At 53.2% G+C, this 57186-nt stretch carries 56 protein-coding genes, 1 pseudogene and 1 other annotated feature (1 of these 58 only partly in view); of the genes and pseudogenes, 38 read left to right on the forward strand and 19 right to left on the reverse strand.

Going from position 1 to position 57186, the window contains the following annotated elements:
- From dnaA to yidA, 5 genes are all read left to right on the forward strand, one after another.
- Positions 1-1404, forward strand: coding sequence for a chromosomal replication initiator protein DnaA (dnaA, locus tag SK35_RS00005; protein ID WP_003827078.1), 1404 nt, complete (start codon positions 1-3; stop codon positions 1402-1404).
- 4 nt (positions 1405-1408) lie between these two features.
- The gene (gene dnaN, locus SK35_RS00010) at positions 1409-2509 is read left to right on the forward strand and encodes a DNA polymerase III subunit beta (protein WP_003023863.1); all 1101 of its coding nucleotides are present in this window, start codon (positions 1409-1411) and stop codon (positions 2507-2509) included.
- Complete coding sequence (gene recF, locus SK35_RS00015) at positions 2509-3582, forward strand: DNA replication/repair protein RecF (RefSeq protein ID WP_048215236.1); 1074 nt, start codon at positions 2509-2511, stop codon at positions 3580-3582. The genes dnaN and recF overlap by 1 nt, the downstream gene beginning before the upstream one ends.
- Positions 3583-3610: 28 nt before the next feature.
- Positions 3611-6025 (forward strand): DNA topoisomerase (ATP-hydrolyzing) subunit B, encoded by a 2415-nt coding sequence (gyrB, locus tag SK35_RS00020; RefSeq protein ID WP_048215237.1) that lies wholly within the window; start codon positions 3611-3613, stop codon positions 6023-6025.
- A gap of 210 nt (positions 6026-6235) precedes the next feature.
- On the forward strand, positions 6236-7048 hold the full coding sequence (gene yidA / locus SK35_RS00025) for a sugar-phosphatase (protein WP_003827086.1): 813 nt from the start codon (positions 6236-6238) through the stop codon (positions 7046-7048).
- A gap of 44 nt (positions 7049-7092) precedes the next feature.
- Here the strand turns inward: yidA and SK35_RS00030 are convergent, their stop codons facing one another.
- Together SK35_RS00030 and cbrA are read right to left on the reverse strand one after the other, a co-directional pair.
- Positions 7093-7686, reverse strand: coding sequence for a hypothetical protein (locus SK35_RS00030; protein WP_251365200.1), 594 nt, complete (start codon positions 7684-7686; stop codon positions 7093-7095).
- A 58-nt stretch (positions 7687-7744) separates the two neighbouring features.
- Complete coding sequence (gene cbrA / locus SK35_RS00035) at positions 7745-8890, reverse strand: colicin M resistance lipid reductase CbrA (RefSeq protein ID WP_032945448.1); 1146 nt, start codon at positions 8888-8890, stop codon at positions 7745-7747.
- Positions 8891-8989: 99 nt separating this feature from the next.
- On the opposite strand from cbrA, the gene SK35_RS00040 reads away from it, so the two are divergent.
- On the forward strand, positions 8990-10216 hold the full coding sequence (locus SK35_RS00040; RefSeq protein ID WP_048215239.1) for a DUF3748 domain-containing protein: 1227 nt from the start codon (positions 8990-8992) through the stop codon (positions 10214-10216).
- Between the two features lies 1 nt (position 10217).
- Here SK35_RS00040 and SK35_RS00045 read toward each other — a convergent pair whose 3' ends face one another.
- Positions 10218-10550, reverse strand: coding sequence for a YceK/YidQ family lipoprotein (locus SK35_RS00045; RefSeq protein ID WP_003023879.1), 333 nt, complete (start codon positions 10548-10550; stop codon positions 10218-10220).
- A 238-nt stretch (positions 10551-10788) separates the two neighbouring features.
- Positions 10789-10861: a sequence feature (ROSE (Repression Of Heat Shock gene Expression) occurs in the 5'-region of heat shock genes and acts as an RNA thermometer to modulate expression.), on the forward strand.
- Here SK35_RS00045 and ibpA point away from each other — a divergent pair.
- The 6 genes from ibpA (at position 10855) to SK35_RS00075 (ending at position 14985) form a co-directional block, all read left to right on the forward strand.
- Positions 10855-11268 carry a small heat shock chaperone IbpA gene (gene ibpA / locus SK35_RS00050; protein WP_003023882.1) on the forward strand — a complete coding sequence of 138 codons (414 nt, stop codon included), beginning with the start codon at positions 10855-10857 and terminating at the stop codon, positions 11266-11268. Its footprint overlaps the feature before it by 7 nt.
- 92 nt (positions 11269-11360) lie before the next feature.
- Positions 11361-11789: a small heat shock chaperone IbpB gene (ibpB, locus tag SK35_RS00055; RefSeq protein WP_003827096.1), complete on the forward strand. Its 429-nt coding sequence runs from the start codon at positions 11361-11363 to the stop codon at positions 11787-11789.
- Between the two features lie 123 nt (positions 11790-11912).
- On the forward strand, positions 11913-13574 hold the full coding sequence (locus tag SK35_RS00060; RefSeq protein WP_048215240.1) for a putative transporter: 1662 nt from the start codon (positions 11913-11915) through the stop codon (positions 13572-13574).
- Between the two features lie 184 nt (positions 13575-13758).
- A complete protein-coding gene (locus tag SK35_RS00065) occupies positions 13759-14106 on the forward strand; it encodes a YidH family protein (protein ID WP_048215241.1) in 348 nt (115 codons plus the stop codon).
- Positions 14096-14458, forward strand: a complete 363-nt coding sequence (locus SK35_RS00070; protein ID WP_048215242.1) for a DUF202 domain-containing protein — start codon at positions 14096-14098, stop codon at positions 14456-14458. Before SK35_RS00065 ends, SK35_RS00070 begins: the two co-directional genes overlap by 11 nt.
- A gap of 14 nt (positions 14459-14472) precedes the next feature.
- Complete coding sequence (locus SK35_RS00075; RefSeq protein WP_003827104.1) at positions 14473-14985, forward strand: radical SAM protein; 513 nt, start codon at positions 14473-14475, stop codon at positions 14983-14985.
- A 12-nt stretch (positions 14986-14997) separates the two neighbouring features.
- On the opposite strand, the gene dsdA is transcribed toward SK35_RS00075, so the two are convergent.
- Together dsdA and dsdX are read right to left on the reverse strand one after the other, a co-directional pair.
- The gene (gene dsdA / locus SK35_RS00080; protein WP_048215243.1) at positions 14998-16320 is read right to left on the reverse strand and encodes a D-serine ammonia-lyase; all 1323 of its coding nucleotides are present in this window, start codon (positions 16318-16320) and stop codon (positions 14998-15000) included.
- Between the two features lie 17 nt (positions 16321-16337).
- Positions 16338-17675 (reverse strand): D-serine transporter DsdX, encoded by a 1338-nt coding sequence (dsdX, locus tag SK35_RS00085; protein WP_003827107.1) that lies wholly within the window; start codon positions 17673-17675, stop codon positions 16338-16340.
- A gap of 229 nt (positions 17676-17904) precedes the next feature.
- On the opposite strand from dsdX, the gene dsdC reads away from it, so the two are divergent.
- Positions 17905-18831 carry a DNA-binding transcriptional regulator DsdC gene (gene dsdC, locus SK35_RS00090; protein WP_003827110.1) on the forward strand — a complete coding sequence of 309 codons (927 nt, stop codon included), beginning with the start codon at positions 17905-17907 and terminating at the stop codon, positions 18829-18831.
- 78 nt (positions 18832-18909) lie between these two features.
- A complete protein-coding gene (locus SK35_RS00095) occupies positions 18910-19992 on the forward strand; it encodes a cellulase family glycosylhydrolase (protein WP_032941555.1) in 1083 nt (360 codons plus the stop codon).
- Here the strand turns inward: SK35_RS00095 and emrD are convergent.
- The 3 genes from emrD to tisB all read right to left on the reverse strand — a co-directional run bounded on the left by emrD (position 19919) and on the right by tisB (position 22341).
- On the reverse strand, positions 19919-21103 hold the full coding sequence (gene emrD / locus SK35_RS00100) for a multidrug efflux MFS transporter EmrD (protein WP_048215244.1): 1185 nt from the start codon (positions 21101-21103) through the stop codon (positions 19919-19921). The genes SK35_RS00095 and emrD overlap by 74 nt on opposite strands.
- 191 nt (positions 21104-21294) lie before the next feature.
- On the reverse strand, positions 21295-22128 hold the full coding sequence (locus SK35_RS00105) for a DMT family transporter (RefSeq protein ID WP_020996046.1): 834 nt from the start codon (positions 22126-22128) through the stop codon (positions 21295-21297).
- Positions 22129-22251: 123 nt separating this feature from the next.
- Entirely contained in the window at positions 22252-22341 is a 90-nt protein-coding gene (gene tisB / locus SK35_RS00110; RefSeq protein ID WP_003023909.1) for a type I toxin-antitoxin system toxin TisB, read from the reverse strand.
- Between the two features lie 522 nt (positions 22342-22863).
- Here tisB and ivbL point away from each other — a divergent pair.
- The 3 genes from ivbL (at position 22864) to ilvN (ending at position 25052) form a co-directional block, all read left to right on the forward strand.
- Positions 22864-22962 carry an ilvB operon leader peptide IvbL gene (gene ivbL / locus SK35_RS00115; protein ID WP_003827118.1) on the forward strand — a complete coding sequence of 33 codons (99 nt, stop codon included), beginning with the start codon at positions 22864-22866 and terminating at the stop codon, positions 22960-22962.
- A 107-nt stretch (positions 22963-23069) separates the two neighbouring features.
- Positions 23070-24758 carry an acetolactate synthase large subunit gene (gene ilvB, locus SK35_RS00120; protein WP_048215245.1) on the forward strand — a complete coding sequence of 563 codons (1689 nt, stop codon included), beginning with the start codon at positions 23070-23072 and terminating at the stop codon, positions 24756-24758.
- 3 nt (positions 24759-24761) lie between these two features.
- Entirely contained in the window at positions 24762-25052 is a 291-nt protein-coding gene (gene ilvN / locus SK35_RS00125; protein ID WP_003023914.1) for an acetolactate synthase small subunit, read from the forward strand.
- Position 25053: 1 nt separating this feature from the next.
- On the opposite strand, the gene SK35_RS00130 is transcribed toward ilvN, so the two are convergent.
- Positions 25054-25839 (reverse strand): DeoR family transcriptional regulator, encoded by a 786-nt coding sequence (locus SK35_RS00130; protein WP_048215246.1) that lies wholly within the window; start codon positions 25837-25839, stop codon positions 25054-25056.
- 324 nt (positions 25840-26163) lie between these two features.
- Between SK35_RS00130 and rbsK the strand changes: the two genes are divergently transcribed.
- The 7 genes from rbsK (at position 26164) to uhpT (ending at position 34571) form a co-directional block, all read left to right on the forward strand.
- The gene (gene rbsK, locus SK35_RS00135; protein ID WP_003827124.1) at positions 26164-27084 is read left to right on the forward strand and encodes a ribokinase; all 921 of its coding nucleotides are present in this window, start codon (positions 26164-26166) and stop codon (positions 27082-27084) included.
- A 27-nt stretch (positions 27085-27111) separates the two neighbouring features.
- Complete coding sequence (gene fucP, locus SK35_RS00140) at positions 27112-28428, forward strand: L-fucose:H+ symporter permease (RefSeq protein WP_003827126.1); 1317 nt, start codon at positions 27112-27114, stop codon at positions 28426-28428.
- A gap of 11 nt (positions 28429-28439) precedes the next feature.
- On the forward strand, positions 28440-29453 hold the full coding sequence (locus SK35_RS00145) for an aldose 1-epimerase family protein (protein ID WP_048215247.1): 1014 nt from the start codon (positions 28440-28442) through the stop codon (positions 29451-29453).
- A gap of 153 nt (positions 29454-29606) precedes the next feature.
- Positions 29607-30200 carry a transcriptional regulator UhpA gene (gene uhpA / locus SK35_RS00150; protein WP_003023923.1) on the forward strand — a complete coding sequence of 198 codons (594 nt, stop codon included), beginning with the start codon at positions 29607-29609 and terminating at the stop codon, positions 30198-30200.
- Positions 30197-31699 (forward strand): signal transduction histidine-protein kinase/phosphatase UhpB, encoded by a 1503-nt coding sequence (uhpB, locus tag SK35_RS00155; RefSeq protein WP_048215248.1) that lies wholly within the window; start codon positions 30197-30199, stop codon positions 31697-31699. The genes uhpA and uhpB overlap by 4 nt, the downstream gene beginning before the upstream one ends.
- A 9-nt stretch (positions 31700-31708) precedes the next feature.
- On the forward strand, positions 31709-33037 hold the full coding sequence (locus SK35_RS00160) for an MFS transporter (RefSeq protein ID WP_048215249.1): 1329 nt from the start codon (positions 31709-31711) through the stop codon (positions 33035-33037).
- 142 nt (positions 33038-33179) lie between these two features.
- Positions 33180-34571, forward strand: coding sequence for a hexose-6-phosphate:phosphate antiporter (gene uhpT, locus SK35_RS00165; protein WP_003023929.1), 1392 nt, complete (start codon positions 33180-33182; stop codon positions 34569-34571).
- A gap of 47 nt (positions 34572-34618) precedes the next feature.
- Here the strand turns inward: uhpT and SK35_RS00170 are convergent, their stop codons facing one another.
- The gene (locus SK35_RS00170; RefSeq protein WP_048215250.1) at positions 34619-35524 is read right to left on the reverse strand and encodes a LysR family transcriptional regulator; all 906 of its coding nucleotides are present in this window, start codon (positions 35522-35524) and stop codon (positions 34619-34621) included.
- A 105-nt stretch (positions 35525-35629) separates the two neighbouring features.
- On the opposite strand from SK35_RS00170, the gene SK35_RS00175 reads away from it, so the two are divergent.
- The 3 genes and pseudogenes from SK35_RS00175 (at position 35630) to nepI (ending at position 38032) form a co-directional block, all read left to right on the forward strand.
- Positions 35630-36082, forward strand: coding sequence for a DUF1198 family protein (locus SK35_RS00175; protein WP_048215251.1), 453 nt, complete (start codon positions 35630-35632; stop codon positions 36080-36082).
- Between the two features lie 99 nt (positions 36083-36181).
- A pseudogene (locus SK35_RS00180) lies at positions 36182-36706 on the forward strand (SRPBCC domain-containing protein).
- Positions 36707-36847: 141 nt separating this feature from the next.
- Positions 36848-38032, forward strand: a complete 1185-nt coding sequence (gene nepI, locus SK35_RS00185) for a purine ribonucleoside efflux pump NepI (protein ID WP_048215252.1) — start codon at positions 36848-36850, stop codon at positions 38030-38032.
- A gap of 56 nt (positions 38033-38088) precedes the next feature.
- On the opposite strand, the gene SK35_RS00190 is transcribed toward nepI, so the two are convergent.
- Positions 38089-39471, reverse strand: coding sequence for a glycoside hydrolase family 1 protein (locus tag SK35_RS00190; RefSeq protein ID WP_048215253.1), 1383 nt, complete (start codon positions 39469-39471; stop codon positions 38089-38091).
- Positions 39472-39564: 93 nt separating this feature from the next.
- Entirely contained in the window at positions 39565-39858 is a 294-nt protein-coding gene (locus tag SK35_RS00195) for a YicS family protein (protein ID WP_003827149.1), read from the reverse strand.
- A 130-nt stretch (positions 39859-39988) separates the two neighbouring features.
- Between SK35_RS00195 and SK35_RS00200 the strand changes: the two genes are divergently transcribed.
- The 9 genes from SK35_RS00200 to nlpA all read left to right on the forward strand — a co-directional run bounded on the left by SK35_RS00200 (position 39989) and on the right by nlpA (position 48940).
- Positions 39989-40405: a GNAT family N-acetyltransferase gene (locus SK35_RS00200; RefSeq protein ID WP_003827152.1), complete on the forward strand. Its 417-nt coding sequence runs from the start codon at positions 39989-39991 to the stop codon at positions 40403-40405.
- Between the two features lie 90 nt (positions 40406-40495).
- The gene (gene dagR, locus SK35_RS00205; protein ID WP_048215254.1) at positions 40496-43294 is read left to right on the forward strand and encodes a transcriptional regulator DagR; all 2799 of its coding nucleotides are present in this window, start codon (positions 40496-40498) and stop codon (positions 43292-43294) included.
- A gap of 213 nt (positions 43295-43507) precedes the next feature.
- Entirely contained in the window at positions 43508-43933 is a 426-nt protein-coding gene (locus SK35_RS00210; RefSeq protein WP_048215255.1) for a PTS sugar transporter subunit IIA, read from the forward strand.
- A gap of 12 nt (positions 43934-43945) precedes the next feature.
- A complete protein-coding gene (locus SK35_RS00215) occupies positions 43946-44431 on the forward strand; it encodes a PTS system mannose/fructose/N-acetylgalactosamine-transporter subunit IIB (protein WP_003023959.1) in 486 nt (161 codons plus the stop codon).
- A 25-nt stretch (positions 44432-44456) separates the two neighbouring features.
- Positions 44457-45206, forward strand: a complete 750-nt coding sequence (locus tag SK35_RS00220) for a PTS mannose/fructose/sorbose/N-acetylgalactosamine transporter subunit IIC (protein WP_003023960.1) — start codon at positions 44457-44459, stop codon at positions 45204-45206.
- Positions 45203-46063 (forward strand): PTS system mannose/fructose/sorbose family transporter subunit IID, encoded by an 861-nt coding sequence (locus tag SK35_RS00225; protein ID WP_005121522.1) that lies wholly within the window; start codon positions 45203-45205, stop codon positions 46061-46063. The genes SK35_RS00220 and SK35_RS00225 overlap by 4 nt, the downstream gene beginning before the upstream one ends.
- 3 nt (positions 46064-46066) lie before the next feature.
- Complete coding sequence (dgaE, locus tag SK35_RS00230) at positions 46067-47176, forward strand: D-glucosaminate-6-phosphate ammonia lyase (protein WP_048215256.1); 1110 nt, start codon at positions 46067-46069, stop codon at positions 47174-47176.
- Positions 47163-47906 carry a 2-dehydro-3-deoxy-phosphogluconate aldolase gene (gene dagF / locus SK35_RS00235; protein ID WP_048215257.1) on the forward strand — a complete coding sequence of 248 codons (744 nt, stop codon included), beginning with the start codon at positions 47163-47165 and terminating at the stop codon, positions 47904-47906. The genes dgaE and dagF overlap by 14 nt, the downstream gene beginning before the upstream one ends.
- Before the next feature lie 215 nt (positions 47907-48121).
- Positions 48122-48940 carry a lipoprotein NlpA gene (gene nlpA / locus SK35_RS00240; RefSeq protein WP_032945419.1) on the forward strand — a complete coding sequence of 273 codons (819 nt, stop codon included), beginning with the start codon at positions 48122-48124 and terminating at the stop codon, positions 48938-48940.
- A gap of 28 nt (positions 48941-48968) precedes the next feature.
- Here nlpA and SK35_RS00245 read toward each other — a convergent pair whose 3' ends face one another.
- Positions 48969-49871 carry a carboxylate/amino acid/amine transporter gene (locus SK35_RS00245; protein WP_003827166.1) on the reverse strand — a complete coding sequence of 301 codons (903 nt, stop codon included), beginning with the start codon at positions 49869-49871 and terminating at the stop codon, positions 48969-48971.
- A 25-nt stretch (positions 49872-49896) separates the two neighbouring features.
- Complete coding sequence (locus SK35_RS00250; protein WP_048216372.1) at positions 49897-50841, reverse strand: LysR substrate-binding domain-containing protein; 945 nt, start codon at positions 50839-50841, stop codon at positions 49897-49899.
- A 146-nt stretch (positions 50842-50987) separates the two neighbouring features.
- On the opposite strand from SK35_RS00250, the gene SK35_RS00255 reads away from it, so the two are divergent.
- Positions 50988-51764 (forward strand): SDR family NAD(P)-dependent oxidoreductase, encoded by a 777-nt coding sequence (locus SK35_RS00255; RefSeq protein WP_048215258.1) that lies wholly within the window; start codon positions 50988-50990, stop codon positions 51762-51764.
- A 39-nt stretch (positions 51765-51803) separates the two neighbouring features.
- Here the strand turns inward: SK35_RS00255 and SK35_RS00260 are convergent, their stop codons facing one another.
- Entirely contained in the window at positions 51804-52094 is a 291-nt protein-coding gene (locus SK35_RS00260; RefSeq protein WP_162623446.1) for a putative quinol monooxygenase, read from the reverse strand.
- A gap of 16 nt (positions 52095-52110) precedes the next feature.
- Complete coding sequence (locus SK35_RS00265) at positions 52111-53118, reverse strand: zinc-binding alcohol dehydrogenase family protein (RefSeq protein WP_048215259.1); 1008 nt, start codon at positions 53116-53118, stop codon at positions 52111-52113.
- Between the two features lie 104 nt (positions 53119-53222).
- Here SK35_RS00265 and SK35_RS00270 point away from each other — a divergent pair, with 104 nt between their 5' ends.
- On the forward strand, positions 53223-54125 hold the full coding sequence (locus SK35_RS00270; protein WP_048215260.1) for a LysR family transcriptional regulator: 903 nt from the start codon (positions 53223-53225) through the stop codon (positions 54123-54125).
- Positions 54126-54161: 36 nt separating this feature from the next.
- Here SK35_RS00270 and SK35_RS00275 read toward each other — a convergent pair whose 3' ends face one another.
- The 3 genes from SK35_RS00275 to SK35_RS00285 form a co-directional block, all read right to left on the reverse strand.
- Positions 54162-55658: a C69 family dipeptidase gene (locus SK35_RS00275; RefSeq protein WP_048215261.1), complete on the reverse strand. Its 1497-nt coding sequence runs from the start codon at positions 55656-55658 to the stop codon at positions 54162-54164.
- A 342-nt stretch (positions 55659-56000) separates the two neighbouring features.
- Positions 56001-56465 carry a hypothetical protein gene (locus tag SK35_RS00280; protein ID WP_003827183.1) on the reverse strand — a complete coding sequence of 155 codons (465 nt, stop codon included), beginning with the start codon at positions 56463-56465 and terminating at the stop codon, positions 56001-56003.
- Positions 56462-57186, reverse strand: partial view of a winged helix-turn-helix domain-containing protein gene (locus tag SK35_RS00285; protein ID WP_048215262.1) — the 3' portion only. The gene runs 49 nt beyond the window's last position; 725 of the gene's 774 nt are visible here — the last part of the coding sequence; the start codon falls outside the window, past its right edge; the stop codon is at positions 56462-56464. Before SK35_RS00285 ends, SK35_RS00280 begins: the two co-directional genes overlap by 4 nt.

Genomic DNA, 57186 nt, shown 5'->3' on the forward strand with positions numbered 1-57186 from the left:
GTGTCACTTTCGCTTTGGCAGCAGTGTCTTGCCCGATTGCAGGATGAGTTACCAGCCACAGAGTTCAGTATGTGGATACGCCCGTTGCAGGCGGAACTGAGCGATAACACGCTGGCTTTGTATGCGCCAAACCGTTTCGTGCTCGATTGGGTAAGGGATAAATACCTTAATAATATTAATGGATTACTCAATAATTTCTGTGGAGCGGATGCCCCACAGCTGCGCTTTGAAGTCGGTACTAAACCCGTCACGCAAACGCTGAAAACGCCGGTCAACAATGTTGTTGCGCCCGCCCACGTGGCTCAGCAAGTGCAACCACAACGTGCTGCTCCGGCGGCGCGTCCAGGCTGGGATAACGTCCCGGCTCCGGCAGAACCTACCTATCGTTCTAACGTCAACGTCAAACACACGTTTGATAACTTCGTTGAAGGTAAATCTAACCAACTGGCGCGCGCGGCGGCACGTCAGGTGGCGGACAATCCTGGCGGCGCCTACAATCCGTTATTCCTATATGGTGGTACGGGTCTGGGTAAAACCCACCTGTTGCACGCTGTCGGTAACGGCATTATGGCGCGTAAGCCAAACGCCAAAGTGGTGTATATGCACTCCGAGCGTTTTGTGCAGGACATGGTCAAAGCCCTGCAAAACAACGCGATCGAAGAGTTTAAACGCTACTACCGTTCCGTTGACGCGCTGCTGATTGACGATATCCAATTCTTCGCGAATAAAGAGCGATCGCAGGAAGAGTTTTTCCACACCTTTAACGCCCTGCTGGAAGGCAATCAGCAGATCATCCTGACCTCGGATCGCTATCCGAAGGAGATCAACGGCGTTGAAGATCGTCTGAAATCCCGCTTTGGCTGGGGACTGACTGTCGCGATCGAACCGCCTGAACTGGAAACGCGTGTTGCGATCCTGATGAAAAAAGCCGACGAAAACGACATTCGTCTGCCGGGTGAAGTAGCGTTCTTTATTGCCAAGCGTCTACGCTCTAACGTACGTGAGCTGGAAGGCGCACTGAACCGCGTGATCGCCAACGCCAATTTTACCGGCCGGGCGATTACTATCGATTTCGTGCGTGAAGCGCTGCGCGATCTGCTGGCTTTGCAGGAAAAGCTGGTCACCATCGACAATATCCAGAAGACGGTGGCGGAGTATTACAAAATCAAAATTGCGGATCTGCTTTCTAAGCGTCGATCTCGCTCGGTAGCTCGTCCGCGCCAGATGGCGATGGCGCTGGCAAAAGAGCTCACTAACCACAGTCTGCCGGAAATTGGCGACGCGTTTGGTGGGCGTGACCATACTACCGTGCTTCATGCCTGCCGCAAGATTGAGCAGTTGCGTGAAGAAAGCCATGATATTAAAGAAGATTTCTCCAATTTAATCAGAACATTATCTTCGTGACGCTATGAAATTTACCGTTGAACGTGAACATTTATTAAAACCGCTTCAGCAGGTCAGCGGCCCGCTGGGTGGACGTCCTACACTGCCTATTCTCGGAAACCTGCTGCTGCAGGTTGCTGACGGCACGCTTTCGCTGACCGGTACCGATCTCGAAATGGAGATGGTGGCGCGCGTGGCGCTGATCCAGCCTCATGAACCTGGCGCGACCACCGTTCCGGCGCGTAAATTCTTCGATATTTGCCGTGGATTGCCGGAAGGCGCGGAAATAGCCGTTCAACTGGAAGGCGACCGTATGCTGGTGCGTTCTGGCCGCAGCCGTTTCTCGCTGTCTACGCTGCCTGCCGCCGACTTCCCGAATCTGGACGACTGGCAGAGCGAAGTCGAATTCACCCTGCCGCAGGCGACGATGAAGCGCCTGATTGAAGCCACGCAGTTTTCGATGGCGCATCAGGACGTACGTTACTACTTAAACGGCATGCTGTTTGAAACCGAAGGGGAAGAGCTGCGTACCGTGGCGACCGACGGTCACCGCCTGGCGGTTTGTTCAATGCCTGTTGGTCAGCCGTTGCCAAGCCATTCGGTGATCGTACCGCGTAAAGGTGTGATTGAACTGATGCGTATGCTCGACGGCGGCGATAACCCGCTGCGCGTGCAGATTGGCAGCAACAACATTCGTGCGCACGTTGGTGACTTCATCTTCACCTCTAAGCTGGTTGATGGCCGTTTCCCGGATTATCGCCGCGTATTGCCGAAGAATCCGGACAAACATCTGGAAGCCGGTTGCGATATCCTCAAACAGGCGTTTGCGCGTGCGGCGATCCTCTCGAACGAGAAATTCCGCGGCGTGCGTCTGTATGTCAGCGAAAACCAGCTCAAAATCACCGCCAACAACCCGGAGCAGGAAGAAGCAGAAGAAATTCTGGATGTCTCCTATCCTGGTACAGAACTGGAAATCGGCTTTAACGTGAGCTACGTACTGGACGTTCTGAACGCGCTGAAGTGCGAGAACGTGCGTATTCTGCTGACCGATTCCGTATCGAGCGTACAGATTGAAGATGCCGCATCACAGTCGGCTGCCTATGTTGTTATGCCAATGAGACTGTAATGTCGCTCACCCGCCTGTTGATCCGCGATTTTCGCAATATCGAAAGCGCGGATCTCGCTTTATCCCCTGGCTTTAACTTCCTGGTTGGCGCGAACGGCAGCGGCAAAACCAGCGTCCTGGAAGCCATCTATACGCTCGGCCATGGCCGGGCGTTTCGCAGTTTGCAGATTGGCCGCGTGATTCGCCACGAGCAGGAGTCGTTTGTTTTACACGGGCGTTTGCAGGGTGAAGAACGTGAGACGTCGATAGGCCTGACGAAAGACAAACTGGGCGACAGCAAAGTGCGCATTGACGGCACTGACGGGCACAAGGTTGCAGAACTGGCGCACCTGATGCCGATGCAACTGATCACGCCAGAGGGGTTTACTTTACTCAACGGCGGCCCCAAATACAGAAGAGCATTTCTTGACTGGGGATGCTTTCACAATGAAGCCGGATTTTTCACCGCCTGGAGCAACCTGAAGCGACTGCTCAAGCAGCGCAATGCAGCACTGCGCCAGGTGAGCCGTTATGAGCAACTGCGCCCGTGGGATAAAGAACTGATCCCACTGGCGGAACAAATCAGCACCTGGCGCGCGGAGTACAGCGCCGGTATCGCGCAGGATATGGCGGATACCTGCCAGCAGTTTCTTCCCGAGTTTTCGCTCTCCTTCTCATTCCAGCGCGGCTGGGAGAAAGAGACTGATTATGCCGAAGTGCTGGAACGCAGTTTTGAACGCGATCGCATGTTGACCTACACTGCGCACGGCCCGCATAAGGCGGATTTCCGCATTCGCGCCGACGGTGCGCCGGTGGAAGATACGTTGTCGCGTGGGCAGCTAAAGCTGCTGATGTGCGCCTTACGTCTGGCGCAAGGGGAGTTCCTGACCCGTGAAAGCGGGCGGCGCTGCCTGTACCTGATAGATGATTTTGCCTCTGAACTGGATGACGCGCGTCGCGGACTGCTGGCCAGCCGCTTAAAAGCCACGCAATCTCAGGTCTTTGTCAGCGCAATAAGCGCTGAACACGTTATAGACATGTCCGATGAAAATTCGAAGATGTTTACCGTGGAAAAGGGTAAAATAACGGATTAACCCAAGATAAAATGAGCGAGAAACGTTGATGTCGAATTCTTATGACTCCTCCAGTATCAAAGTCCTGAAAGGACTGGATGCGGTGCGTAAGCGCCCGGGTATGTATATCGGCGACACGGATGACGGCACCGGTCTGCACCACATGGTATTCGAGGTGGTAGATAACGCTATCGACGAAGCGCTCGCGGGTCACTGTAAAGATATCGTGGTAACGATTCACGCTGACAACTCCGTGTCCGTTACCGATGATGGCCGTGGTATCCCAACCGGTATTCACCCGGAAGAGGGCGTTTCGGCAGCGGAAGTTATCATGACCGTTTTGCACGCAGGCGGTAAATTCGATGATAACTCCTATAAAGTTTCCGGCGGTCTGCACGGCGTGGGTGTTTCCGTCGTTAACGCCCTGTCACAGAAGCTGGAACTGGTGATTCGTCGTGAAGGCAAAGTGCACCAGCAAACTTACGTGCACGGTGTGCCGCAGGCGCCGCTGGCAGTAACCGGCGAAACAGAACTGACCGGGACTCAGGTCCGTTTCTGGCCAAGCCACGAAACCTTTACCAATGTTGTTGAATTTGAATACGACATTCTGGCGAAACGTCTGCGTGAGCTGTCATTCCTGAACTCCGGCGTCTCTATTCGTCTGCGCGACAAGCGTGACGGCAAAGAAGACCATTTCCATTATGAAGGCGGCATCAAGGCGTTTGTTGAATACCTCAACAAAAACAAAACGCCGATCCACCCGAATATCTTCTACTTCTCCACCGAAAAAGACGGTATCGGCGTTGAAGTTGCGCTGCAGTGGAACGATGGTTTCCAGGAAAACATCTACTGCTTCACCAACAACATTCCACAGCGTGACGGCGGTACTCACCTTGCAGGCTTCCGTGCGGCGATGACCCGTACCCTGAACGCCTACATGGACAAAGAAGGCTACAGCAAAAAAGCGAAAGTCAGCGCTACTGGTGATGATGCCCGTGAAGGCCTGATTGCCGTTGTTTCCGTGAAAGTACCGGATCCGAAGTTCTCCTCACAGACCAAAGACAAGCTGGTCTCCTCTGAGGTGAAATCGGCGGTAGAACAGCAGATGAACGAACTGCTGAGCGAATATCTGCTGGAAAACCCGTCTGACGCGAAAATCGTTGTCGGCAAAATTATTGATGCTGCGCGTGCTCGTGAAGCTGCACGTCGTGCGCGTGAAATGACCCGCCGTAAAGGCGCGCTCGACTTAGCCGGTCTGCCGGGCAAGCTGGCGGACTGTCAGGAACGTGACCCGGCGTTGTCCGAACTGTACCTTGTGGAAGGGGACTCCGCGGGCGGTTCTGCTAAGCAGGGCCGTAACCGTAAAAACCAGGCGATTCTGCCGCTGAAGGGTAAAATCCTCAACGTCGAGAAAGCGCGCTTTGACAAGATGCTCTCCTCTCAGGAAGTCGCGACGCTGATCACCGCGCTCGGCTGTGGCATCGGTCGTGACGAGTACAACCCGGACAAACTGCGTTATCACAGCATCATCATCATGACCGATGCCGACGTCGATGGCTCGCACATTCGTACGCTGCTGTTGACCTTCTTCTATCGTCAGATGCCGGAAATCGTTGAACGCGGCCACGTTTACATTGCACAGCCACCGCTGTACAAAGTGAAAAAAGGCAAGCAGGAACAGTACATTAAAGATGACGAAGCGATGGATCAGTATCAGATCTCTATCGCTCTGGATGGCGCAACGCTGCACACCAATGCCAACGCACCAGCCCTTTCAGGTGAGTCGTTAGAGAAACTGGTTTCTGAATACAACGCGACACAGAAAATGATTGGCCGTATGGAACGTCGTTTCCCGAAAGCGCTGCTGAAAGAGCTGGTTTATCAACCGACGCTGCCAGAAGCTGATTTGGCAAATGAACAGGCCGTTACCCGCTGGGTGAATGCACTAATTACCGAGCTGAACGAAAAAGAACAGCACGGTAGCCTGTGGAAGTTTGATATCCACCACAACGCAGAGCAGAACCTGTTTGAACCGATTGTGCGCGTCCGTACTCACGGTGTGGATACCGACTACGTTCTGGACCACGAGTTTGTGACCGGTGGCGAATACCGTCGTATTTGTACGCTTGGCGAGAAGCTGCGTGGGCTGATCGAAGACGATGCGTTTATCGAACGTGGCGAGCGTCGCCAGCCGGTTGCCAGCTTTGAGCAGGCGCTGGAATGGCTGCAGAAAGAGTCTCGTCGTGGCCTCGCTATCCAGCGTTATAAAGGTCTGGGCGAGATGAACCCGGAACAGCTGTGGGAAACCACCATGGATCCGGAAAGCCGTCGTATGCTGCGCGTTACCGTGAAGGATGCGATTGCTGCCGACCAGCTGTTCACCACGCTGATGGGCGATGCCGTCGAACCACGCCGCGCGTTTATCGAAGAAAACGCCCTGAAAGCGGCGAACATCGATATTTAAGCCAATCTATAGGCCGGATAAGGCGGTTTACGCCGCTATCCGGCAAGACGTTGTATTGTGCCTGATGGCGCGTTGCTTATCAGGCCTACAAACGACAACCAATCTACAAAAAGGGGAATCTCGATTCCCCTTTCTATCCCCCTTTTCGTAGCTGTTTTTTGAGCGGAATCGCGTTAGCATGAGGACGGACTCATTTAATCCGGGGAACTCATGGCTATCAAACTTATTGCTATCGACATGGATGGCACACTTCTGCTGCCCGATCACACCATTTCACCAGCGGTCAAAACGGCGATTGCCGCGGCACGCGCGCGTGGCGTGAATGTGGTGCTGACCACGGGACGCCCGTATGCCGGCGTTCACAGCTATCTGAAAGAACTACATATGGAACAACCCGGTGACTACTGCATTACCTACAACGGTGCGCTGGTGCAGAAAGCAGGGGATGGCAGTACCGTGGCGCAAACCGCGCTGAGCTATGATGATTATCGTTACCTGGAGCAGCTTTCCCGGGAAGTTGGCTCGCATTTCCACGCCCTCGATCGCAATACGCTGTATACCGCGAACCGTGATATCAGCTACTACACGGTGCACGAATCGTTTGTCGCGACCATTCCGCTGGTGTTCTGTGAAGCCGAGAAAATGGATCCCGCAACCCAGTTCCTGAAAGTGATGATGATTGACGAGCCGGAGATCCTCGATAAAGCTATCTCTCGTCTACCTGCGGAAGTAAAAGAGAAGTACACCGTGCTGAAAAGTGCGCCGTATTTCCTCGAAATCCTCGATAAACGCGTCAATAAAGGGACGGGCGTAAAATCGCTGGCTGATGCGTTAGGCATTAAAGCCGAAGAGGTGATGGCGATTGGCGATCAGGAAAACGACATTGCGATGATTGAATACGCAGGGGTGGGCGTTGCCATGGATAACGCTATTCCGTCAGTCAAAGAAATCGCCAACTTTGTGACGAAATCTAACCTTGAAGATGGCGTCGCGTATGCCATTGAGAAATTTGCGCTGAATTAAGAAATTATGGGCAAGTGCCTTGTTACATTTGCCCATTTAAATATTTATTGGTGATAATAATTAAAAAATAATATTTGTAATGGAGAGGTTACGACATCCAGAGTGATAGTAATGGGCAGCAGTCCGTTTGTGACGAATTCGGGTATATGTGAGGTTTTATATTCGTAAAAACCAACGGTAAATGGATGATAAAACGTAAGCATCTGCGAGTAATCCTGTTTGGTGCTTTTTTTATGGATTGTCCCTTGCAGTTTGGATAGATTTTTAGTGCAGTATTGCGCTGAGCAGTCAAAACCGTAGCCCGTAAGCACTTGTTTAACGTCCTGCATTTCCCCTGTGTATTTAAGCGTTAATACGCCTTTAAACACCTTTTTATTGTCGCTGATGATGAATTTGGCGATATCAACTGCCTGTAAATTATGACGGTCGATTTGCGGATCTTGCAGCAACTTCACCACGCTTTCGGCACCACTGGTTATCAGATAATCAAACGTTTTACCGACAAAGACATAGCCTTCATTACCATCATTATCTTTACCTGACGATAAGCCAAAAACGGTGTCTGTTTCCCACTTTTCCATTGTTGTGTGTGGATCGCCTGCTTTGAGCCACATAAAGCTCAGGCACCCTGATAACATAACGCTAAGCGATGATACGACCAGCGATTTTACCAACCAGCTATATTTTATGTTCAACTTAATCCCTTAAAAAAACGCGCCATAATGTCATAGCCATACTACGCGATTTCTCACGCTTTGCTTTTGCTGGCGGGTGACTTTCAGATTTTGCCAAGGGAATATGCGCCACGCCGCTGCGCATTATCCATTTACGGGAAAACGCTGACGTCAGGGCCCGGCTTTTCAGGATTTTGCCATACAGTTTGAGACGTAACTTGTGGGTGGCTTTACGGTAAGCGTGATTCATATCTGGTGTATCCCGCAGCAGTACCGATTTGAGGATCTCCGCGCTGTCCAGCGCATAGCTAATCCCTTCCAGCGAGCTGGCGCTGATAAAACCGGCCGCTTCACCGATCAAAAATGCGTTGTCCTCGCCGCAGACGAAGTCTTTCCAGCGTGAGGGGAATAGCACCGTACATTTTTCACTTTTCACCGGTTTGCCGAACTGGAAATGGAACGCTTCCAGCTTCTCTTTCAGCGCGTCAAAGCGTGCCTGTCCGTCCTTCATGGGGTAGGCGCCACCAAAGATAAAATAGCCATCTTTGCTGATACTCCAGGAATAACAGTCAGTTGCATCGTTATCAAAAATACAGGAATAGAACGGTACGGGATGCTTTTCCGCAAACCATTGTTGAATAGCGACATATTTACGGATTTGGTGCTGTGGATAGAGATGACGGCGCACCAGTGAGTTCGCGCCGTCTGCCCCCACCAGATAACGTGCAGTGATCTGCTGCTCCCAACCGTCGGCGCGGAAGATAACATGCCATTTATCGCCCTCGCGCCAGATTTTCCGACACAGGCTGTCGTGATACACCTGCACATCATCAGGGATGAGAGATTTAAGCCATAAATCAAAAGCATGGCGGTTGATATTAATGTAGCTGCGCTGGTAGTTACGCGTCAAAGAAGCGGCAACATCAACCGTTTTAACGCTAAAAATCTGCGGGTTGGCGATAACATCAACGGGTAAGGTAATCCCGTCGCGGATAAACGAACGCTGGGCGTCCGGGGCCAGCAGACCGCCGCAGGGTTTAGTGAAACCTTCGTTGCCGCACTGGCGTTTTTTATCCAACGCAATCACGCGCATTTTTCCGCTCAACTGTCGCGCCAGCGCTGCGCCTGCCGGACCTAAACCGATAATCGCTACGTCAAAATGTTCCATCTTTCTGTCCGCAAAAATGAAGATGGCGATACGCTAAAGCCTGAAAGTGAAGTGCTTGTGAAGTATGATTGTTTTAATCGTCTTGTATCAGGGCATCCCATGAAGCAAATCACCTTTACGCCGCGTAATCATCAGCTTACCAATATCAATACCTGGACACCGGACAGCCAGTGGCTGGTCTTTGATGTGCGCCCTTCCGGCGCCTCTTTTACCGGTGAAACAATTGAGCGCGTCAATATCCATACTGGCGAGCTGGAGGTGATTTACCGGGCTACTCAGGGATCGCACGTTGGCGTGGTGACCGTTCATCCAAAGTTGGAAAAATATGTCTTCATTCACGGGCCTGAAAATCCTGATGAAACATGGCATTACGACTTCCATCATCGTCGTGGGGTGATTGTTACGCAGGCTGGGGTGGAGAATCTGGATGCAATGGATATTACTGCGCCCTATACGCCAGGTGCGCTGCGCGGCGGGAGTCATGTGCATGTCTTTAGCCCGAACGGTGAGTTTGTCAGTTTCACCTATAACGACCATGTACTGCATGAGCGCTCTCCGGCGCTCGATTTACGCAACGTCGGCGTGGCTGCACCGTATGGTCCGGTGAAGGTCTCCGCGCAGCATCCGCGTGAATACAGTGGCAGCCATTGGTGCGTGCTGGTGAGCCAGACGACACCAACGCCAAAACCGGGTAGCGATGAGATTAACCGCGCCTATGAAGAGGGCTGGGTTGGAGAAAACAGGCTGGCGTTTATCGGTGATACGCTATCAGCTACTGGAGAGAAAGTACCAGAGCTGTTTATTGTTGATTTGCCACAGGATGAAAGCGGCTGGAAACAGCCGGGGGACGCGCCTCTGGAGGGGACTGACATGACCATGCCTGCGCCACCGTCCGGTATCCGCCAACGCCGTCTGACGTTTACCCATGAGCGCGCCTTCCCGGGGCTGGTGAATCAGCCTCGCCACTGGGTACGCAGTAATCCAAAGGCAGCTGAGATTGCGTTTTTAATGCGTGATGACAACGGTATTGTACAGCTATGGCTGATTTCCCCACAGGGTGGAGCGCCGCGTCAGCTTACCCAGTGCGCTACGAATATTCAGTCAGCCTTTAACTGGCACCCATCGGGGAAATGGCTGGGATTTGTACTGGAGAACAGAATTGCCTGTTGTGATGTTCAAACGGGCGAGATTGATTTTTTAACGGAACGTCATGATAACCCGCCGTCGGCCGATGCGATCGTCTTCTCCCCTGATGGTCGACAGGTTGCGTGGATGGAAGACGTCGAGGGTTTCCGCCAGCTGTGGGTGACTGAAACCGGGCGTTAATTTATGGAGCAGACATTTCTGCCGGGGGAATAACGGCGTTCGTGGCCTGGGTTCTCTCCTCGCTCTTTTCTACGCGGGATCTCACCGAGTTATCTTTGCGAAAGAGATCCCAAGGTAGCAATACCGTATCGAGCACCGCGGTAAAAGGCATATCCAGAATCGCCAGCGACTTGGTTCCCCAGTTCGTATCACTTTCGCTAATCATTGTGGCACTGGCTCGCGTGCCAGGATACGTCCCTTCTTTGCCACCTGTATGCGACATGATGCTGGAACAGCCGCTTACAAACGCCATCCCACTACACATCGTCAATGTTACCAACATTTTTTTAATCATCATTTATTCATCTGTATTTATCGTGTTTGCATGGTGAGTTAAAGCGATCCGTTGCGAAAATAACATCACCATTTCGTCGCACTGTGGCGGCCATCGCGATTTAACGAGAACAACTGCTCCCCCCAGTGTATGCAATAGACAACAAACTGCAAAAAAAGTCAGATGAATACGCTTGAAAAGTTTGTATTAAGACCCATTTTTAGAGTGTAGACAAATGAAGGGCATGCCTGATGGGTGTCCTGGCTACCTGACCTGTCCATGATGGAAGGTCAATTATTCTCGCTGATTTCAGGAGCTATTGATTATGCGTAACTTTGATTTATCCCCGCTGTACCGTTCTGCTATTGGTTTTGACCGTCTGTTTAACCTGCTGGAAAACAATCAGGGCCAGAGCAATGGTGGCTACCCTCCGTACAACGTTGAGCTGGTAGACGAAAACCATTACCGCATTGCAATTGCCGTTGCCGGTTTTGCTGAAAGCGAACTGGAAATTACTGCCCAGGACAATCTGCTGGTGGTAAAAGGCGCCCATGCGGACGATCAAAAAGAACGTACTTACCTGTATCAGGGTATTGCCGAGCGCAACTTTGAACGCAAGTTCCAGTTAGCGGAGAACATTCATGTTCGCGGCGCAAACCTGGTAAATGGTCTGCTGTATATCGATCTTGAGCGCGTGATTCCTGAAGCGAACAAACCGCGCCGCATCGAAATCAACTAATTCTGTTGGCCGCTTCAGGCGGCCTTGCTAAGTCATCGGCTTGCCGTCAGGGAGCCGAAAGGTACCTACTCGCTTCTTAGAAGGAGATTATTATGCGTAACTACGATTTATCCCCACTGCTGCGTCAATGGATCGGTTTTGACAAACTGGCCAATGCCTTGCAAAACACCGGTGAAAGCCAGAGCTTTCCGCCTTATAACATCGAAAAGAGCGATGATAACCACTACCGCATTACCCTTGCGTTAGCCGGTTTCCGCCAGGAAGATCTGGATATTCAACTGGAAGGCACGCGCCTGACCGTGAAAGGTACGCCGCAGCAGCCGGAAAAAGAGACCAAATGGTTGCATCAGGGGCTGGTCACTCAGCCGTTCAGCCTGAGCTTTACGCTGGCTGAAAATATGGAGGTCTCCGGCGCAAGCTTCACTAACGGCTTGCTGCATATTGATTTGACCCGGAATGAACCTGAAACCATTGCTCCACAACGTATCGCCATCAGCGAACGTCCCGCATTAGATAGTTAAATAGCTCCATGCCTTTGCCCCGCCAGAAATGACGGGGCTTTTTTGTGCTTTACCACCCATACATTGCGACTGTACTCTGCGAGAATCCATTTACTTAATGATGTTATTCACAGGGAACAGGATATGAGTGATATAGCATTGACGGTCAGCGTTCTGGCATTAGTGGCAGTTGTCGGATTATGGATCGGCAACATAAAAATACGTGGCGTGGGTTTTGGCATTGGAGGCGTGCTGTTCGGCGGTATTATCGTCGGGCATTTTGTCGATCAGGCAGGGATGACCCTGAGCGGCGACATGCTGCATTTTATTCAGGAATTTGGCCTGATTCTTTTCGTCTACACCATTGGTATTCAGGTGGGGCCGGGCTTTTTTGCTTCTTTGCGCGTTTCGGGCCTGCGGCTGAATCTGTTTGCTGTGCTGATTGTCATCATGGGTGGCCTGGTCACCGCGATCCTGCATAAGATTTTTGCCATTCCTCTCCCTGTGGTGCTGGGAATATTCTCTGGAGCGGTCACCAATACCCCGGCGTTAGGTGCGGGGCAGCAAATTTTGCGCGATTTAGGTACGCCTGGCGATGTGGTTGACCAGATGGGGATGAGCTATGCCATGGCTTATCCTTTCGGCATCTGCGGAATTTTACTCACCATGTGGCTGATGCGCCTTATTTTCCGCGTTAACGTCGATGCTGAAGCCCAGCAGCATGAATCCACGCTGACCAACGGGCACGCACTGATTCAGACGATGAACATCCGCGTGGAAAACCCAAACATCAACAATATGGCGATTCAGGATGTCCCGATTCTGAACAGCGACAAAATCATCTGCTCGCGTCTGAAACGTGACGAGACATTGATGGTGCCGTCGCCAGGGACTGTTATCCAGATGGGCGACCTGCTACACCTGGTCGGGCAGCCTGCTGACCTGCATAACGCGCAGGTGGTGATTGGGCTGGAGGTAGACACATCGCTGTCCACGCGAGGTACCGATTTACGCGTCGAACGCGTGGTGGTGACCAACGAACAGGTACTGGGTAAACGTATCCGCGACCTGCACTTTAAAGAACGTTACGACGTGGTGATTTCCCGCCTGAACCGTGCGGGTGTTGAGCTGGTAGCCAGCAGCGACGCCAGCCTGCAATTCGGGGATATCCTCAATCTGGTGGGACGTCCTTCGTCCATTGATGCTGTTGCCAATGTTGTGGGTAACGCGCAGCAAAAACTGCAGCAGGTGCAGATGCTGCCGGTATTTATCGGTATCGGGCTGGGGGTTCTACTGGGTTCAATCCCGCTGTTCATCCCGGGGTTCCCGGTGGCGTTGAAACTGGGGTTGGCCGGCGGGCCGCTGATTATGGCCCTGATCCTGGGGCGTATTGGTAGCATCGGTAAGCTGTACTGGTTTATGCCTCCCAGCGCTAACCTGGCGTTGCGAGAGTTGGGTATCGTGCTGTTTCTTGCAGTGGTGGGTCTGAAGTCAGGCGGTGATTTTGTCGATACCCTAACACAGGGAGATGGTCTGAGCTGGGTGGGCTACGGTATTTTCATTACCGCGATTCCGCTTATTACCGTGGGCTTGCTGGCGCGAATCTTTGCCAAAATGAACTATCTGACACTGTGTGGCATGTTGGCTGGCTCAATGACCGATCCCCCGGCTCTGGCGTTTGCTAATAACCTGCATGCCACCAGCGGGGCAGCAGCGCTCTCCTACGCTACCGTTTATCCACTGGTCATGTTCTTGAGGATTATCACCCCGCAACTGTTGGCGGTGCTCTTCTGGGGATTAGGTTAAAACTGACTTATCCGGCCTGCATCTCCTGTAGGCCGGATAAAACGCAACTCTCCATCCGGCATTACAAACCCCTCTCTCTTTCCCATTGTCTCATCACCCGACTCGCCCACTCGTTTGAGAATCAGGTTCATACTCCTTAACTGTTCCGGTATAACGACCAGACAACAATATTTAAGGAGCTGTCATGAAGATTTCTCGCCTTGGAGAAGCACCGGATTATCGCTTCTCGCTGGCAAATGAACGTACCTTTCTGGCGTGGATCCGCACCGCGCTCGGATTTCTGGCGGCGGGGGTTGGCCTTGATCAACTGGCCCCGGATTTTGCCACGCCGGTCATCCGTGAGGCGCTTGCCTTGTTGCTGTGTCTGTTTGCCAGCGGTCTGGCGATCTACGGCTACCTGCGCTGGCTACGTAACGAAAAGGCGATGCGACTGAAAGAGGACTTGCCCTACACCCACAGCCTGCTGATTATCAGCGTCATGCTGACTATTGTGGCGGTGATTGTCATGACGCTGGTGCTGTATGCCGGATAGCCGCAAATCGCGACGCATCGCTGACCCGGGGTTACAACCGGAGCGGACTTCACTGGCCTGGTTTCGCACGTTGTTGGGCTATGGCGCGTTAATGGCGCTGGCGATTAAGCACAACTGGCACCAGGCGGGAGCGTTGTTCTGGATATCGGTAGTTGTGCTGGCGATAGTGGCGATTATCCTCTGGCGCTACACCCGCAGCCGTAATCTGATGGATGTGAGTCATAGCGATTTTTCTGAATCTCGCGCGGTGCGTGACAAATTTATGATCTCCCTCGCGGTGTTATCCCTCGCAATGCTGTTTGCTGTAACGCATGTTCGCCAACTTATCGTATTTATCGGGAATTATGCATGACAGGATGTGAGAACATGGATGTTAGTGATGATGTTTTAAACGTGGTGATTGACCATCAGAAGTGTTTACAACCGGTTGAAGTGTACCGTGGTTTGCAACAAGGAAATGTTCGCCTGGTACAGTTTATTCCGCTGGTTAAGCACGATGGTTCAGGTCATCTGACAGACGAATCGGTTACGTCTGAGGCGTGGGGCCGATTTTTAATTACGATATTTGATATCTGGGTACGTGAAGATATTAATCAGATATCTATCCAGCTTTTCGATAAAACGCTTCGCCAGTGGTGTGGTCTGACGGCACAGATTGAACGACAGACCATGTCATCAATGAATACGCGTTGCCAGACATGCTCATTGTTTCAATATTACCACGGTGATTGTCCTGCGTACTGCGAGGAAAATGGAAAGGGCGTGCTGTGTGCAGGCTATCAGGCTTTCTTCAGCCACACCGCACCGCATATGCGCGTGATGCGTGACCTGCTTAAGCAGCATCGCTCACCGATGGAGCTGATGGCGATGCTGCGTTAAGCTCAGCTGTATTTAACGTCCTTTGGCCAGATACTGCGCCATTTCATCTTCCGGGACCATTCCACCGCCGGTCGCCCACACCAGATGAGTGGCGTTATTGAGCTTATCCGCGCTGAAGCCGTGCATGTGCTGATAGTCAGCAGAGGCGCAAACGTGTTGCGGACCGACCATCCCTGCCAGCGCTGACGGTTCGAGGCGAATACCTTCTTCCTGCGCCAGCCAGCCCAGCATGTCGTACATAGTCTGATCGTCCAGGGAGTACAGACCGTCGAGCAGACGTTCCATTGCCCGGCCAACAAAGCCAGACGCACGGCCGACAGCCAGCCCATCAGCCGCCGTCAGGTTGTCGATGCCAATATCCTGCACGGAAATCGTATCGTGCAGTCCGGTATAAATCCCCAGCAGCATGCACGGTGAATGGGTTGGTTCTGCGAAGAAGCAGTGCACGTTGTCGCCAAACGCCAGCTTCAGGCCAAACGCCACGCCGCCAGGGCCACCGCCGACGCCGCATGGCAGGTAAACAAACAGTGGATGGTCTGCATCCACCACGCGCCCCTGCTGGGCAAACTGCGCCTTTAAGCGCTGTCCGGCCACCGCATAGCCTAAAAACAGCGTGCGGGAATTTTCATCATCGATAAAGAAGCAGTTTGGATCGGACTCCGCCGCCTTACGGCCCTGTTCAACCGCCACGCCGTAATCTTCTTCATACTCCACGACCGTCACACCGTGACTGCGCAGTTTGGCTTTTTTCCATGCGCGGGCGTCGGCCGACATATGCACCGTCACCTTAAAGCCGATACGGGCGCTCATAATGCCAATCGACATGCCGAGGTTACCGGTGGAGCCTACTGCGATGCTGTACTGGCTAAAGAACTGTTTGAATTCGGGCGAAAGCAGAACGCTGTAATCGTCTTGTGTGGTCAGCAGACCGGCTTCCAGCGCCAGTTTTTCCGCGTGGGTCAATACTTCATAAATACCACCACGGGCTTTAATCGAGCCAGAAATTGGCAGGTGACTGTCTTTCTTCAGCAGAATTTCGCCATTGATGCGCTGCCCGTACTCTTTCTCCAGCCGCTTTTGCATGGCCGGAATCGCGGCCAGCTCAGATTCAATAATGCCGCCGGTGGCCGCGGTTTCCGGGAATGCCTTTGCCAGGTACGGCGCAAAGCGCGTCAGACGGGCGTGAGCATCCTGAACATCGTGTTCAGTCAGGCCAACATACGGTAAACCTTCCGCAAGAGAGGTGGTGCCTGGGTTAAACCAGGTTGTCTCCTTGAGAGCAACCAGATCTTCCACTAAAGGATACTGGGCGATAAGTGTTTGAATGTTTTCCATAGTCAGTCTCTTTGCGCTTATATAATAAAGGAAAGCAGGAATGTGCAAGCCAGTGCAATCACGGACGCGATAAATGTCGCGGTCGTATAGTATTTAAACGTTTCATTCAGGGTGGCACCGCAGTATTGCTTCACCAGCCAGAAGAGGGAATCGGTAACGATCGTGCAGCCAATAGCGCCGGAACCGATAGCAATGGCGATGATCTCCGGGCTGACGTTGGGATAGAGCGGCAGCATCGGTGCAACGATTGCCGTGGCGCCCATCATTGCCACCGTGGCGGAACCCACCGCGGCATGCAGGATTAACGCCACCAGCCACGCCAGCAGAATCGGGTGCATATGCATGTTCGAGAGGATCAGTGCAAGAGTATCCGCCAGCCCACTGCTCTTGAGGATAGCGTTGAATGCGCCGCCTGCGCCGATAATCAGCAGAATGTTAGCGATGGAGCCAAAACCGTTTTCAGTGTGAGTCAGCAACGTACCCATACCGATGTGTTGACGCAGGCCGAGAATGTAATAGGCAACGAAAACGGCAATAAACATCGCGGTGATCGGGTTACCAATAAACTCCAGCAGCGTATATACCGTGCTGCCTTTCGCCATGTTCAGCTCAGCGACGGTTTTTACCAGCATCAGGCCAATCGGTAGCAGAACGGTAAACAGCGTAGCACCCAGCGACGGTAGCGTACTTTCGTCACGCACTTTAAGGTCAGAAAACTCAGCCGGAACCGGTTTAAACGGCAGACGGTTACCCAGGAATTTCAGGTACAGAGGACCGCCGATCAGCGAGGCCATCAAGCCGACCAGTAAGCCGTAGACAATCACGGTGCCAATGTCTGCGCCCAGCTTGTTCGCCACGAACAGGGCAGCCGGATGCGGTGGTACCACGCAGTGCACCGCCATCAGCGCCGTACACAGCGGAATCGCCAGCTTCAGTAATGAAGTATTGGTTTTCTTGGCAATTGAAAAGGCCAGTGGAATCAACAGCACCACGCCGACTTCAACAAACAGCGTGATCCCACAAATCAGCCCAACCAGAACCATAATGACGTCGGCGGATAGCCAGCGGCAGCGCTGCAGCGTCAGGCCAATGCGTTCGGCTGCGCCGGACACTTCCATCATTTTGCCCAGAATGGTCCCAAGGCCGATAACCGCGGCGAGGAAGCCCAGCGTACCGCCGATGCCACTCTCAATGGCATTGACCATATCCAACGGCCCCATGCCCATCATCGTACCCACGAAGAAGCTGGCTAACAGTAGCGCCAGAAACGGGTGGAATTTGAACTTCACGATGGTCAAAACGATTAACACGATGCTTATCAGCAGCGTGCTCACAACCCAGATTTGAGAGTGCATAACTCACCTTGCCCTGTGATTAATATAGGGTTATTGGACAAAAATAAGGCATGGTCTGACAAACGATATAAATCCCCCTTCACATGAGCCAGATTGCATCAAATGAGTGATTTATGTCTAATTGTGCTTTGTTTATGCGATATGGTTCACTCTGGTTCACCTTTGAGCTGATTTTTGCAGCGAACTTTTTTACACTCCAGCGCATGAATCAGAAGGAAAAGAGGTGAGAATGGATCCCCTACGCGAAGTCAGAAACCGGCTGCTCAACGGCTGGCAGCTATCAAAGCTGTATACTTTTGAAGTGGCGGCCCGGCATCAGTCGTTTGCGCTGGCGGCAGACGAGTTGTCATTGAGCCCCAGCGCCGTCAGCCATCGCATAAATCAGCTTGAAGATGAGCTTGGTATCCAATTATTTGTTCGTTCTCATCGCAAAGTGGAACTCACTCATGAGGGCAAACGGGTATTTTGGGCGCTGAAGTCGTCACTGGACACGCTCAACCAGGAGATTCTTGATATTAAGAATCAGGAGCTCTCGGGGACGCTCACCGTCTACTCACGACCTTCTATCGCCCAGTGCTGGCTGGTTCCGGCGCTCGGCGACTTTACCCGTCGCTACCCGTCAATTTCGCTAACCATGTTGACCGGGAACGACAACGTCAATCTACAGCGTGCGGGTATCGATCTCGCCATCTATTTTGACGATGCACCCTCCGCGCAACTCACGCATCACTTCCTGATGGATGAAGAGATCCTGCCGGTGTGCAGCCCGGACTACGCCCGCCGCCATGACCTTACCGGTTCGCTGGTGAATTTGCCGCACTGTACGTTGCTGCACGACAGACAGGCGTGGAGTAACGATTCCGGGACCGATGAGTGGCACAGTTGGGCGCAGCATTTTGCAGCGAATTTGCCAACATCGTCGGGGATTGGTTTTGATCGTTCTGATTTAGCAGTAATTGCGGCAATGAACCATATCGGCGTGGCGATGGGCCGAAAACGGCTGGTGCAAAAACGCCTCGATAGCGGAGAATTGATTGCGCCTTTTGGCGATATGGCGCTGAAATGTCATCAGCATTACTACATCACCACGCTGCCCGGCAGGCAGTGGCCGAAAATCGAGGCGTTTATTGGCTGGCTACAGGAGCAGGTTAAATAAGCGGGTCGCGAATATTTTTTACGCTTTCGCTCTACACGGAAAGTGAAAAAGCGTGCTAAATACGTGATATCACTCCTGATGATTTGCGTAAGGACGACCGTGTTAAAGCCGATTGTTTCCCTTTTACTGTTGGCCAGCGCCACCGTGTGTGCCGCGCAACCTGTGTTGACGGCGGCGCAGTATGTGCAGCAGCTTGGGGTTGGGATGAACGTAGATTGGGCGCGTACCGATCGGGGCATCCGTGAATTCGATCCGCTGGTGGTGCGGGATTATAAGGCGAAAGGGTTGACCCACGTGCGCATTCGCGTGGCGGGTGAGCCAACGGAGGCGCGGCTCATTCATCTGCGCAAGCTGGTGGAAGCCTGCGAGCAGTATGGCGTGATCCCGATAATTGCCTATCAGGCTGACGAGTATAAAAAAGACCCCAGTGCCAGTAACGAAAAAGAGGTGGTTAACTGGTGGGTGGCGGTGGCGCATTACTTTGGCCAAAGCTCGCCGTTGCTGGGTTTCGACCTGATTTATGAACCTGCCGATAAGCTCAACCATAATCAGGCGTCGCTCAATAGGGTGTATGACAAAACCATCCGTACCATCCATGCCATCGATCCACAGCGAATGATATTTATTGCGCCGAAACTGCATGCCGCTCCGGAAGATTTGCCCAACCTAAAGTTGCCGCCGCAAAGTCAGAATACCGTGCTGGCCCAATGGCATATTTTCCCGTGGGGGCCGCTGAAAAATAACGGTAAATACCCGTGGACCTCAGGGACAGCGGCAGAAAAGGCCGCCATTCGTGCCCGTATCAATACCGCCATTCACTGGCAGCAGAAAACCGGTCATGTTAGTTGGGTAGGAGGCTGGTCGCCGGGAGAAACCATCAGGAACGCGCCTTCTGCCTCGCAAATGGCGTTTGCCCGCTTTATGGCTTGCGAGCTGAAGAAAGCGAAAATTCCCTATGCTATCAATGCGGATACGCAGTTCTATGATGGTGAGGAAGGGGCATGGAGACCGGCGCTGGAGCCGTTGTTGAATACCATGATTGCCCCTGAGTGTGAAAAGCCCGGCGAGAAGCCGGGCCATCATACGCTTAAACCGCCTGTCCCTGATGCGACACGCGTGACGCCAGCGGAAGCCAGCAAACAAAAATCAACAGCCCCATAAGGGTCATCAGCAGGCCCAGGCTGGCTTGCCCGGTCTGCGGCAGCATGGCAGAGAACCACGCCAGCACGCCGGAACCAATGTTCTGTAATCCACCAACCAGCGCACCAGCAGTACCGGCCAGGAACGGGAAAGGCTCCATTGCGCCGCTGGTTGCCAGCGGAAACAGCATCCCGGCACCGAAGAAAAACAGTGCGGCGGGAACCAGCAGTGTCCAGACGTTCATCACGTCGAACAGACCAGGGATCCACATCATCAAACCGGCGACCAGACAGCAGATAACCGACTGCCACATTAGCGTCGAGAAACGCTTATTCGGGCGACCGGCGAACCAGGCACCAAAAAACGCCGCCGGAATGGGCAGAATAAACAGGATACTGACCACCATGCTGCTTAAGCCGAGACGCGCGCCTAACAACACCCCGGAACAGGCTTCGAAGACCGCAACGCCCGCCAGGCCGCCGATCAGCATCAGCACGTAACAGGTGAAAGAGCTGTTGCCAAACAGCGTTTTGTAGCTGGCGATAAGCTGTGGACGCGGCGCACCTGCGGGGCGCGTTTCTGGCATCCAGCGCGCCATGCTAAACGTGACGCCTGCGCACAGCACCAGCAGAAAGATGTAACAGGCACGCCAGTTCCACAGGGTATCCAGCATACCGCCAATCAATGGTGCCAGCAGTGGGCTGACCAGAATCCCCATGTTTAACAGGCTATTAGCGTGGCGTAACTGCGTGCCTTCATACAAATCGCGCGGTAACGTTCGCGCCATCACACCACCGACGCCCGTTCCTATCCCCTGTATTGCGCTGGCGATAATCAATACCGTAAGGCTGTGAGTGGTTATGGCGACCAGCGTAGCCAGCATAAAAATGGACATCCCGGCGAGGATCACCGGGCGGCGGCCAACGCGATCGGAAAGTGGGCCGTAAATCAGTTGTGACAGGCCATAGGTCAACAGATAGGCGGCCATCACGCTTTGCACCGCCCCTTCGCGAACGTTCAGTTCACGCGCCATATCAGCAATCGCGGGGATATAAATGGTTTGCGCCATCTGACCTACCGCCACCAGTAATACCAACATCAACAACAAATTGACGCTTCTATGCCTTTTCATTTCGCTGATTACTTTTCAAAAAGTGAAAAAATAAGAATAAGGTGCTGCACTTTCCCGTAAATGCGCGTGGAATCTACCACAAAAGAAAAAGAAGACCAGATAGTGGGCTGGAATGTTTAAACGATGGACGGCAGGAAATGTAAACAAAAAGCGGCAACAAATGTTGCCGGATTGCATCGGGTTTACAGAGGTCATGATAAGCGTAGCAAAACTGCGCCTATGGCAATGCCTCCAGCCGCAACGAGACGTATTCCGGCAACCTTCTCTTTCAGTAGCAGCCACGCGAGCAGCGCGCCAAACAGGATGGAAGTTTCACGCAGCGCAGCGACTACCGCCAACGGAGCCTGAGTCATGGCCCACAGCGCCAGACCGTAAGAACCCATTGTGCCAATCCCACCAAGAATACCTTTTTTCCACTGTTGTACCAGATAACGTGACGCTTCCCGGCGTCGGGCAATCATCGCCCAGCCCAGCAGGCAGGAGCCGTTCAGAAAGAAGGTCCACAGCGTATAACCCAGCGCGGTTTCAGATAAACGTACGCCGGTGCCATCAACCAGCGTATATCCGGCGATAAAGCAGGCGTTAATGAGCGCCAGCACGATCCCGCGTTGCGAGCTGCTGCGTCCGTTAAACGCCATGCCGAGGATCGCCAGACAGATCGTGGCAATCCCCACCCAGGCTAGAACAGAGAGGCTATCGCCAAGAAACAGGACGCTGATAATTGCGACCAGTAGTGGCGCTGTGCCGCGCATTAACGGATAGGTCTGGCTCATATCCGAAACCTGATAGGTTTTGGCGACCAGGACGGTATATACAATTTGCAACGCAGTTGAGACGGCTAAAAACGGCAGGCTGGCGGCGGAAGGTTGCGGCGCAAAGGGTAAGCAAATCAATGCCATAATTGCAGCAGAACCGCTGACACCGATCGCTGAGTACAGTTTATCGTTTCCAGCTTTAACAATGGCATTCCAGCTGGCATGCAGCAGCGCGGCGAACAGCAAAATGCAGAAAACAGAAAGCGTCATGGTGGAATTCTTCCCTGAGAATGTCATAAAAACGTAACATATTGGCGCGACACAAGCACCAGGGAGAAGGTGAAAGGGGAGCGGAGTGTTACCCGCCCCCCTTAGGTGCGACTTGAATCCGAATTACTTAACGTATTTCAGAACAGCATCAAGTAGTTGCAGTGCTGCAACAATGAGTTTGAGGATAAGAATAGCGATATCCACGAGGCTCATACGCTCTCCTTTTGGTACAAGGAGCACGGTGCTGACGTACCTCGCCGCTGCCTGTTGCCAGCACCTTTGTTGACATAACACAGTGTGCTCACACGGGGGTTAAGGCGCTGACGGCACCACCCGTTTCAGCCAGGACTTTGATGCGCCGGTTTACGATGCGGCCCCCGCATAACACATTGCGTACCGAGACATTATAGATAAATACTGTATAAATTAACAGTATTTTATGGACGTTACGCTATTCATGTTCCATACTCAAAACCATCAAAATTCGTGCCGAAATTGCGTGTTCTTCGCAGAACGCGTATACTTTTTTCGTTGACATAACACAGTGTGTTCGGCGGCTACCAACCGCACAGCACTGAAAAAAACCTCGCTCCGGCGGGGTTTTTTGTTTTTCAGCAATGCACAACGAAATGTGATCATTGACGCATTTTTATGCAGATGAAAATTTTTCCATTGTCACGCTGAAAAACCTGTGTTTGTATAAATCCAGTTAATCAACAAACAGACAGGTCCCTAATGAACCCTTCCATGCTGACTGCGACCCTACTAAAAACTGCGCCATCTCGCGCAGCGGTCGTCGTGCGTGTGGTGGTGGTCGTCGGCAATGCGCCGTAGGGTCCGAATCAACACACGATTCCAAAACCCCGCCGGCGCAAACCGGGCGGGGTTTTTCGTTTCAGAGACCTGCCCGGAGCAAAGGCCCAGAATAAAAGGACTGGAGCATGGCAAGTTCGGGCATAACATCCAAGCGTACGCGTTTTACGGGCGCAGAATTCATCGTTCATTTCCTGGAACGCCAGGGAATTCAGGTTGTTACCGGTATTCCCGGCGGATCGATTCTTCCCGTCTATGACGCCTTAAGTCAAAGCACGCAAATCCGTCATATCCTGGCGCGCCACGAGCAAGGAGCTGGGTTTATCGCTCAGGGAATGGCGAGAACCGATGGCAAACCCGCCGTCTGTATGGCCTGCAGCGGACCGGGCGCAACCAATCTGGTGACCGCCATTGCTGATGCGCGTCTGGATTCCATCCCGCTGGTGTGTATCACCGGGCAGGTTCCGGCCTCAATGATAGGCACCGACGCCTTCCAGGAAGTCGACACCTACGGCATTTCTATCCCCATCACTAAGCACAACTATCTGGTCCGACATATCAGTGAATTACCTCAGGTCATGAGCGATGCGTTCCGCATTGCGCAGTCCGGACGTCCAGGCCCGGTGTGGATAGACATTCCTAAGGATATTCAAACCGCCGTTTTTGACATTGAAGAGATGCCGGAGCCTGCGCAGAAAATGGCGGCGCCAGCGTTCAGCCAGGACAGCATTCGCGATGCCGCAGCCATGATTAACGCCGCACAGCGTCCGGTGCTGTACCTCGGCGGCGGCGTGATTAACGCACCTGAGCGCGTACGTGAACTGGCGGAAAAAGCGATGCTGCCCACCACTATGACCTTAATGGCGCTCGGTATGTTGCCGAAAGCGCATCCGCTGTCGTTAGGCATGCTGGGCATGCACGGCGCGCGTAGCACTAACTTTATTCTGCAAGAAGCGGATTTATTGATTGTTCTGGGCGCACGTTTTGATGACCGGGCGATTGGTAAAACGGAGCAGTTCTGCCCGAACGCCAAAATTATTCACGTGGATATCGACCGCGCGGAGCTGGGTAAAATCAAACAACCGCACGTGGCGATTCAGGCGGATGTCGATGAGGTTCTGGCACAATTGATCCCATTAATTGACGCGCAGCCGCGAGAGTCGTGGCATCAGACGGTGGCCGATTTACAACGTGAATTCCCTTGCACTATTCCGCAGGAAAGCGACCCGCTCAGCCACTATGGATTGATCAACGCCGTGGCTGCCTGCGTAGACGATAGCGCCATTATCACCACCGACGTAGGCCAGCATCAGATGTGGGCGGCACAGGCTTATCCGCTGAACCGTCCGCGTCAGTGGCTGACCTCCGGCGGTCTGGGAACTATGGGCTTTGGCCTGCCAGCGGCAATTGGCGCGGCGCTGGCCAATCCAGACAAGAAAGTGCTGTGCTTTTCCGGCGACGGCAGCCTGATGATGAATATTCAGGAAATGGCGACAGCCAGCGAAAATCAGCTGGATATTAAAATCATCCTGATGAATAACGAAGCGTTGGGTCTGGTGTATCAGCAGCAGAGTCTGTTCTATAAGCAGGGTGTTTTTGCCGCGACCTATCCGGGGATGATTAACTTTATGCAGATAGCCGCCGGGTTTGGTCTCGAAACCTGCGATCTGAATAACGAAGCGGACCCACAGGCAGCGTTGCAGGAGATTATTAATCGTCCTGGGCCTGCGCTGATTCACGTGCGCATCGATGCCGAACAAAAAGTGTACCCGATGGTGCCGCCGGGTGCGGCAAACACAGAAATGGTGGGGGAATAAGCCATGCAACAGCAGACTCATGACAACGTAATCCTGGAACTCACCGTACGCAACCATCCGGGCGTAATGACTCACGTTTGCGGGCTGTTCGCCCGCCGCGCGTTCAACGTGGAAGGCATTCTCTGTCTACCGATTCAGGACAGCGATAAGAGCCGCATCTGGCTACTGGTCAACGACGATCAACGTCTTGAGCAGATGATAAGCCAGATCGACAAGCTGGAAGATGTGGTGAAAGTGGCCCGCAACCAGTCCGATCCGTCGATGTTTAACAAAATTACCGTGTTCTTTGAGTGAGTTAGTCGCCGTCTGAATCCGGGGTGATCACTTTTACAGAGCCGTTCCGGCAGTGGGTTGCGTAATCTGCCGGTAACGGACGGTCGCTTATCAGTACGTCAAAGGTGGAGAGTGGACCAATGCTGGCGGGGGCGACCTCATCGAACAGGGCGTGGCGCGTCAGCAGAATTTTGTGTAATCCGCGTTCCATCGCTTTGCGTTTTGTGGCCAGATCGTCCGGATTGAACCAGCTAACGCCGAAATGCTCATGGACTCCGCTGGCGGAGATAAAGACTTTCCGTGGGTTGAGTGCATCCAGCGGGGAGGGATTGCTGGTGTCGTAAAAGGCGTCACTTTTCGCCCGGTAGGTCCCCCCGCAAAGAATCGCTGTGGCGTTGGGCTTTTCATTTAGCGCTACGAACACCCGGTGCGAGTAGCAAATCCCGGTAAAGGAAATATCGTCCGGGATCATGCTGACCACCAACGGCATTTCCGCACCATTATCAAAAAAGACCAGATCATTTTCACTCACCAGTCCCGCAGCCAGAATGGCAACCGGTAAATCGTCGCGGTGATACTGTTTTTGCGCGGGGAGTGGCGCGTTAACGATGGCGGCAGGTTTGTTCACCATCACAATGTAACCACCAAGCAGCGTGAGTGGTAACGGTTCGTCATCCTGACTGAGATCCCGACGAATAGTCATCACGGAAACTTCCAGCATTCGTGCCGCCTCTTTCAGATGGATTCGGTCGGTCTTCTTCAACAATTCCATCAGACGTCGAATACGTTCTTTTTGCTTAGTTTCCATGTGCTTCTCCACGAATCATGTTCCCATGTTCCTTCAGTAACATTTTTGTGTTTCTGAGAACATGACATTGCCGCATTACTATACGTCTGACTATCCGGAAATAAAAGCGTGTTTTTTCACGTTTTATTGATTATAACCAGTTAATTTTCAGTCAATTGTAAGCAACTTCATCATTTGTATTGTGATGTGGGTGTAACAGTTAGTGTAATAAATAAACAATAAAATGATCTTCCAATCGCGATCCTAGTCACAAATGATACGAAAGTAACATGATAATGTTATTTTAATATCATTGTTGTGTGATTGTTTCTGAGAGGTAGTAAAATGGATATCGCGGTTATTGGCTCCAACATGGTGGATCTCATCACCTACATCAACCAGATGCCCAAAGAAGGGGAAACGCTGGAAGCACCGGCGTTCAAAATTGGCTGCGGGGGCAAAGGCGCAAATCAGGCCGTTGCGGCCGCTAAGCTCAATTCCAAAGTGCTGATGCTGACAAAAGTCGGTGATGATATTTTTGCGGATAACACTATTCGCAATCTCGAATCCTGGGGAATTAATACCACCTATGTCGAAAAGGTACCCTGCACCAGCAGCGGTGTCGCACCGATCTTTGTTAATGCGAACTCCAGCAACAGTATTCTGATTATTAAAGGAGCGAACAAATTTCTCTCCCCGGAAGATATCGATCGTGCGGCGGAAGATCTGAAAAAATGTCAGCTTATTGTCCTGCAACTGGAAGTGCAGCTGGAAACCGTTTATCACGCGATTGAATTTGGTAAAAAACACGGTATTGAAGTGTTACTAAATCCCGCCCCTGCATTACGGGAATTAGATATGTCTTATGCCTGTAAATGTGATTTTTTTGTGCCGAATGAAACCGAGCTGGAAATATTAACCGGTATGCCAGTAGATACTTATGACCATATTCGCGCAGCGGCACGTTCTCTGGTTGATAAAGGTCTGAACAATATTATCGTCACCATGGGTGAGAAAGGTGCGCTGTGGATGACGCGTGACCAGGAAGTCCATGTTCCAGCGTTTAAAGTGAACGCTGTCGATACCAGTGGCGCAGGCGACGCTTTCATCGGTTGTTTTGCTCACTATTACGTTCAAAGCGGTGATGTGGAAGCCGCCATGAAAAAAGCCGCTCTCTTCGCTGCTTTCAGCGTTACCGGGAAAGGCACTCAATCATCTTATCCAAGCATCGAACAATTTAATGAGTTTCTTACCTTAAACGAATAATACTCCTGCACTGTAAAAGGTAGCACTATGAACGATAAAAACATCATTCAGATGCCTGACGGCTATTTGAATAAGACCCCTCTGTTCCAGTTTATTTTGTTATCCTGTTTATTCCCGTTATGGGGATGCGCAGCCGCATTAAATGATATTCTGATTACGCAATTCAAAAGCGTATTTTCACTCAGCAACTTTGCCTCGGCATTAGTTCAGAGTGCCTTTTATGGCGGTTATTTTTTAATTGCTATTCCAGCATCTCTGGTGATTAAAAAGACCAGTTATAAAGTCGCCATCTTAATGGGGCTGACCCTTTATATCGTTGGGTGTACGCTCTTTTTCCCGGCATCGCACATGGCCACCTACACCATGTTCCTTGCGGCGATTTTCGCGATTGCGATTGGTCTGAGCTTCCTGGAAACAGCAGCCAACACCTACAGCTCAATGATCGGCCCAAAAGCGTATGCCACTTTACGCCTGAACATCAGTCAGACTTTTTATCCTATTGGTGCGGCTGCTGGCATTCTGCTAGGTAAATATCTGGTCTTCTCTGAAGGCGAAAGCCTGGAAAAACAGATGGCCGGGATGAATGCTGAGCAGATCCATAACTTTAAAGTGTTGATGCTGGAAAATACCCTTGAGCCATACAAGTACATGATTATGGTACTGGTTGTGGTGATGGTGTTATTCCTCCTGACTCGCTTCCCGACCTGTAAAGTCGCGCAAACCACGAGTCATAAACGCCCGTCAGCGATGGATACACTGCGTTATCTGGCCAGCAATGCCCGTTTCCGTCGTGGAATTGTGGCGCAATTTCTTTATGTGGGGATGCAGGTCGCGGTGTGGTCATTCACCATCCGTCTGGCACTGGAATTAGGTGATATCAACGAGCGCGACGCCTCAACCTTCATGGTCTATAGCTTCGCCTGCTTCTTTATCGGCAAGTTTATCGCCAACATTTTGATGACGCGCTTCAATCCGGAAAAAGTGCTGATTCTCTATTCCATTATTGGTGCGCTGTTCCTCGTCTATGTTGCACTGGCGCCAAGCTTCAGCGCTGTGTATGTCGCAGTGCTGGTGAGTGTCCTGTTTGGACCCTGCTGGGCGACAATCTATGCTGGTACGCTTGATACCGTGGATAACGAGCATACCGAAATGGCAGGTGCTGTCATTGTCATGGCGATTGTCGGTGCGGCGGTGGTTCCTGCGATTCAGGGCTATGTGGCCGATATGTTCCATTCATTGCAACTCTCGTTCCTGGTCTCCATGCTGTGCTTCGTGTACGTCGGTATCTACTTCTGGCGTGAAAGCAAAGTGCGCAACAACCTGGCTGAAGCGACAGTTTCCTGAGGAGAGCGATCATGACAACACGTATAACGCTGTGGCGAGAACTCTTTGCAGAGCATCCGCGAATCTTACTGAAGAATAACGACTTCACGGTTACCGCATTTCGTTACGCCAGCGGAGTGGAAGGGCTGAAGGTAGAAAACAGTCGTGGACATCTGGTTATTCTGCCCTGGATGGGGCAGATGATCTGGGATGCTCAGTTTGATGGCCATGACCTGACCATGCGTAACATGTTCAGTCAGCCGAAACCGGCGGCGGAAGTGGTGGCGACCTACGGCTGTTTTGCCTTCCACTCAGGTCTGTTGGCAAATGGCTGCCCATCACCAGAGGATTCACATCCTTTGCACGGTGAAATGGCTTGTGCCGCGATGGATGAAGCCTGGCTGGAGCTGGAGGGTGAGAATTTGCGCGTGGCTGGACGCTATGAGTATGTGATGGGGTTCGGTCATCATTATCAGGCGCATCCTGCGGTGGTAATGCACAAAGCGAGCGCGCTGTTTGATATTCAGATGGCGGTTACCAACCTCGCCTCAGTGGCAATGCCGTTGCAGTACATGTGCCATATGAACTATGCCTACGTACCGGAAGCTACCTTCAGCCAGAATATTCCGGATGAGGCCATGAAGCTGCGTGAGTCGATACCCGCGCATGTTAAGCCGACTGAGCAGTGGCTGGCGTTTAATCAGCGGATTGTTCAGGGCGAGGCTTCTCTGGCGCGGCTCAATGAACCGCATTTTTACGATCCGGAAATTGTCTTCTTTGCTGACCAACTGGACAGGTACACAGATAAGCCGGAATTTAGCATGATCGCGCCTGATGGCACCACGTTCGTTACGCGTTTCTCCAGCACGGAGCTGAATTATGTGACGCGTTGGATCCTCTATAACGGCGATCAGCAGGTTGCGGCATTCGCCTTGCCTGCAACCTGTCGACCTGAAGGATTCCTGGCAGCACAACGCAATGGCACCTTGATTGAAATAGAACCGCAGCACACCCGGACATTTACAGTCACAACTGGCATAGCCTGATCGCTCAAGGCTTGAACACCAAAGCACTTATCGTTAAGGTAAGCGCTTTTGCTGGGTGGCGGCATTAATGCCTTATCCGGCCTACAACGGCACCCGCCCGTAGGCCTGATAAGCGTAGCGCCATCAGGCATGCCTTAGCGCTAGGATGAACCCATGATTACCGTTGCCCTTATTGACGACCACCTCATCGTCCGCTCCGGCTTTGCCCAACTGCTGGGGCTGGAACCTGATTTGCAGGTGGTCGCTGAGTTTGGCTCAGGCAGTGAGGCGCTGGCGGGATTACCGGGACGCGGCGTGCAGGTGTGTATCTGCGATATCTCTATGCCTGATATCTCTGGTCTTGAACTGTTAAGCCAGTTGCCAAAAGGAATGGCGATTATCATGCTCTCTGTCCACGACAGCCCGGCACTGGTGGAGCAGGCGCTCAACGCGGGCGCGCGTGGTTTCCTTTCTAAACGCTGCAGCCCGGATGAGCTGATCGCGGCGGTGCATACCGTAGCGACCGGAGGCTGTTACCTGACGCCGGACATCGCCGTCAAACTGGCTGCCGGTCGTCAGGATCCGCTCACCAAACGCGAACGTCAGGTGGCGGAAAAACTGGCGCAAGGTATGGCGGTCAAAGAGATTGCCGCTGAACTGGGTCTGTCGCCGAAAACGGTGCACGTGCATCGCGCTAACCTGATGGAAAAGCTGGGCGTCAGCAACGACGTCGAACTGGCCCGCCGGATGTTTGACGGCTGGCAATGAACACGTTCTGTTCCCGGTTAATCACCGTTGTTGCCTGCTTCTTTATCTTCTCTGCCGCGTGGTTTTGCCTGTGGAGCATCAGCCTGCATCTGGTTGAGCGCCCGGAGCTAGCGGTACTGCTGTTTCCGTTTGGCCTGCGTCTGGGGTTGATGCTGCAATGTCCGCGCGGCTACTGGCCGGTGCTGCTGGGCGCGGAATGGCTGCTTCTTTTCTGGCTGGCGCAGGAAGTGGCGCTGGTCCATTTACCACTTTTGATGATCGGCAGCTTCCTCACGTTACTCCCGGTGATGTTGATTTCGCGATACCGCCATCAGCGCGACTGGCGCACGCTGCTGTTGCAGGGCGCGGCGCTCACGGCGGCGGCGCTGCTGCAATCGCTGCCCTGGCTTGGGCAAGGTGAAGAGGCGTGGAACGCGCTGTTGCTGACGCTCACTGGCGGATTAACGTTGGCGCCGATCTGCCTGGTGTTCTGGCACTATCTGACCAGCACGACCTGGCTGCCACTGGGCCCGGCGGTGGTGTCGCAGCCGGTGAACTGGCGCGGGCGGCATCTGGTCTGGTACCTGCTGCTGTTTAGCGTCAGCCTGTGGCTACAGCTCGGCTTACCCGCCGAGCTTTCGCGCTTCACGCCGTTTTGCCTCGCGTTGCCGATCATTGCGCTGGCCTGGCACTACGGCTGGCAAGGGGCACTGATTGCGACGCTGATGAACGCCATCGCGCTGATTGCCAGCCAGACCTGGCACGATCATCCCGTCGATCTGTTGCTCTCGCTGCTGGTGCAAAGCCTGACCGGGCTGCTGCTCGGTGCGGGTATTCAGCGTCTGCGCGAACTTAACCAGTCGCTGCAAAATGAATTAGCACGCAACCATCGTCTGGCGGAACGCCTGCTGGAAACCGAGGAGAGCGTGCGCCGGGATGTGGCGCGCGAACTGCACGATGATATCGGCCAGACCATCACCGCCATTCGCACCCAGGCGGGCATTGTTCAGCGGCTGGCGCCAGAAAACGCAGGGGTGAAGCGCAGCGGGGCGCACATCGAACAACTTTCTCTCGGCGTGTACGATTCGGTGCGTCGCCTGTTAGGCCGCCTGCGACCGCGCCAGCTGGACGATCTCACGCTGGAGCAGGCCATCCGCTCACTGATGCGCGAAATGGAGCTGGAAAGCCGTGGCATCGTCAGCCATCTCGACTGGCGAATTGACGAATCTGCACTTAGCGAAAGCCAGCGGGTGACGCTGTTTCGCGTCTGTCAGGAAGGGCTGAACAATATCGTTAAGCACGCCAACGCCAGCGCGGTGACGCTTCAGGGCTGGCAACAGGATGAACGGCTAATGCTGGTGATTGAGGACGACGGCAGCGGCCTGCCGCCTGGGTCGAATCAACAGGGATTTGGCCTCACTGGGATGCGTGAACGCATTAGCGCCCTCGGCGGATCGCTCTCGATTTCCTGTACGCACGGCACGCGGGTCAGCGTGTCGTTACCCCAGCGATATGTGTAAGGCGCGGTCATGTTTTCATTTTTAAAAGCTCCGGCCAGTGCGTCGCTCATTACTGATAAGCGTGAAGTGGATGCTCTCTACCGCTACTGGCGGCGGCATATCCTGACCACCATCTGGCTCGGCTACGCGCTGTTCTATTTCACACGCAAGAGCTTCAATGCCGCCGTACCGGATATCCTCATCAGCGGCGTGCTGACTCGCAGCGACATTGGGCTGCTGGCGACGCTGTTTTACATCACCTACGGCCTGTCGAAGTTTGTCTCCGGTATCGTCAGCGACCGTTCGAACGCCCGCTATTTTATGGGTATCGGACTGATTGCCACCGGCGTGGTAAACATTCTGTTTGGATTCTCCACCTCGCTATGGGCCTTTGCAGTGCTGTGGGCGCTGAACGCCTTTTTCCAGGGCTGGGGATCGCCGGTCTGCGCGCGTTTATTGACCGCGTGGTATTCGCGTACTGAACGCGGCGGCTGGTGGGCGCTGTGGAACACCGCACACAACGTCGGCGGGGCGCTGATCCCTATCGTGATGGCGGCGACAGCGCTGCACTACGGCTGGCGCGCCGGGATGATGATCGCCGGGCTGCTGGCGATTGTGGTGGGGATTTTTCTCTGCTGGCGGCTGCGCGACAGGCCGCAGGCGATTGGTCTGCCGCCAATTGGCGACTGGCGGCATGATGAACTGGAAATTGCCCAACAGCAGGAAGGTGCTGGGCTGAGCCGCAAAGAGATCCTCACCCGCTATGTGCTGCTGAATCCTTATATCTGGCTGCTGTCACTGTGTTATGTGCTGGTGTACGTGGTCCGTGCCGCGATTAACGACTGGGGCAATCTGTACATGTCGGAGACGCTCGGCGTGGATCTGGTGACCGCCAATACCGCCGTGACCATGTTTGAGCTGGGCGGATTTGTTGGCGCGCTGGTGGCGGGTTGGGGTTCGGACAAGCTGTTTAACGGCAACCGCGGTCCAATGAACCTGATTTTCGCCGCCGGAATTTTGCTCTCCGTTGGCTCGCTGTGGCTAATGCCGTTCGCCAGCTATGTGATGCAGGCCGCGTGCTTCTTCACCACCGGATTCTTCGTCTTCGGCCCGCAGATGCTGATCGGCATGGCAGCGGCGGAGTGTTCGCACAAAGAGGCGGCGGGCGCGGCAACCGGATTTGTCGGGCTGTTTGCTTATCTGGGGGCATCGCTCTCCGGCTGGCCGCTGGCGAAGGTGATGGAGGTCTGGCACTGGACCGGATTCTTTGTGGTGATCGCTATTGCGGCGGGAATTTCCGCGCTGCTGCTGCTGCCGTTTTTAAATGCCCAGGCTCCGCGCGAACTCAACGAAGCGTGATGTACCTCACCTTTTTGTCCCGAGTGGAGCAAAACTAAGAAATTTTCCCGGTTTCACCTGGACGCTGTCTCAGGCGCGTCTTCCGGCTGATTTTTACAATGCCTGCCATTCGCAGGTATAAAAATTAGCTCGGGAGTGTCAAATGCTGGCCTTTCTAAACCAGGTGCGCAAGCCGACCCTGGATCTGCCGCTCGATGTGCGGCGCAAAATGTGGTTCAAACCGTTCATGCAGTCCTATCTGGTGGTCTTTATCGGCTACCTGACCATGTACCTGATCCGCAAAAACTTCAACATCGCGCAGAACGACATGATCTCCACCTACGGGCTGAGCATGACGCAGCTGGGGATGATTGGCCTGGGCTTCTCCATCACCTACGGCGTGGGTAAAACGCTGGTTTCCTACTACGCGGACGGCAAAAACACCAAGCAGTTCCTGCCGTTTATGCTGATCCTCTCCGCCATCTGTATGCTTGGCTTCAGCGCCAGCATGGGCGCGGGTTCAACCAGCCTGTTTTTGATGATCGCTTTCTACGCGCTGAGCGGTTTCTTCCAGAGTACTGGCGGCTCATGTAGCTATTCCACCATTACTAAATGGACGCCGCGTCGCAAACGGGGTTCTTACCTCGGCATGTGGAATATCTCCCACAACCTCGGCGGTGCGGGTGCGGCGGGCGTGGCGCTGTTTGGCGCTAACTATCTGTTTGACGGTCACGTCATCGGTATGTTTATCTTCCCGTCGATTATTGCTCTGATTGTCGGCTTTATCGGCCTGCGCTACGGCAGCGACTCCCCGGAATCTTATGGCCTCGGTAAAGCCGAAGAGCTGTTCGGTGAGGAGATCAGCGAAGAAGACAAAGAGACCGAAGAAAACGAGATGACCAAATGGCAGATCTTTGTTGAGTACGTGCTGAAAAACAAAGTGATCTGGCTGTTATGTTTCTCGAACATCTTCCTGTACGTAGTGCGTATCGGTATCGACCAGTGGTCCACAGTCTACGCCTTCCAGGAGCTGAAGCTTTCCAAAGAAGTGGCGATTCAGGGCTTTACCCTGTTCGAAGTGGGCGCGTTGGTCGGTACGCTGCTGTGGGGCTGGCTCTCTGACCTGGCGAACGGTCGTCGTGCGCTGGTGGCCTGTGTAGCGCTGGCGTTGATTATCGCCACCCTGGGCGTTTATCAGCACGCCAGCAACCAGTACGTTTATCTGGCTTCGCTGTTTGCGCTGGGCTTCCTGGTGTTTGGCCCGCAGCTGTTAATCGGCGTTGCGGCAGTCGGATTTGTGCCGAAAAAAGCGATCGGCGCAGCCGATGGGATTAAAGGCACTTTCGCTTATCTGATTGGTGACAGCTTCGCCAAGCTCGGTCTGGGGATGATTGCCGACGGCACGCCGATTTTCGGGCTGACCGGCTGGGCAGGCACCTTTGCTGCGCTGGATACCGCCGCCATTGGCTGTATCTGCCTGATGGCCATCGTGGCCGTGTTTGAAGAACGTAAAATTCGCCGCGAGAAAAAGATTCAACAATTGAAAGTTGCTTGAGTTAAGTGTGCATTGGTAACTTTTGCCCGCCTTAATGGCGGGCTTTTTTATACTCTAAACTGGCTGGTTTCATGTACCAGATTGCGCAGCCACTGATGAGCGGCATCGCGGTGCGTGCGTTCATGCCAGGCCATGCTTTTTGTAAAACCGGTTATGGGTAGCGGGGGCGGTAAAACGTGCATACGGGTGTCGTCATACGCCAGACGGGCAGGAACAACGGCAATCATATCGCTGATAGCGAGGATGTCCGGCAATACCAGGAAGCTGCTAACCGACAAACCAATCTGCCGTTGGCGTCCGACGCTTGCCAGTGCCTCATCGGTGACGCCCCAGAAACTTTCACCCTCATAAGAAACCAGCACATGCTCCAGCGCGCAGAAGCGATCGAGCGTCAGCGGTTGCCCCGCATCAGGATGCGCATGACGCATGAGACAAACGTACTCTTCATCATATAACGCCCGGCTATGCAGGTTGTCGGGCGTGGAATCCGGCGTCAGCAACGCCAGGTCGATTTTCCCCTGCTCAAACTGTGTGGTGAGCAGCACTGGCTCAACCGGGATCACTCGTACACGAATGCCCGGTGCGCGCACGCGAAGCGCGGCAATAAATGGCACAATAACCGCTTTGAGCGCGTAATCCGTAGCGGCGACGGTAAAGGTGAGCGCTGCGGTGAGCGGGTCAAACTGTGTCGGTTTAAGCAGTATATCGATATCGCTGAGGATCTGTTTGACCGGGGCGGCCAACTGTTGGGCACGCAGCGTCGGAACAATGCCATGCGGTGTGCGACTAAACAGCGGATCGTCAAAATAGTCGCGCAGGCGGTTGAGCATACCGCTTACCGCAGGCTGGGTGAGCGACAGCCGCTGCGCCGCCCGGGTTACGCTGCGTTCATCCAGCAGGGCATCCAGCGTTTTTAACAGATTGAGATCGAGCGTTCTGATATCAGATTTCATGATGTCTGCCTGCGAGTTCGATAAGTCACATTATGACACGTTCAGTCGTCGACAGAGGTGAATTTGCCGCTATGATGGGCGTCCTGTCTGGTAATGGATGTGCGCATGATTTGGATAATGCTGGCCACGTTGGTGGTTGTTTTTGTGGTGGGATTTCGGGTGCTAACGTCCGGGTCGCGGCGGGCAATTCGCCGTCTGAGCGAGCGGCTGAACATTGATGTCGTGCCGGTAGAATCGATGATCGATCAGATGGGAAAAGTACAGGGAGAGGCTTTTTTACAGTACCTCCACCGTCCTGATGAATCGCATCTACAAAATGCTGCCCAGGTGCTGTTGATCTGGCAAATCGTTATTGTCGACGGCAGTGAGCAGAACCTGTTGCAATGGCACCGCTGGCTGCAAAAAGCCCGGCTGGCTGCACCGATTACCGACGCGCAAGTGCGTCTGGCGCTCGGTTTTCTGCGCGAGATGGAGCCGGATATACAGGAGCTTAATGCGTTCCAGATGCGCTATAACGCCTTTTTCCAGCCCGAGGATGGCGTGCACTGGCTGCACTGATATCAAAATTTATGATGACGACTATTTTGAATCGTCATTATCTTTATATCTTACGCGAAAGCATGATGTACCTCGTTAACTCACACGACGAGGTACATCATGAATCAAGCGACTCAACAACGTGCAATTATCTGGCCTGCAGCGTATCTGCCGGGGACGACTGATAACTTTGCTTCAAATGAAATTATCGTTGCCGGACTGAGCGCCCGTGCCGTCTGGGCACAGCTTAATGACACAACGCGCTGGCCGACGTATTACAGCAACGTAGCGGATATCCGTTTTCACGACGGTTCCGGTCCATTGTTAAGCATGGATGCCCGCTTTCGTTTTACGACTTTTGGTTTCCCCATCGAAGCGCAAATCACTGAGTATGTGCCGCCGGTTGACGGCCAGGCCGCGCGTGTTGCCTGGCATGGCTGGGCGGAAGGCGACGCCACTACACGTCTGGATGTGATCCACGCCTGGCTCTTTGAGGATTTACCCGGCGGGCGCGTACGTATTCTGACCTAGGAATCACAAATTGGCGTTCCGGCACAAGAAATGGCACGTACGCTGCCCAATCCGATGATCAACGGTCATCAGGAGTGGATAACCGGCCTGGCCCGGGCTGCGCGTGACGCTTAATTGAGCCAGAAAGGGCTCTCTGTCCTGGGCTGGATAAGGCGCAGCCGATCTCTGGTGAATAGTTGTCAAAACGTTAAATACGTCACAAATTTAATGTTACACTGCGTAACTTTTCTACAATAACCCCACGCAGGTAACAAAATGAGTGAAGCTGTTGAACAAAAATCCCGCGCTGAGGCAAATTCCCGACCTAACTGGTCGGCGGTATTTGCCGTGGCGTTCTGCGTTGCCTGCCTGATAACCGTTGAATTTCTCCCCGTTAGCCTGTTAACGCCGATGGCGCAGGATTTGGGGATTTCTGAAGGTGTGGCCGGACAATCGGTGACCGTGACGGCATTTGTCGCCATGTTCGCCAGCCTGTTTGTGACGCAAATTATTCAGGCGACCGATCGTCGCTATGTGGTGATCCTGTTTTCGATTCTGCTGACGCTTTCCTGCCTGCTGGTTTCATTTGCTAACTCTTTTACGCTAATGCTGATCGGTCGTGCCTGTCTGGGGCTGGCGCTCGGCGGGTTCTGGGCGATGTCGGCGTCGCTGACCATGCGTCTGGTTCCTGCACGTACGGTGCCGAAGGCGCTGTCGGTTATTTTTGGCGCGGTGTCCATCGCGCTGGTGATTGCCGCGCCGTTGGGAAGCTTTTTGGGCGGCATTATCGGCTGGCGTAACGTGTTTAATGCGGCGGCGGTAATGGGCGTGCTGTGCACTATTTGGGTGGTGAGAGCGTTGCCTTCGCTGCCGGGTGAACCTTCGCATCAGAAACAAAACATGTTCAGCCTGTTGCAGCGTCCAGGGGTGATGGCCGGGATGATTGCCATCTTCATGTCCTTTGCTGGTCAGTTCGCCTTCTTTACCTATATTCGCCCGATCTATATGAATCTGGCGGGCTTTGACGTTGATGGCCTGACGCTGGTGCTGCTGAGCTTCGGTATTGCCAGTTTTGTTGGCACGTCGTTCTCGTCGATGATTTTGAAGCGTTCGGTCAAACTGGCGTTAGCCGGTGCGCCACTGGTGCTGGCGCTCAGTGCGCTGGTCCTGATTCTATGGGGCAGCGACAAATTGGTAGCGGCAGGTATTGCGATTATCTGGGGGCTGTTGTTTGCGCTGGTACCGGTCGGCTGGTCGACGTGGATCACCCGTTCGCTTGCCGATCAGGCAGAAAAAGCCGGATCCGTCCAGGTCGCCGTGATCCAGCTTGCCAATACCTGCGGGGCAGCGGTGGGAGGCTATGCGCTCGATACCCTCGGACTGCTGTCGCCCCTGATGCTTTCCGGCAGCCTGATGCTGCTGACGGCGCTTTTGGTTACGATGAAGGTCAGGATTCAGTGAAAACAGTTGCCGGATAGCGCATCGTTTTCAATCAACACTGTCATCCGGCAACTTAATCAATCAAAACCATTATTTTCGGCGGTATGGGCAAACCATTCGCCGCTCTTTTTCACTGTGCGCTTTTGCGTTTCTAAATCCAGCTGGACAAAACCGTAGCGGTTTTTATAGCCGTTGAGCCATGACCAGTTATCAATAAAGGTCCACATATGGTAGCCAAGACAATGACAGCCTTCGCTAATGCCTTTATGTAGCCATTTCAGATGCTCAGCAACAAATTCGATACGGTAGCTGTCGTTAATTTGCCCTTCCTGAATAAAGCGCTGTTCGTTTTCTACGCCCATACCGTTTTCTGAAATAAAGCAGCGTGGGTTACCGTAATTATCGCGAAGATTGGTAATAATATCGTAAATACCCGGCTCATAAATTTCCCAGCCGCGGTAAGGGTTCATTTTACGTCCCGGCATTTCGTAGTAATCAAACAGCCACTCCGGCATAAATGGCGCATTCGGATTGACTGCCGTATCGCGGCATTTCACACGACGCGGCTGATAATAGTTAATCCCCAGCAGGTCGATTTTGCCGTCGGCGATCAACTGCGCATCGCCTGGCTGGCAGGCCGGAAGCTGATCGTACTCTTTCAGCAATGCCACCAGATCCGCCGGATATTCCCCTTTCAGTACCGGGTCGAGGAAGCTGCGATTAAACAGCAGATCCGCATGGTGCGCGGCTTTGACATCTGCCGGATGCTGCGAGCGCGGATACGAAGGCGTCAGGTTTAATACCACGCCAATTTCACCGTCATGGTTTGCATCACGATACGCCCGCACCGCCGTCGCATGCGCCAGCACGGTATGGTACGCCACGGTGGCCGCACGTTTGAAATCCACCACGTTAGGGTAATGGAAGTCATACAAATAACCACCTTCTACCGGAACAATCGGCTCGTTGAAGGTGAACCAGTGCTTAACGCGGTTGCCGAACAATTTGAAACACGTCTGTGCGTAGTGGCCAAACGCCTCGACCACTTCACGGTTTTCCCAGCCGCCTTTTTCCTGCATCCCCATCGGCATGTCGAAGTGGAACAGAGTGATAAATGGCGTTATGCCTTGCGCCAGCAGCTCGTCGATGACGTTATTATAGAAATCGACGGCCTCAGGATTAACCTCACCGGTGCCGTCCGGGATCAGGCGTGACCAGCTCAGAGATGTACGGAAGCTGTTGTGCTTCAGCTGTTTGAGCAGTGCGATGTCCTGTTTCCAGTGCTGATAAAAGCCTGAGGTGTTCGCCGGGCCAACCCCATGATGGAAACGACCTGGCTGGCGGTCGAACCACACATCCCACGTGGTCTGGCTTTTGCCGCCGTTCAGGCTATCTCCTTCGGTTTGTAGCGCCGAGCAGGCACTGCCCCACCAGAAGTTTTCAGGAAAACGGTATCGCATATTGTTGCTCCATTGCTATTTATCTGTTCTGGCAACAATATGTGTTTTTACGATACAGAAACCGGTTACAGTGCTCATTTTACAACATAATGGCTATAAATCCGGGCATTCAACTTTGCCAAGCGCTTCCCAGTAGTTGTTTTGATTGTTTCTTTGAATTGCCAGAATGGCTTCGCGGATGTGCTGCTGATTACGCGTATCAGCCATAATCGTTTTTTCCCACACCTCATCAGATGGCGACCCTTGCGGGGTGCAAATCTTACGTAAATCCTTCATAACAGTATTCTTTTCGTGTACAGCCTGCAGACTGCCATAAGCCGAGTCGGCTTGCGCCAGACCGGGTAGCGTGAAAAGGACGGCAATAATCGGAAAAATGACTCGTTTCATGATAATAATCCTTGTTGTCTATGCGCATCATCTCAAGAGTAAGTGTAGACGGCATACGACTCACTCATCACCCTGTGTTAATGTCTAAAAATAAATCAGCCAGAAGTTGTAGTTATTTCAGGAGGATAGGATGCAAATACAGATTACAGATACGATTACCGAAGACGATCAAAATGCCCTGCTTGCCGGATTGCGCGCTTACAACCGGCAGTTTCTCAGAACCACCAATTTTGGCGACCTGGCTGTGTATTGGCGCGATGAGCGCAATGACATTCTGGGTGGGCTGATCGGCAAAATCAAAGGCGAATGGCTGTGCATTGATTTTCTGTGGATGCATGACTCGCTGCGTAAAGGTGGTTACGGCACAAAATTGATGCAGGCCGCAGAACAGACGGCGCGTGAGAGAGGATGCCTGCATGCGCTGGTGGATACCATGAGTTTCCAGGCGCTGCCGTTTTATCAGAAAAACGGCTATCAGCTGCAAATGACCCTCGATAACTTCCCGGAAACCGGTTCCGCGCGCCATTATTTGTCGAAAACGTTTTGATGACCGGAAGGTCTGGATGCCGCCTCACTTTCTTGCGCAGCATAATAGTGTATGTTCTGAACAATCATTTATTTCTTAAGCGGTAAAGAGATGAGACGGATTGAGATAATACTGGGAGAGCTGGAACGGCTGACGCGAGGACTGAATCTTGCCCATCTGGCGCAGGAAACGGCGTTCACGGCGGAGGCCATCGGCTTCAACCTCGGGCTGGCGCGCAACTCGGTCAGTAAAGATCTCAATCAGCTCTGGAACGACGGCCTGGCGATTAAAAGCCGCGGGCGCCCGGTATTCTTTCTGCATCGTCAGGCGATTGAAGCGCTGCTGGGGCGTAAATTAGATGAGTCCGAGCGTGAAGTGCAAACCGTTTCCGACCTGTTGCCTGTTCAGGAAAACCAGGCGACAGACGATCCCTTTTCCAGCCTGATTGGTTACGATCGCAGCCTGCGCGATGCGGTGGAAAAAGGCCGCGCGGCGGTGCTGTATCCCCACGGGCTACATGTTCTGCTGACCGGTCCCTCCGGCGTGGGTAAAACCTTTTTTGCCGAACTGATGCACCGTTTCGCCTGCGAACGTGCACCGGGAACACCTCCACCGCTGGTCTATTTCAACTGCGCGGAATACGCGCATAACCCGGAGCTGCTCTCATCGCACCTGTTTGGTCATCGACAGGGAGCGTTTACCGGTGCAAACGAGAATAAACCCGGTCTGGTCGAACAGGCTGATGGCGGCTATCTCCTGCTCGATGAAGTGCATCGTCTGCCGTATGAAGGTCAGGAAAAGCTGTTCTCTATTCTCGACAAAGGTGAATACCGGCCGCTGGGTTCAAGCGCCGTGGCGCGTTCAATCTCGGTTCGCCTGATATGTGCGACCACCGAACCGGTAAGTTCGGCGTTGCTGCGCACTTTCCAGAGACGTATTCAGGTATGTATCGATCTCCCCGGCATTCGCCAGCGTTCGGTGGAAGAGCAGGTTGAGCTGATCGTTGGTTTCTTGCAGCGTGAGAGCCGCAAAATCGAGCGTACGATAAGCATCGACCGTACCCTGCTGCTCTGGCTGCTGAACAAGCCGCTGGAAGGCAATATTGGTCAGCTCAAGAGCGACATTCAGTTTCTCTGCGCCCAGGCCTGGGCCTCGGGGATGACGGAGCACAGCGATACGCTACAGTTGGATAAACGTCTGACCGAGATCCCCTTTAACGCCACGCCGGAACAACGTCTGCTGGTTGGGGCGCTGTTCGAAGGCAAAGAGCACCTGAGCATCGATGCCCGCACGTTGCCGGCACTGAAAAATTCGCTGGCCACCGGAGCCGAAATTGAAGAGAGTGATCTCTTTTACAGCTTCCTGACCCGGGAATATATCAACCTGCGTAACAGCAACGTACCACCTGCTGAAACGCTGGCAATCCTCAAAAACAAACTCAGCTCGATTTTTGAATATGGTCTCTACAGCCGCGACAGTGTGGCGCATCCCCCGCGCTATGGCGATCAGATTGAAGAGCGAGTTACACTGCTGATCGGCTGCGTTGAGCAGGTGCTTGGTTTTACGCTGCCGGAAAATCTGGTAAACCCGCTGCGCAAACACTTTCTGGCGCTGATTGGCTACGTGCAGCGCGGCCTTATTCCGCAACTTTATTCTTCCAGCCTGATCCTCGATCGCTGCAAAGATGAATACGAAAACGCCACGCTGTTATGCCGAAAAATCAATGAACTGCTGCATATTCAGTGTCCGGCGACGGAGGTGGTCTGGCTGTGCCTGTTCCTCAAAGAGTGTCGCCATTACCGCCAACGGATAGACGCCAGTCCTGACTGCGGGGTGATTTTGATTGCCCATGGCGCGACGACCGCCACAAGCCAGGCGCAGTACGTGAATCGCGTGCTGGAGCGCGAGGTGTTCAGCGCTATCGATATGCCTTTCGAGCAGTCAGTGCATGACACGCTGGAAGCTCTGACACAGATGATCCAAACCCGGCAGTATCGCCGATTGATCCTGATGGTGGATATTGGCTCGCTGGTCCATTTTGGCAGTACGATCAGCAAATTATTCCAGATAGACGTTCTGCTGATGCCCAACATCACGCTCACCAGTCTGCTGGAAATAGGGTTGGATTTAAGCTACGAAACCAGCGACTTGCCGCAGCTGGCGGCGTTGATGCAGAGCAAAAATATTCCCTGTCAGCTCTGTACGCCACAGCAGGAAAACAGCGGTAAAGTGCTGGTCATTTCTTGCATTACAGGGATGGGAACAGCAGAAAAAATCAAAAAGGTGCTGGAAGAGAGCTTCGGTGAGTTGATGTCGCAGGATACGCGGATGGTGATCCTCGATTACAACGAAGTTCGCAGCCTGGAGCGTGTTCAGCAGGCGATTAACGCCAGTGAACGTCTGGCGGGCATAGTGGGTACTTTCCAGCCAGGACTGCCGGATATTCCGTTTATCTCGCTCGAGGAGTTGTTCTCTGAGCAAGGCCCTGAGCTGGTGCTCAGCCTGCTGACGCCAGATCTCTCCAGCAGCGAACGCCGGCTGGAGATGGAGCGTAGCGCGATGCGCTTTATCAGCGCGTTGACTATGGAGAGCATCATTAACCATATTTCGGTGCTCAACCCGCAGCGTATTCTGAAAGAGATGGAAGGCGTGCTGAATAATCTGACCGCTGCGCTGTCGCTCAAACCGAGCCGTCAGGTGACACTGCGCTTCCTGATCCATTGCTGCTGTATGGTCGAGCGTATTGTGATTAACCGCAAACCGTTACAGATGGCGCTGGAGAACAAGCCGGATCTGGATATTCGTGCGTTTAGTGTCATTAAATCGGCTTTCCTGCCGATCGAAGAGGCCTATGCCATTCGGTTATCGGACGCGGAATATTTTTATATCTACGAACTGTTGTATAGCTAATCCCTTGTCTGGTGGGGCTTTGCGCCCCGCCAACACCCACAATTCCCCCGCGTGACACAAATTCTGGCACAGCCTTTGCTCTTACTTTGATGAGTTTGCCGGATGGCGGCATAAAACGCCTTATCCAGCCTACAAAAGCACTTCCCGTAGGCCTGATAAGCGAAAGCGCCATCAGGCATTGCAAGTCTCATGTAATCGAGCCAGGAGGCCATTTTGACTACCACTGAATCCTTGCCCCAGATCCTGCTGCTGACCCATGGCGGCTGGGGGCAACAGCTTTGCAACAGCCTGCGCATGGTGATGGGCGAAATCAAAGGCGTAACGGAAATCGCGTTGATGCCTGTTGATACGCTCGGCGAGTTTTATCAACGCGTCGAAGCCGTGGTGAAAACCATGCCGGAAGGCTCACTGATTCTGACCGATTTTATTGGCGGCACCACCTCTAACGTGGCCGCGCGGCTGAGCGCCGATTACCCGGTGGCAGTGATTTCCGGGCTGAACGCCTCTTTGTTACTGGAGGCGCTGGACAAACGCGAGCATGGCCAATTGACCACCTGCGTGGCCGATCTGGTCGAGGCCGGGCGTAGTAGCTGCCTGGACGTTGTTGCCCACGTACGTCAATTACAACAATCACAATAAGGAATAAACATCATGGCAAACATCGTTTTATGTCGTATCGATAGCCGTCTGATTCATGGACAAGTGGTGACCAAATGGGTTGGGCAATCTCAGGCAAACCGGATTGCAGTGGTCAGCGATGAGCTGGATGCCGATCCGTTTATGAAAAACATCTACCTGATGGCCGCGCCGCCGAACATCAAAGTGGATTGCTTTGGTAACCAGAGTTTTGCCGCCGCATGGAAAGAAAATCAGCTTGGTGACGGCAAAGTGCTGGTGCTGTTCCCCTCTCTGGCGGCGGTTCAGGAAGCGGTCCAGTTGGGTTTTGATGTCACCACCATTCAGGTCGGTGGGCTGGGCGGTGGGCCAAACCGCAAAGCGGTATTCCAGAACATTACGCTGGATGAAAAAGACGTCGGCATTCTGAGCGACCTGAAAAATCGTGGGATTCAGGTGTTCTTCCAGACTATCCCGGAAGATAAGCCTCAGTCGCTGGACGATATCCTGAAAAAATTCTAATTCTTTGATAACAGGGTACTTAATTATGGATACTTTAGTCTTCGCAAGCCTGATGGGGTTGTATTACTGGTTTGCCCGATTACGCCTTGGCTACACCTTCTCCGCCATGCTGCTACAGCCAGTGGTGATTGCCGTATTCGTTGGTCTGCTGTTAGGCAACATGGAAACGGCGATGATCATCGGTGCAGGTATGCAGCTGGTTTATCTCGGCGTGACCTCCACGCCAGGCGGCAACGTCCCGTCGGATCCGGCGCTGGCTGCCTGCATTTCAATTCCTATCGCCGTGAAGGCCGGAATGGACCCGAACCTGGCTATCGCACTGGCGATCCCGTTTGGCGTTATCGGCGTGTTCCTCGACCAGTTGCGCCGCACGCTAAACGCGGCGTGGGTACATATGGCCGACAAGCATGCGGAAACGGCAAACATGGCGGGCATTATGCGCTGTGCGTTCCTCTACCCGGCTTTGCTCGGGCTGGTACTGCGTTTCCCGGTGGTCTTCGCCGCCAACTATTTTGGTCAGGACGTTGTGGAAAGCTTCCTTAAGCTGATGCCGCACTGGCTGACGCACTCCTTTGAAATTATGGGCGGCATTCTGCCGGCGCTGGGCTTCGCCATCACCATTATGGTGATCGGTAAAAAGAGCCTGCTGCCATGGTTTATCGGCGGTTTCTTTGCGGTGCTGTACCTGAAGGTAGACATCATGGCGATGGCAATCTTTGGTACCTGTGTGGCCTTCCTCATTAAAGGTCTGGCGAAAAATGAAGGAGCAGCATGATGAGCAGCGATGTAATGCAGCATGAACTGGTGGAGCGCGCGCGTGAAAGCGGCACGTTGACCAAAGCAGACATCACCAAAGCCTGGTTTATCTACTGGCTAGGTGCGGAAGTTTCCAGCTCCTATGAACGTTTGCAAAGCCTTATTTTCTGCGCCTCAATGACGCCGATCATCAAAAAACTCTACCCGCAAAAAGAGGAGCAGGTTGAAGCGCTGAAACGCCATTTGAACTTCTTTAACTCGGAGCAGACGTTCGGGGCGGTGATTCAGGGGATCTCCATTGCGATGGAGGAACAGAAAACCCGCGGCGAGCCGATCAGCGACGCTTCAATTACCGGGATTAAAACCGGGTTGATGGGACCACTGGCCGGGATGGGGGACTCCATCATCTGGGCCGCCGTGATGCCGCTGTTAATTGCTATATTCATCCCGTTTGCGGCGAATGGCAGCGCGATGGGCGGAATTGTACCGTTAATTCTCTATCCTGCTATTACGCTGGCAATCAGCTATGGCATGGTTCACAAAGGCTATACGCTGGGGCGTGACTCGATAATTGGGCTGCTGCAGGGAGGGCGAATAAAGGAACTTATCTACGGCGCTAACGTGCTGGGTTTGATCATGATGGGCGCGCTTTCTGCAAGCTACGTCAAGATCACCACGCCGTTAAAACTTAGCGCCCTGAAAGGCTCTGAAGTTGTGGTCCAGCAAATCCTCGACTCTATTGCCCCCGGCCTGTTGCCGCTGGCGGCGGTGTTCGCCATCTATTTCTATCTGGTGAAGAAAGGACCGCGTTACACCACGATTTTACTGTCGATTGTCGCGCTCAGCGTGGTTTGTTCGCTGCTGGGAGTACTGTAAGCCATGACACAGAATATCTACCAACAATTGGGGCTAAAACAGGTCATTAACGCCTGCGGCAAGATGACGATTCTGGGTGTTTCCAGCGTAGCGCTGGAAGTAATGCAGGCCACCGCGCGGGCTGCTTCAGCCTTTGTTGAAATTGATCGGCTGGTGGACAGAACTGGAGAACTGGTTTCCCGCTACACCGGGGCTGAAGACAGCTATGTCACCTCCTGTGCATCGGCGGGCATTGCTATCGCTGTTGCCGCCGCCATTACCCGTGGTGACCAGGCGCGAGTCTCGCTGATGCCGGACAGCGCAGGTATGGCCAATGAAGTGGTCATGCTGCGCGGGCATAACGTTGACTACGGTGCGCCCATCACCAGCGCCATCCGTTTGGGCGGCGGGCGGGTGGTGGAGGTTGGCTCAAGTAATCTGGCGGCCCGCTGGCAGCTGGAGAGCGCGATTACCGATAGCACCGCCGCGCTTCTGTACGTGAAATCGCACCACTGCGTGCAGAAGGGGATGTTGAGCATTGCGGATTTTGTGCAGATCGCGCAGGTTCACAACCTGCCGCTGATTGTCGATGCTGCCGCCGAGGAGGATTTACACGCATGGGTGGCGAGCGGGGCGGATATGGTGGTCTACAGCGGGGCAAAAGCCTTTAACGCGCCGACCTCCGGATTTATCACCGGGAAGAAACAGTGGATTGCCGCGTGTAAAGCGCAGCACCACGGGATTGCCCGGGCGATGAAAATCGGCAAAGAGAATATGGTTGGGTTGGTGTATGCCCTGGAAAACTACCATCAGGGACAAACCGTGGTCACCACCGAAGAGCTCCGCCCCGTGGCGCAGGCGATTTCAGAGATTCGCGGACTGGATGCGGATATCGAGCAGGATGAGGCCGGACGCGCTATCTGGCGGATTCGTATTCGGGTGAATGCGCAGGTGCTGGGAATGGATGCTTACGCTGTAGAAGCGCACCTGCGTGAGGGCGATATCGCGATCTACGCTCGCCGTTACAACCTTCATCAGGGCGTCTTTAGCCTTGACCCGCGTACGGTCGCAGAAGGGGAAATGGCGCTGATCGTGGCCCGATTAAAGGAGATTGCAGAACATGCAACACATTAATTTTTATCGTAATAAAGTGGCTATTAACGTGCTGGCGAAGGATATCGCCAATGCGCGGGAAATCTATGATGCTGCCGAAGGCCACGCGGTGATTGGCATTCTTTCGGCGCAGTTTTCCTCGGTTGAGGAAGGGGTTCTGGAAGTAAAACGTTGGATGAACGACGTGCCGTCGATTTCTGTGGGGTTGGGGGCCGGTGACCCGGCGCAGTATTACAAAGCGGCGATGATTGCCTCACAGGTACATCCAGCACACGTCAACCAGACCTTTACCGGTTGCGGGTTTGCGGCAGGCGCCTTGGCGGCAACGGGCGGTGAACAGACCCATATCAACGCGTTAGTCAGTCCCACTGGCACGCCGGGGGACGTGTTGATCTCGACCGGCGTCAGCAGCAGCCAGGGCACGCCAGCCCGCGTTTCCTGCGATGCAGCGGTCCGTATGATGTTGGATTCAGGAGCCCATGCGGCGAAGTTCTTCCCAATGGGCGGTGAACAGTCGCTGCCTGAGCTATATGCACTGGCGACGACAGCGGCGAGAAACGGCATGACGCTGATTGAACCAACCGGCGGTATCGATCTCGATAACTTCGGCGTTATCCTGCAATCCTGTCTGGAGGCGGGAGTACCGCGCGTCATGCCGCATGTTTACAGCTCGATTATCGACCCACAGACCGGTAATACCCGGCCTGCAGACGTCGTCAGGTTGATGGAGATAGTTAAAACCCTGGTGTGATGTTGCTATCGCCGGATGGCACTTCGCTTATCCGGCCTACAGATAACCTCATGTCACCAGCCCGGTCAGCGTAAGCGCTACCGGACATTTTTGTCCATATGTCTGCTTTATGCTTTTTTCTTCTTGCTGATGCTTTTTCGTTTTTTAAACCGCAGCGGCCTTCCCGCTATAGTCATTTCATTACTCATCAGGCGGTTATTGCAAAAGGATAAAACGTGAAGCTGAAGATACCTTATTTCGGGGCCGGGGCGGCGGTATTACTGGCGGGATTATTGCTGGCAGGATGCGATCAACAGAGCAGTGATGCAAAGCATATCAAAGTGGGTGTAATTAACGGTGCTGAGCAGGATGTAGCGGAGGTCGCGAAGAAAGTCGCTAAAGAAAAATATGGTCTGGAGGTGGAACTGGTGGGTTTTAGCGGTTCTCTGCTGCCCAACGATGCCACCAATCATGGTGAGCTGGATGCCAACGTCTTCCAGCATCGCCCGTTCCTTGAACAAGATAATAAAGCACACGGCTATAAGCTGGTCGCAGTGGGCAATACCTTTGTGTTCCCGATGGCTGGTTATTCGAAGAAAATCAAAACTGTCGCTGAACTAAAAGACGGTGCAACGATTGCGATACCTAACGATCCTACCAATCTGGGCCGGGCGCTGTTGCTGCTGCAAAAAGAGAAGTTAATTACGCTGAAAGCGGATACCGGTCTGCTGCCAACAGCGTTGGATATCACTGATAATCCGCGGCATCTGAAAATTATGGAACTGGAAGGTGCGCAGTTGCCGCGTGTACTGGACGATCAGAAAGTGGATGTGGCGATTATCAGTACCACCTACATCCAGCAAACCGGGCTTTCCCCGGTACATGACAGCGTATTTATTGAAGACAAAAACTCACCGTACGTGAACATTCTGGTGGCGCGAGAAGACAACAAAGATGCCGAGAATGTGAAAGAGTTCCTGCAATCTTATCAGTCACCTGAAGTGGCGAAGGCGGCAGAAACTATCTTTAACGGTGGCGCGGTTCCGGGCTGGTAATCATGACCTTTTGCCGCGCCGGTTGGTGTTAAACCGCTCTGGCGCGGCGACGTGAGTCCATTGAGATAAGTATTACCGAGGAGAGGATCAAAAGCGTGCCCAGCCAGTCTGGCAGGGTAAAGGTAATACCTAACAGCAGCAGGGACAGCAACGCGCTGCTCAACGGTTCCGCGCAGCTTAAAATGCTCGCTTTCGGTCCACCAATCATCTGCGCGCCTTTCAGGTACAGGCTAAACGTCAGCGACGTGCCGATGACCACCAGATAGAAAAACGCCAGAATCAAACTGCCATTCACCACGAAATTAGTGCCCTGTCCGGCATAAAACGGCAGCAGGATCATGCCGCCGATTAACATACTCCAGCCGACAACCGGCAGCGTGCCGTAGCGCGCGATAAGCGTTGAGGGGTAGGTGGTGTAGAACGCGGCGGCAAACGCCGAGGCAATTCCCCAGAACAGCGCGGCAGGTGAGATAGACAGCGATGTCGGGTTACCGTGGGTGACCAGCAAGAAGGTGCCGATAAGCGAGGTGAAGATCGCAGTCAGCACTAAAATCCCCGGTCGTGCTTTGCGCACCACGGAAAACCACGCCACGATTATGGTCGGTGACAAAAATTGTAGCACCGTCGCGGTGGCGGCGTTGGATTTTTCAATAGTCAGCAGAAAGGTTAGCTGTACGGTGAGCGCCCCAACCACGGAAAAAATCAGCAGGCTGATGGCGTCTTTGCGGTTTTTGATAATGGAGAACACTTTGTCGCCGTGAACGAAAGAGAGCATCAGCAGAATGAGCCCGGCGAAAATCAGGCGCGTCATGGTCAGAAACTGCGACGACATCTGGCTTTGCTCCATGATGTATTGCGCGCAAACGCCTGAACTTCCCCACAATACGGCGGCAATCAGGACGTTCATCATCCCTCTTCTGGTGGAACTCATCTTTCCCTCGGCATGTTGTTTTGTTTTATTTGTGTGCAGGCATCATAGCAGAGATGGTTGTGATTTCTGCCAGCACATCCGCAATCAGCCAGTCATTAAAGACTTTTACCTCCGGACGCATTACCGCGTGCTGTGGCGTAACAATGTAGTAAGACCACGCCAGAGGCCAGCGGGTGTTGGGATGAAGCTGAACCAGTTGTCCGTCTGTCAGTAGCTGCTGCACCAATGCCCTACGCACAATGGCGACACCTTGACCGCTGAGCGCCGCCAGAATCACTGCAGAGGTAGAGTTGATGTGCAATCCACTGTCGCAAACGGCAGGTGCCTGGGTGGCGGTCAGGACATCATTCCAGCCCGGGAAATTGGCGCCGGGGTGGGGAGTGTCATCATGGATAAGCTTCTGTGCGGCCAACCATTCTCCACAGGAAATTTTATCTACTGGCACAATACGCGGGCTACAAACCAGAACCGCTTCTTCATCCATCAGCCAGGTTTTATTTACCCCAGGCCAGTCGCCTTTACCGCAACGTACGCCCAGATCCGCTTCGCCATGAGCAACATCCATCAGCTTTTCCGTCACGTTCAAGCGTAATTCTATGTTTTCATGCGCTTGTGAGAAGCGATTGAGGCGGCTCATCAGCCAGTTCATCACCAGTACCTGAGAGGCCGTGATGATCACCACCGAGCGTGCTCGCCGACCGCGTAACTTGTTCAGCCCAGATTCCAGACTATCCAGTCCCTGGGTTATCTCGCGCAACGCGTCCTGTGCTTCGCTGACCAGCGTGAGACGCTCTTTGCCTGAACGAGTACGATGCAGCAGCGGGTGGCCAACCCAGTCTTCCAGCGCACGAACCAGTTGCCCAACGGCAGCCGGAGTGACCCCCAGTTCCTGCGCCGCACCAGTAAAACTGCCGTGGCGGGCTGTGGCCTCAAAAGCGTGTAACCATTTAAGCCGATTAAGCGAGCGCATTAGGTCATTTCCCGTTTTGTGAATATCTTCAGTATATGCCATCGAGATAGATTTTCTTTCTCGGTTCGCTATTTCTTCTCATTCGTCAGCGCCTCAGGGTAGTGGCATTGTTAGCGCATTAATGAATACTTGAAACGAGGCTAGCGATGAACACATTATTTGTCGGCAAAAAACTGTTAGTGGTGGGCGGTACCAGTGGTATCGGATTTGAAACCGCAAAACTGATCCTCCAGGGTGGTGGTCGAATGGTGCTGGTTGGCAATCGTGCCGAGAAAGCGGAACGGGCCCATCAGGCGTTGGCGGAGCTGGGTGACGTCTCTGTCATTGTGGCGGATCTGATGTCAGAAGCGGGTGTTAAGCAGGTGATGGCAACGGTAAATGCTGAGCACAAAGACATCAACCTGTTAGTAAATGCAGCTGGGGTTTTCTTCCCAAAACCTTTCACTGATCATGAAGTTGAAGATTATGAACTGTACATGAGCCTCAACCGCGCGACGTTTTTTATCACCCGCGATGTCGTGCGTAATATGGTGGCGGCTAACATCCAGGGTGCCATCGTGAATATTGGTTCGATGTGGGCACAACAGGCAATTGGCGCAACACCTTCTTCAGCGTACTCAATGGCAAAAGCGGGACTGCATGCATTAACTAAAAATCTGGCCATCGAGCTGGGGGCAAATGGGATCCGCGTCAATGCCGTTTCGCCAGCAGTCGTGCATACACCTATCTACGAAGGATTTATCCCGAAAGAAGACGTACAAGGTGTGATGAGCAGCTTTGACAGCTTCCATCCGATTGGTCGGGTTGGTACGCCGCGTGATGTGGCTGAATCCGTCGCGTTCCTGTTGTCAGACAAAGCGCAATGGGTAACTGGCGCTATCTGGGATGTGGATGGCGGTGTTATGGCCGGACGTAATGGCTGATGGAAATCCCCCGCATAGCTGCGGGGGAGCGTCGAGACATTAAGGCTCAATCGGCGTCAGATAATCCAGCCGTAGCGGTTCGGCTAGCAGATCGTTCATTTGTAGAATGAACGCCTGGAAATGTGGCAGAGCGATATGCTCATCCAGACCGGCCTGACCGCGCCAGGATTCGCGCACGTAGAACACATCCGGCGTGTCGCGTAACTGGAACAGGGCATATTCAATATTGCCCGGCTCCCGGCGCGTGGGCAGCAGCAGAGCTTGTAGCGCCTGTTTCAGTGCGTCGATTTTCCCCGGTTTGGCTTTCAGTACCGCAATAATTGAAATCACGTCAGAATCAGACATGTTAAAACCCCTCCAGCACGATCTTGCCAACCGAGCGGCCGGTTTCAATTTGCGTGTGGGCTTTTTGCAGATTTGCCGCGGTAATCGCGCCAAAATGTTCGCCCAGCGTGGTACGAAGGGTGCTGTCGTCGATCAGCTGCGCCACGCGGGTCAGTAACTGATGCTGCGCAATGATGTCGTGGGTTGTGAACATCGAACGGGTAAACATAAACTCCCAGTGCAGCGAAATGCTTTTGGCCTTCAGCGGGCGCGCATCGAGAGTTTGTGGATCGTCAATCAGCGCCAGTTTGCCCTGCGGCGCCAGTGCGGCAATAATTTGCGAATAGTGCTGCTCGGTATTGTTCAGGCTGGCAACGTGCGTCACCTCTTTAATGCCTATCCGTGCCAGCTCTTCCGTCAACGGCTTGCTGTGGTCAATCACATGATGAGCGCCCGCTTCACGTACCCATTTCTGGCTCTGCGGACGTGATGCGGTACCGATGACGGTCATTTTGGTCAGCTTACTGGCCAGTTGTGTCAGAATAGAACCGACGCCGCCAGCCGCGCCAACAATCAATAACACATCATCTTCATTGCCATTTTCCTCAACGCCCAGACGGTCGAACAGCATTTCCCAGGCGGTGATAGCGGTCAGTGGCAGCGCCGCAGCAGAAGCATTATCCAGTGTTTTTGGCTTCAGCGCGGTAATACGTTCATCAACCAGCTGAAATTCACTGTTACTGCCAGCGCGGCCGAGCGCTCCGGCGTACCAGACTTCATCGCCGGGTGCGAACAGGGTGACGGCTTCGCCCACGGACTTCACCACGCCAACGGCATCCCAGCCCAGCACACGCGGCACATCAGCGTTAAAACCTTCGCGGACCTTGGTATCAACGGGGTTGACGGAAATGGCTTTCACTTCAACCAGCAGATCGTGCCCGGTAGCAACTGGCATGGGCAGGTCAATCTCTTGTAAAAATTCAATGTTATTGCCGTCGGTCGCGGCGCGGGTAATGGCGATGGCTTTCATATTCTCTCCGGTCACAGGAATCAGTTGAATAATTCGATGGTAAACCGGTAACAGAACGGGAAAAATAGCCCTATGGCGACAGGACTTATACTCGGGGAGTGAAAATGTTCCGGCTTGAAGATCTCACGTTGTTTGTCCGCGCCGCGGCGCTGAATAGTTTTAGTGATGCTGCGCGCGAAGTCGGCGTTCAGCCTGCTCAGGTCAGTTCAGCTATCAAGCGCCTGGAGTCTACGTTGGCTATCCGCTTGTTCGCTCGCTCCACGCGCAGCCTGCGCCTGACGCCAGAAGGTGAAGTCTGGTTACCCTATGCCCGCCAGATGCTGGATGTAATGCATGCCGGGCTGCAAAAAATTCAGACCCCGGAAGATGAAGTGTCAGGCACGCTGCAAATCGCTGTGCCTTCCGATCTCGGTCGTAACCTGCTGCTACCGGTCTTTCAGTCGTTTCGACGCCGCTATCCCGCGCTGCGCCTGCGGATTTTTTTCTCCGACCAGGTAACGGATGTCTTTAAAGACCCCGTCGATGTTGCGTTTCGCTATGGCAACACCGAAGACGCGTCCTACATTGCGCTGCCGGTTGCACCGGGTAACCGACGCGTGCTGGTGGCATCACCGGAATGGGTTGAGCAAAACGGCGCGCCGCAAAAACTGGATGATTTAACACAGCTCAACGCCATGACTTTCGTATTACGCGGCCGCCTGCACGATCGCTGGACGTTTACGCGCAACGGCGAGGTCAGCAGTGTGCAGGTTAACGGCACCATTATGAGTGACGATGCGGAAGTGATCCGGCGCCTGGCGATTGCCGGAGAAGGTGTGGCGTACAAGTCGTGGCTGGATGTCAGCGAGGATGTGCGTGACGGTCGATTACAACTGCTGATGCCGGATTATCAGGGCGAGAAAGTCCCGCTGAATATGATTTGCCCGCATCGGAAACAGCTTTCAACCGCGGTACGCCTTCTGCACGAGGCGGTGAAGGCGCGGTGTGAAATGCTGGCGCAAAGCTAATAAGCGCTTTACGCCAGAATACTATCGCGTCGTTACTCAGTCTTTTTTCGTTGCATTCGCAAAGAAAATATCAGACTGAATGTCTTTAGTGCGGATGGTAAAGAGCTGATTAGTCAGATCTTCCGTCAGCTTCTCGGCGTCGGCCATGATGCGCAGGTTGAAGTCATTCAGCATCTTATCCGCGGCGGGTTTATCGGTTTTCGCCATCTTCAGATACTCTGCTTCGACCTCTTTTTGCTCCTTCGCCACTTTGTCTTCCCACGCTTTGTAGGCTTTTTTGACGATTGGTGCGAGCTTCGGATAATCGGTCATCGTCAGCGTTTGTAATTTACGATATTTCCAGTAGATAGACTGATCGTCCGCTTTATCGGTACCCATCGTGTAGTTAGCCGGATACGCTTTCAGGCCGCTGTAGTACGGAACGAAGGCGGTGAGGTCAGCCATGCCCAGGCCAATGTAGGTCGTTTCACCAATCTCTTTTGGCAACCACGGACGGACCTGCATGACGTGCGCTTCATAGGTACGGAAAACGCTGACCGGACGCCATGGCTCTTTGCCGTTCAGACCGTTGGTGTACGGGTCATGGCTGGTCCCTTCATAGTGACTACGCAACACGGCCTTCACATCGTCCAGCGTCATTTTCTTCTCTGGCGTCATGAAGACCGGGAATTCGCGCCCTTTGGCCATATCCTGATTTACGGAAGGATTGAATTCTTTCTGGATGGTCCATACACGAGGGTCGTTATACGTGCGGTCACGCTCGTCATCACGGGTATAGGCTTTGGAGAAGTTGAATTTATCGTCTTTCGCCGGATCGTACAGTCCTTTTTCAGTCGCAAATTGAATCAGGTTTTTTGACGCCATCATGTCCGGATTTTTAGGATCGTAATCCTGTAAGCGGCCCTGATTACCGGTAGCAAAATACTGGTTATTCGGCAGACGCTGCGCCATCCACTGGTGGCCGCTACCGGTTTCCAGGTACCAGATCTCGTTATCGTCGACGACGGCAACGCCAAAACCTTCGCCTGCGCCGACGGTCTCAACGATATGGCCCAACAGCGCCACAGCTTCACGTGCGGTTTTACTTTGTGACAGCAGAATATCCGGGATATCGTCTTCGGTGATCCCTTTATCCTCAACGTACGGGTCGGCGGCCAGTGCTTTCGGTGAGGCAAAAATGGATTCTGTACCGCTCACGCCGACACCCAGCTCGTTAAATCCGGTCGCGCCGTGCAGTTGGGTTTTCCAGTTTGGGACAGTGGTATAACGCAGAGAGTTTTTCGGCAGTGGCCAGGTAAAATCATTCGCACCATTATGTGCTTTGGTGCTGTATACCCCGGTCTGATTTTGCTTTGCCGGATGAATGACAAAATGCTGTGCTTTCAGGGCATCGCTGTCTGCGCTACGGGCGACCAGCATGGAGCCGTCCGCTGATGCTTCGTTGCCGACCAGCAGGGTCGTACAAGCAAAACCTGATGAAACAACGGCCAAATTTATAGAAAGTGCAATCAGGCACTTTTTAAAAGTAAACATTACGTATCCCTCATATGTACGCCAAAAATACACCGGAAACACACCGTTTCCTGAAATGCGATAACGCCTGAACGCTCAGACATTGCTCGCGAGAGAGATAAACGCCCCTGCCCACGTCTTCTCCAAATATCCATCCGTAGGTTGAAGTCTTCTGGGCAAAATATAACGCCCATTTCGCTTAATTATTACGCAACGGATATTATGATATTCAGGATGTTTCCTGATTCGCGATGAAGAATAGCAATGGGTTATGTGTGGATTCAGTGACCCATGTCGCGTAAGTCAATGATGACAAATGTGAATTTCATTGAGGGGCCGTGCTTTTTGTTTCCGGATATGACGTTACCTTTTGCGGCAATACAGCGAGGGCACATTGGAGCTGGCAAAAATCCATGCACCTTTATACTCCTCCATGACCAGGCTCAGGCTTCGTCCGCTTTGGCGGTAAAATCCAGGTAATGTGTCGTTAATATCCGCTTCATCAGCGGTGTCAGCGAAGGTTTTGACGACCTGCATCGCCTGTAGCACTCGGGCATCGCGCTTTTGGGTGTAGTTAAAATAGATGTTCCTGCTAATGTCTGAGGTATTACGCCCATACAGTTTGCCGGTAATAGTGGCCAGGCCTTCACTGTTGTACATCCGAAACGATAACGTACCGGTAAAGCGGTTGCTGCCAATATTCCATTCCATGTTACCGATGCAATTCAGCGGTTTGTCGGCATAGCGTGAATGCCATAACCATCCGCCTGAACCGAGCACAGTAACCAGCCCGGCCACGAGCACTATAAGGTGGCGTGTTTTTTTCATTGCCCGCGCATCCAGTAATAATGAGTAGAACAAAATGCGTTAGCATCCACCCGTGCATCTTTATCACAGACAAATGCCACGATCCTTTCCGCTTTGCTGTAACCGGTAAGAAACACGTGCTTGTTGTTTTCACAGAGATAGGGATGTAACTGCATCAGATTGAAATAGCCTTGCTGGTCGTGTTCATTTGGTGAGTAATAGATTTTGCAATTTTGCCGCGATGGCGTCTGCATGGAAGCCTGGACAAATTTACTAAACGGCATAACAGGGCGCGTTTGATACCACACCAGCCAGATGATCAACGTGGCAATCACGGCACTGGCGCTAAATAAAACCTCAAACCAGGGTATCTGCGTCGTTTGTTGTGGTGTCGAAGGAATTATCTTTGCGGGGGGGATTTCTTCAATAACCGGCGGCGGAGAAACTTCACTCTGTTGAAGCGTTATTGTCTCTACTTGCGTATTCTCATTTAATCTGAGCCCGCGTCGGGAAATAGTTTTCACCGTATCACGAGGCAACCCCACGTCCGCCAGCGCGTTTCGTAGCGTCAGAATAGCCTGGTAAAATGTGTTGGTGGTGGTCACATTATTTCTTTCACCCCAACCAATTGTCATCAACGTGTTCTGGGAAACAATGTCACTTGCGTGAGTAATTAAATAGAGAAAACAGAGCGAGGCAGGGAGCTGGAGCTGAATTGCTCGCCCGGTCTGACGATTGACCA

Source organism: Citrobacter sp. MGH105, assembly GCF_001037485.2.
Lineage (GTDB): Bacteria > Pseudomonadota > Gammaproteobacteria > Enterobacterales > Enterobacteriaceae > Citrobacter > Citrobacter portucalensis.

Excerpts from the sequence above, each read along its gene's own strand:
- uhpT (WP_003023929.1), top strand. The coding sequence starts at position 33,180 with ATGCTGGCCTTTCTAAACCAGGTGCGCAAGCCGACCCTGGATCTGCCG.
- dsdA (WP_048215243.1), bottom strand. The coding sequence starts at position 16,320 with ATGGAAAACATTCAAACACTTATCGCCCAGTATCCTTTAGTGGAAGAT.
- SK35_RS00030 (WP_251365200.1), bottom strand. The coding sequence starts at position 7,686 with ATGTTATCAGGGTGCCTGAGCTTTATGTGGCTCAAAGCAGGCGATCCA.
- ibpB (WP_003827096.1), top strand. The coding sequence starts at position 11,361 with ATGCGTAACTACGATTTATCCCCACTGCTGCGTCAATGGATCGGTTTT.
- tisB (WP_003023909.1), bottom strand. The coding sequence starts at position 22,341 with ATGAGCCTCGTGGATATCGCTATTCTTATCCTCAAACTCATTGTTGCA.
- emrD (WP_048215244.1), bottom strand. The coding sequence starts at position 21,103 with ATGAAAAGGCATAGAAGCGTCAATTTGTTGTTGATGTTGGTATTACTG.
- cbrA (WP_032945448.1), bottom strand. The coding sequence starts at position 8,890 with ATGGAACATTTTGACGTAGCGATTATCGGTTTAGGTCCGGCAGGCGCA.
- yidA (WP_003827086.1), top strand. The coding sequence starts at position 6,236 with ATGGCTATCAAACTTATTGCTATCGACATGGATGGCACACTTCTGCTG.
- dnaN (WP_003023863.1), top strand. The coding sequence starts at position 1,409 with ATGAAATTTACCGTTGAACGTGAACATTTATTAAAACCGCTTCAGCAG.
- SK35_RS00245 (WP_003827166.1), bottom strand. The coding sequence starts at position 49,871 with ATGAGTTCCACCAGAAGAGGGATGATGAACGTCCTGATTGCCGCCGTA.
- nepI (WP_048215252.1), top strand. The coding sequence starts at position 36,848 with ATGAGTGAAGCTGTTGAACAAAAATCCCGCGCTGAGGCAAATTCCCGA.
- SK35_RS00060 (WP_048215240.1), top strand. The coding sequence starts at position 11,913 with ATGAGTGATATAGCATTGACGGTCAGCGTTCTGGCATTAGTGGCAGTT.
- SK35_RS00170 (WP_048215250.1), bottom strand. The coding sequence starts at position 35,524 with ATGAAATCTGATATCAGAACGCTCGATCTCAATCTGTTAAAAACGCTG.
- uhpB (WP_048215248.1), top strand. The coding sequence starts at position 30,197 with ATGAACACGTTCTGTTCCCGGTTAATCACCGTTGTTGCCTGCTTCTTT.
- ilvN (WP_003023914.1), top strand. The coding sequence starts at position 24,762 with ATGCAACAGCAGACTCATGACAACGTAATCCTGGAACTCACCGTACGC.
- ibpA (WP_003023882.1), top strand. The coding sequence starts at position 10,855 with ATGCGTAACTTTGATTTATCCCCGCTGTACCGTTCTGCTATTGGTTTT.
- SK35_RS00160 (WP_048215249.1), top strand. The coding sequence starts at position 31,709 with ATGTTTTCATTTTTAAAAGCTCCGGCCAGTGCGTCGCTCATTACTGAT.
- SK35_RS00105 (WP_020996046.1), bottom strand. The coding sequence starts at position 22,128 with ATGACGCTTTCTGTTTTCTGCATTTTGCTGTTCGCCGCGCTGCTGCAT.
- SK35_RS00220 (WP_003023960.1), top strand. The coding sequence starts at position 44,457 with ATGGATACTTTAGTCTTCGCAAGCCTGATGGGGTTGTATTACTGGTTT.
- SK35_RS00095 (WP_032941555.1), top strand. The coding sequence starts at position 18,910 with ATGATTTGCGTAAGGACGACCGTGTTAAAGCCGATTGTTTCCCTTTTA.
- dsdX (WP_003827107.1), bottom strand. The coding sequence starts at position 17,675 with ATGCACTCTCAAATCTGGGTTGTGAGCACGCTGCTGATAAGCATCGTG.
- dgaE (WP_048215256.1), top strand. The coding sequence starts at position 46,067 with ATGACACAGAATATCTACCAACAATTGGGGCTAAAACAGGTCATTAAC.
- ivbL (WP_003827118.1), top strand. The coding sequence starts at position 22,864 with ATGAACCCTTCCATGCTGACTGCGACCCTACTAAAAACTGCGCCATCT.
- fucP (WP_003827126.1), top strand. The coding sequence starts at position 27,112 with ATGAACGATAAAAACATCATTCAGATGCCTGACGGCTATTTGAATAAG.
- dagR (WP_048215254.1), top strand. The coding sequence starts at position 40,496 with ATGAGACGGATTGAGATAATACTGGGAGAGCTGGAACGGCTGACGCGA.
- SK35_RS00255 (WP_048215258.1), top strand. The coding sequence starts at position 50,988 with ATGAACACATTATTTGTCGGCAAAAAACTGTTAGTGGTGGGCGGTACC.
- SK35_RS00040 (WP_048215239.1), top strand. The coding sequence starts at position 8,990 with ATGAAGCAAATCACCTTTACGCCGCGTAATCATCAGCTTACCAATATC.
- SK35_RS00070 (WP_048215242.1), top strand. The coding sequence starts at position 14,096 with ATGCCGGATAGCCGCAAATCGCGACGCATCGCTGACCCGGGGTTACAA.
- SK35_RS00280 (WP_003827183.1), bottom strand. The coding sequence starts at position 56,465 with ATGAAAAAAACACGCCACCTTATAGTGCTCGTGGCCGGGCTGGTTACT.
- gyrB (WP_048215237.1), top strand. The coding sequence starts at position 3,611 with ATGTCGAATTCTTATGACTCCTCCAGTATCAAAGTCCTGAAAGGACTG.
- recF (WP_048215236.1), top strand. The coding sequence starts at position 2,509 with ATGTCGCTCACCCGCCTGTTGATCCGCGATTTTCGCAATATCGAAAGC.
- SK35_RS00145 (WP_048215247.1), top strand. The coding sequence starts at position 28,440 with ATGACAACACGTATAACGCTGTGGCGAGAACTCTTTGCAGAGCATCCG.
- SK35_RS00075 (WP_003827104.1), top strand. The coding sequence starts at position 14,473 with ATGGATGTTAGTGATGATGTTTTAAACGTGGTGATTGACCATCAGAAG.
- SK35_RS00225 (WP_005121522.1), top strand. The coding sequence starts at position 45,203 with ATGATGAGCAGCGATGTAATGCAGCATGAACTGGTGGAGCGCGCGCGT.
- SK35_RS00250 (WP_048216372.1), bottom strand. The coding sequence starts at position 50,841 with ATGCGCTCGCTTAATCGGCTTAAATGGTTACACGCTTTTGAGGCCACA.
- dsdC (WP_003827110.1), top strand. The coding sequence starts at position 17,905 with ATGGATCCCCTACGCGAAGTCAGAAACCGGCTGCTCAACGGCTGGCAG.
- ilvB (WP_048215245.1), top strand. The coding sequence starts at position 23,070 with ATGGCAAGTTCGGGCATAACATCCAAGCGTACGCGTTTTACGGGCGCA.
- SK35_RS00275 (WP_048215261.1), bottom strand. The coding sequence starts at position 55,658 with ATGTTTACTTTTAAAAAGTGCCTGATTGCACTTTCTATAAATTTGGCC.
- SK35_RS00045 (WP_003023879.1), bottom strand. The coding sequence starts at position 10,550 with ATGATTAAAAAAATGTTGGTAACATTGACGATGTGTAGTGGGATGGCG.
- SK35_RS00200 (WP_003827152.1), top strand. The coding sequence starts at position 39,989 with ATGCAAATACAGATTACAGATACGATTACCGAAGACGATCAAAATGCC.
- SK35_RS00215 (WP_003023959.1), top strand. The coding sequence starts at position 43,946 with ATGGCAAACATCGTTTTATGTCGTATCGATAGCCGTCTGATTCATGGA.
- SK35_RS00265 (WP_048215259.1), bottom strand. The coding sequence starts at position 53,118 with ATGAAAGCCATCGCCATTACCCGCGCCGCGACCGACGGCAATAACATT.
- rbsK (WP_003827124.1), top strand. The coding sequence starts at position 26,164 with ATGGATATCGCGGTTATTGGCTCCAACATGGTGGATCTCATCACCTAC.
- SK35_RS00270 (WP_048215260.1), top strand. The coding sequence starts at position 53,223 with ATGTTCCGGCTTGAAGATCTCACGTTGTTTGTCCGCGCCGCGGCGCTG.
- SK35_RS00065 (WP_048215241.1), top strand. The coding sequence starts at position 13,759 with ATGAAGATTTCTCGCCTTGGAGAAGCACCGGATTATCGCTTCTCGCTG.
- dagF (WP_048215257.1), top strand. The coding sequence starts at position 47,163 with ATGCAACACATTAATTTTTATCGTAATAAAGTGGCTATTAACGTGCTG.
- SK35_RS00175 (WP_048215251.1), top strand. The coding sequence starts at position 35,630 with ATGATTTGGATAATGCTGGCCACGTTGGTGGTTGTTTTTGTGGTGGGA.
- uhpA (WP_003023923.1), top strand. The coding sequence starts at position 29,607 with ATGATTACCGTTGCCCTTATTGACGACCACCTCATCGTCCGCTCCGGC.
- SK35_RS00195 (WP_003827149.1), bottom strand. The coding sequence starts at position 39,858 with ATGAAACGAGTCATTTTTCCGATTATTGCCGTCCTTTTCACGCTACCC.
- SK35_RS00190 (WP_048215253.1), bottom strand. The coding sequence starts at position 39,471 with ATGCGATACCGTTTTCCTGAAAACTTCTGGTGGGGCAGTGCCTGCTCG.
- SK35_RS00130 (WP_048215246.1), bottom strand. The coding sequence starts at position 25,839 with ATGGAAACTAAGCAAAAAGAACGTATTCGACGTCTGATGGAATTGTTG.